Source organism: Caballeronia sp. NCF2 (assembly GCF_023631205.1).
Lineage (GTDB): Bacteria > Pseudomonadota > Gammaproteobacteria > Burkholderiales > Burkholderiaceae > Caballeronia > Caballeronia zhejiangensis.
Window position 1 is genome coordinate 1 of the sequence record NZ_JALQDN010000086.1, and the last position, 57,624, is coordinate 57,624.

Here is a 57,624-nt window from a genome sequence, read left to right on the forward strand (position 1 = left end):
CTTTGCCTGCATTATCGCCGGCTCAGGCCTCGGCTGGTCCACTTATCCCGCTGTCCGAATTCCCGCAGCCACCTCTTATCTCATTGAACCGGGCCGCCTTGTTAAAAGGCGAAATGTTCAGCATTCCGGTTTTTCTAGTCATGCTGCCTATCGTTGCCTTCGAACGGAGACGGTACCGACGGTGCGTTTGAATCGAACGTTCATGACCGCCACCTGAACGAGCGCTGCGATCTCGCTGGCACTCGTCAGTAGCTCTTCGGCCTCGTCCAGCTTGACCTTGAATTCCAGGACCATTGCGCCTTGGTCTCGGCGTACCGCCAGTTCCACTCCCTGTTCGGGCCGTACCTCCAGCAGATTGGCTACGGTCTCGTCAACTGTCCTTCGACGAGGTGCGTTCAACATTTTGTTTGCCCGTGCAGCCATCTCCCGTTCGCCGATTGCCTTGCGAATCTTGACGAGCGTAGCACCGAGAGCGTACGTGATGCGCTTCAACTCGAAAAGTTGCAGCACCTCAAAAGGCAGCTTCGAAATCGCGATCGCTTTTGAAAGACGGGTCCGCTCCCACGTTGGGCACGCGGCTACAGCAGTGACTATCGACGTCCATCGCCCCGCCTCAATTCCTCGCTTGTACTCAGTCGCAAGTGCCAAAGGCGAGATTGGGGAGACGATTCTTTCGGGTCGGCGCACTTGTCTACCGTCCAGACGATCGACGATTTCGGACCACGACAGCCCGAGAGGGTCGATCTCCATCGCACGCTGACAAAGCACGTCTGGCCCGTGCTTCCGCGAAAGTCCGATCAAGTGGCGAGCCGTCTCGGGCCACACGCCTGCCGTTTCGAACAGCGCCAATATCGGCGGCGGCAGTTTCGAAACAGTGATGGCACGACTCAATGCTTCCGCGGTCACTTTTGGCGTAAAGCGCGCGAAGGCAGCAACCGCTTGTCGGCGCGTTTTCCACGAAGTGCCAAGGCCCGACTGATAGAGACCGGCCAAGGCAAGCGGGTCGCGAGATATGGGGGTTCCAGCCAGTGCAATCATTCTTTCCTGTCCCGTTACTGCGACGATTATCAAATGTAATCAGCGCGCGCAAAGGGGTGAAAGACGCCAATTTTACGCGTCATTTCACGCATTTTTAGTCGGCCATTTCGTCATACTTCTGCGCGAAACTCACCTTGCGCGACGGAATGGCAGGACCAACGACGTGTCAGCAACTTGCTTACTGGGCCGGCGAAAACCGGCCTTCTCAGGCAGTAACGCTCCCGAGCCCGGCCGCGGGCGCAGCGTGTTGACTGGGAGGGATTCGCCGTGCGGAAGTCGTCGGCAGCGAAACGCTATTTGCACGAACGCCACCGCGATCGCCCTGCATACACGAAAGACTTAAAGCTCTTTCGAAATATCTGACGCTCGTGCCCGCAGCAGCGGGGGCTTCTCAACAAAGGTAAACTTGCGACGCCGCGCGTTTCCCACTATGCTGTCGGAAATTCAACACCTATCGTTTTTTTCTCATCCTAGTGTTGAATACAACAATGGGAGCAGTAGATGACCACGGCCGTTCGGGCACGCCCTGATAAAACCTCGACTACGATGCAACTTCAAGTCAAGCACGCGCCGAGGCGGATTCCGCTGACCGGGATCAAGGACATCGCCCAGAGCGCCAGCGACATGCTGGTCGATGTTCGGGAGAGCATGCTCGCTCCGCATCCTCGAAAAAATCCGCCCGTGTTTACCACTGCTCAAGTTGGTGACCTTTGCCGCGTTGACCGACAGCGTATGCATTATCTGGCTCGTACCGAGACAGATCTTCCGCAAGGCACTCTGCGGCATAGTCGCAGTCGCGAGTTTACACTCGAGGAAACAAGGGTTTGGATCAATCGAATTGCCCCCTTTGCCAAACGTCCCGTCGGCGTCAAAGCGAAAACAATCGCCATTGGAAATTTCAAGGGCGGGGTTAGTAAGACGACCACGGCAATGACTCTGGCTCAAGGCCTGACGCTTTTCGGCCGGCGAGTACTTCTCGTTGACCTTGACCCCCAAGCGTCGCTCTCTGCCTTGCACGGAATACTGGCGGACAGCGAGGTGGCAGATGAGCATACCGTTCTTCCTTTGATTTACGGCGAGACCGACAGTCTCGAGTACGCGGTGCAGTCAACGTACTGGGATGGTATCGACTTGATCCCGGCGAGTGCTGCGTTATTTGGAGCGGAATTCTTCCTCCCGTTCAAACAGTCGAAGGATAAGAACTTCCAATTTTGGAATGTTTTGAATAGTGGTCTGAAGTCGCTGCTTGACAAATACGACGTTGTCATCATCGATACGCCCCCCGCCCTCTCGTATCTGACTATCAATGCTTTCATGGCTGCCGACGGCCTGATTGTGCCGACGCCCCCCAGCGCACTCGACTACGCATCATCAACGCAGTTTTGGAGCCTGTTCTCGGATTTGTCGCAAAGCATGCAGGAAGTCGCGCCGCAACTCGACAAGAGTTTCGACTTCATCAATGTGCTACTTGCAAAAGTAGACCAAAGCCAAGCAGCGACACCAATCGTTCGAGATTGGATCAACAAAACTTACGAAAGTCTGGTACTTCCCGTCGAGATACCTACGACTGCGGTAACGCAATCAGCAGCAGCGGAATTTGGCACGGTCTACGACATCTCGAAGTACCAAGGGAGTCTAAAAACGTACCAGCGAGCTAGAGAGGCTTATGACCGTCTTGCTGAAATCGTGGACCAACAGATTGTCACGCTCTGGCTCGCTGAATCGGAGGCCAAATGAGTATCAAGGATCGGCTCGCAGCGAAGGCAGCGGGAATTGGCTCCAATCCCCGCTCACCGCGGCCCGAGCCCGAAATCCCGAGCAGACCGAAGACTGCGCCTGGACAGTTGATGGCTTCTCTTCCTCTCCTAGCCGAGAAGGAGAGGGAGCTTGAGGTACTACGCACGCGAATAGAAGAGTTGGAAGCCGGTGCTACGGGTGGCTCCAGCGACGAAATTGCGCGTCTAAAAAAAGAGCTTTCCGATGCTCAACAATCTGGGGCGGCGATTGACATTCGTCTAGTCGACTTGCACGAGGTGCCAGGTCGGCGACGACATATGCCGGCGGAGAAATATGCCGAGCTTCGGGAAAACTTGCGGCACAACAAGCTCATTCATCCAGTCGTCGTTCTTCCGCGGTCGGAGGGTGGGTTTGAAATTCTGTCAGGTCATCACCGGACAGACGCGCTGCGAGAACTGGGTCGCGAGTCTGTCCGATGTGTAGTTGTCGACGCGACCACAGAGGAAGCTGACGAAGGTGCGTTCTTTGCGAATCTTATGCAATCGGATCTTACCGACTATGAGAAGTATGTCGGGCTAAAGCGGTTCCAACAGACGCACGCTAACTTGAAACAGGCAGAGATCGCCGGCCGAATTGGGATCAGTCAATCGTACGTCAGCCTGTTGCTTTCATACGATCGCCTACCCGGTGCAGCTCGTACAGTCCTTGAAGCGAACGTCGGCATCGTAGGTGCCACCGCGGCGGCTGAACTTGCTAGTCTCTCCGAACTTGGGAAGAGCGAGCGTGTAGTCGAAGCCGTTCTCCAGGTTTCCGTTGGAAAGCTGGATCAAGCGCAAGCAGTACGCTTTGCAAAAGATGGGGACAGACCGAAGGTTGCGAAGCCGTTAGCTACCACTTTCAAAGTGAAGGCAGGCAAAAGCACCTGGTGCGACGTTCGTCGCGCAAAGAACGTCATGCGTATCGAGTTCCAGTCTGAGGAAGTTGCGCAGTCGGTTCAAGATGCCATCAAACGAACGCTGGAAGGTCTTGCAAGCGCAGGAAGGAGCGAACTGCGGGACGACAAAAGCTAAGTCACTGATTTTTAAACATATGAGACTCTAATTGACCAATCGTAACAACTAGTTTCAGCGACACCGAAAACAAAAGCCCCCGGCGGGAACCGAGGGCTTTTGAAGGTTTGGCTGCGAGAGCCTAACCGCACACTCACCGGCGGGAACCGGAAAGTGGTCACTACGCATAGACCTGAGTGTAGCGAAACGCGATCAGCAGTCAAGCAAATTCAATCCATTTTTTAATGGACCGCTCGACATGTTTATCGCGCAACGCTTCGTTGCTGGCGAGGGCGAAACACACCCCGAAGATTCGGCCGCCCTCACCGCTTTTCGATGTGACTCAACCAACCTGCCCTGGATCATCTTCCGGGCCGCGTTTCGCGCCGCGCACATCGAACAGATTCCGCCGCGCGCTCGCGCTGTGCTCTCTGCGCTCGCTCGCACCGTCGACGCTGCTAAACCGTTCGGTGCCATCTTCGCGCGCCGTGAGTTGCTCACGGGCCGCGCGCTTCAATCCATGCGGACGTTCTATCGCAGCCTCGACGATCTCGAGCTCGCCGGACTCATCGAACGTCGCCCGCAGAGCCGTTATGTCGAAGCTGGATTGTTTGGTCGCGCCTACCTGCATCTAACCGAACATGCTGCGACCCTTCTCGGCCTCATTGAGCATCCGCGCGTGCACGGGAACGAACCCGCTCAGGTGCCCTCATCAGCCGGATTCGCCCTGGCCCAGCCTGCTTTGCCTGCACCGTCTGCCAATGTGGCAGACGGTGGAATATATAAGGATCTAAGCCCTTGTGTTTTTCAAAAGAGACAACCGGGCCAACTGCCTGCGGACCTTCAGCGCCTGCGCACCCTGGGGTTTTTTGATTTCTTGATTTTCAAACTCATGCGCGAGGCGCGTGAGCACGGCAAGCGCCTCTCCGATGTGGTGGAAGCGACCTGGGAGCACCTGAAGCTCGCCAAGGCGCCAATCAACTACCTGCGTGCGCTGCTCCGCAATCCCGTCGATTTCGCCCTCCTGGTTCGACGTCGGCACGCCCAACAGCATGCCGAGCAAGCACGCGCTCAGCAGCAGGCGGACGCCCGGGTCGTTGCGCTCCAGCACGCCGGCCGCACGTTCATCGGCGCGGACCACGCGCGCCAGTTCGTGATCGGAGCCGATGGTGACTCGCTGACGATCTTCAGTCTCACCGAGCGCATCGGTCGCCAGGCCGCCGGATGGATGCCGTCGTTTGCGACGGCGCTCGCGTCAGGGAAACTTCGACCAGCCACCGCGCTCGATCTCGAGCGCTTCGCCCAGGCGCGACGCGAGGCTCTCGGCAAAACGCAGCCTTGCACGGCACCGCTGACTCACCCAAAGCCGCCGGTGACGGGGGCGGTGCGGGAGCACATCGCCGGGCTGCGGCAGCTCCTGAAAGCGCGGGGACCGGGCGCATAACTGCCGCGAGCGACCGTCGCCTATAGGAACCAGATAAATTTGCCCGTGCGAATTCAGCGCCCGAAGGCGACGCCCCCCGTGGGGAGCTATCTAGTGCCCGGGTAGAAAGCGAGCAGCCGATCTAGTCGCAACGTCCGCAGGTTGCCGCGTCTGCAGCCGCAGCGCATGCTTACGAGCCCACCTGAAGCCGGGATCGAGACGCCACGACGGAACAATCTCCGCGAGGACAAGACGAGAGCCGTCCGAGGCTCGGTCGTCGAGCGGAGGCGAAGGAGGCGACGCCCCCACAGGGTACGCTCGTCGAGTACCGGCCGCGCGCGCGATGTTACGGGGCACAGCCCCAAGAGCGGACCGAGAGCGCCGAGGGGCATCCTTTCGGAGAATCGGTACGAGGATTTCAGCGTGCAACACGCCTGCCACGCGGAGAATCCGCGCATTCAGGCGATGGACGGGGGCTCCCTAATGGCGGCGGTCGGCGAACTAGGCTCGGTCGACGGTGCCTTACATTAGAGCTCTGGAGGCTGCTGGCGGTGGAAACCGTGTGAGCGAAGTAAGTGCCCAAGCTCGGCGGCGCTAGGCAGATCATGCCGGCGGTGTGTTTCTTCAGCGACTACGTCCGGATGGCTCGAGCTTTCCGACCACCGGTCCGCGCATTGCAAGGTGCCAAGATGGCCGCGTCGTGGGTCGCCAGGAAGCGACGCGGTCCTGCATCCAGGTGGAGGTCGTTCGAACCGTCTAAAGCAGCGTAGACGCCGGTCACGGCGTTGCCGCAAACATTTACTGGGCGAAGGGACCGACGGACGGATGCCAGTCGAATAAACGGCGCCACCCCGGTATGTGTCGGCGTTCGCAGGTCGGTTCCTCCGCCCGGGAGGCCCGCCGCGGTCGGTTCAACCATCGCTCTACTCGCGCACCTAAGGGCCGACCGACGGCGGCGCACGGCGGCACGCTGAGCTGTCTTCGGGCACCCTCGGACAAAGCAGGCGTGGCCAAGCGATGCTCTCAAGCCTGATAAGTCGTGTTATCGGGACAGACCACCGCGAAGCCAGGGAGATCGACCACCATGGTCTCTCGTGAATTCCAGCCAAGACCTGCCTCAACGGCCACACTGCTTTGTCGCCGAAATTGCCATGATTGCCTTAGTGTCGCGTCAGTCAGCGCGGCTTGGTTCGTGTAAGCCACTGGCGTCGGTGACACCGACGTTGGCTTACCGCGACGTGATCTACATCTCAAGCTCGCTCGGAGGGGCGCCTCGTTCAAATGCGGGGCCGAGAGGCGAGGGCGCCGGCAGCAGTCGAGCGGATCGAGTGAGTCATGCCGTTGCGGTCCGGGTGGAAAGGCCGCATGACCGGCAAGAAGGGGACGGCGTCTCTTGACGCCCGATTTCCAACGGCGCAGAGAGCCTGCTCGCGCGAGAAATTATTGTGGATCCCTAAGCTGACGGCGGACATGTGGCGGACCTTCTGTTTCCGCGCGTGGAACATCGCCGAACAAGTGGCGAGGTAGCTAAGCCATTGGTTGCAAACGGGTTTTGTCGATTCTGGGAAATTGTTTCACGGCGTCCCGTGCCGGACGCGCCGGTCGAGCGGCATTTTTCAACGCGTCCCCACCGCGGTCGGTCCCGTTCTCGGCACAGCGTATCGGATAAGACGGGTTGTGTGAGACTTGATACGTTCCGGCGCTGAGGAGGAGCCTAGGGTCTTGGTCGGGTCACATCGGCGATCCAGCCACTTCAAAGAATTGAAGGTGGCGAGTAAGGAGAGCTGGGAATGAGGAGCCGAACGCTGCGGTAGAAGAAGGTGATGCGGGTTACGCGGCGCGACAGAAGCGCTAATCTGATAGCAACGGTCCTGTAATGCGAGCTTGCTATGGAGTGGAAAGGTACACGGCCGACTGCGCCCGGTTACTACTGGTTGCGCTTTGTCGACGAGCGATCGCCGCAACAAACCATAGCGGAAATCTCCGCGGTGCCTGGCGACGGGGCGGTCGATTTTGTTGTGATTCTGATGGGGGACGAGACCATCATGGAACTCGATGATGCGTACTTCGATGGGGACCTCTTCGCTGGACCCATCGAGCCGCCGATGACTGGCGATCGGCCTTAACGAATCGGCGGCGAAGTGACGGCGCGAGGGAGTGACCGCTTCGCGCTCGTCGAGCCACCGAGGCGCCTTTTCGCCGCTGCGGACCATCGCGGCGCTTTTGCCACCATTGCGAAGCGCTGCCGGCCTGCGGTAATCGCGGTCATTCGCTTTACTTAGCCGCCATTCCAAGTCACGGGCCCCCTGCGCGAGATTCGCCTATCGACATCCGGTGATTGAATGCCTGATCGATGAGTATCTGCATCTACGTCCGCTGCTCATCGACCGCTATGCGGAGCCGATTGAAAAACTCCGGGCAACACTGATGCGGCGTCTTCTTGAGCTGCTGGGCGACGAAGCTAGACCCGCCGGCGAGGACAGGTAGCCGCGGACGGCCTCGCAATAGAAGCTTTATCGACGACCTTAACGCGAGGTGTCGCCTTCGCACATAACCGTCGCCCCTTTGCACACTTAGGAAACCTAATAATGTCAAAACGCGGGATTTATCAGGATCAGGGCCACTCAGTGGTAAGCCGACTGACCTATCGGAAAGGGGCCATGTCTTTGATTTTCTCGGTCGCCGATCATGTGCCAGCAGGTGAAGATAGGCTCCGGCGCTCGCGAGATGGCGGGTGCCGTCTTCAACTTTTTCTGGGTCAAACATAAATGGCAACGGGTACGGTCAAGTGGTTCAACGATGCAAAGGGTTTTGGTTTCATCACGCCGGACGCGGGTGGTGACGATCTGTTCGCACACTTCTCGGGAATCCAGTCGAACGGCTTCAAATCGCTCGCAGAAGGGCAGAAGGTGACCTACGACGAGAAGATGGGGCCGAAGGGCAAACAGGCGTCGAATATCAAGCCGGCGTAAGGGAAGGCGCCCCGTCGATTTAAGCGGTCGTCAGGGCGTCGGAAGGTGCGGGCAGGGCAGAAAAAACGGTCGCTGAAGGCCAAAATCCACCCACTAGCGAAAGTGGCTTTGTTCGGCGACACCAGCAGCATTCGTTTGGGTGTTTCCAGTCAACGGCATCCAATTGACGGGCCAACTCGTGGCGTTCGACCGATACGTTCTTGCGCTGCAGTCGCCGACGGGCATTCAGACCGTGTTCAAAAGCGCTGTCTCGACCGTCTGCGAAGCGCACGTTGTTGAGCACCTCCGAACGAGAGATCGGCGGGAGCGTCCGCCCGCGAGTGGAAGCCATCGTTGCAATCAGGCGCGTCGCAGCAGGTGATGCGACGCACGGACGGCGCGGCTGCGCGCACGGTCATTGAGGAGGCGGCTGCGGCGGCCACCTGCCGGCGTGCCGAGAAAAACGCAGCGGCATCGCTGGCGGCCTGTGCGGTTGTCCGCATAGGCGGATCCACTGGGCTAGACCGCGCGAGAGCGGATAACGCTCTGATACGAGTAGCGGACCGGTCGCTGCGCTTCCTGCAAGTGGAAGAGAGCGTTCGTCCTAGCCACCGACGCTCGAATCGATGAGCGAAGGGCTGCCAAAACCAGCGCTAACGATGCAATTGCGGGTGCGATAACAGAAGGCGAAAAAGAGCCGACGCCGAGGGCGTCGGCCGGGGAACATCCGCCTCCAGTCACGACAGCGGATGCTGAGAGAAATTTAAGTATATGCCTAAAGCAAACGTTTGCTAAGACGATTGCGGACTTCGAGCTTAGGCCTCAGCTCGCGCAGTCAGTCAGTATCTCGCTCGAACCACGGCTAGGCGAAAGCGCTCGACTCTCAGCTGACCGGTCGGTCACAGTTCTTCTTAGCCCCAAGGGTTCGGCGCCGCGACGGAGAGCTCGTGGGATGGCGAAGGTAAAGACCGTGCCCAGCGGCTGGGGCAGCTTGAGAATAAACCGCCGAAAAGAAAGGCGGCGCAGCTTATCAAAACATTCTTATCGTTTGCTTATTCCCCGCTTGTCGTTATCGCCGTCGAATCGACGTTGCCGCAATTTTTGCGGACTATGCATTTACAACACCGATTTTAGCGCACCTTTACCCTTCACATTGTTTTAAGCCCGTGCAAAGCTTGGACAAACATTAGAACCTGAGAGACGAGCTTTCACATGGAAATGCACTACGACGGCGCAATCATTCGTCCGATCGTTACTCAGACGGATCGCGCGTTCACTTCGAGCGTGTTAATTTGCGACCCGCACGGAGATCGCCAGCTCTACGAAGGCATCGGCCGATTCGCATCTGATGAGGCGGCGGCACTGTTCGCCGTGAACTGGGCAATCGCCCAGGTTGACGGAAAGCGCGATTGACGCATCCATTCAGGGCTTGACCGCGAGTGGCGGCGCCATAGCAAGCGACGGTGAGATCAAGCCGTTATATCTCTGCAAGAACAAGAACAGGCCGGCCCCGAAAAAGAGGACGGTTAGAACATGCCTCCTGAGGAGGACAGCATGGCTGAGAGAAACTACACGCTACCAGTAGCGTGCGATAAGGCCGGCGGAACCACACCATGCTCAGTGGAAACCATCTTTGCCTTATCTATTCACGACACACGTCAGTTATTTGCCAATGAGGCTCGGTGCCGATATGTCCGCAAACGGCCATCGGATTTCAGTCGTGTCAGTCGATTATTTCGATGTCCAGTTCGCGTGTGTCAATACACGTTGCCGGCCCCACATCGCGTAGCGTTGGACGTCACGCCGTCTTCCGACTATCGAAAGTGCCGTATCCCGCGGGGGTGGCTATGATCTTTTACCATCATGGCGCCGCTGTCCAACCTTCGGCGGTCCGCGTCGGCAACAGCTTCGTTGCGCGTGCGCTTATTCAGAGTCGGGATGGTGAAACCGATTCGCTCCTGGATCTGGGTCTCTTTGCGAATCGGACCGCAGCGATGCAGTTCGCCATTCGCTCAGCGCTTGCTTACGTTGAAGGCCAGCCCATGCCGCCGCCCCCAGTGAAGGTCTTCCACAGCGAGGACACTCCAGAGTGATTCTGTCGGTATGGGCGCGGCATAAAGCGCAATAACAGACATATCGCGCGACGACGGTACCGCCGCGTCACCGAGCAGGACGCCATGCCGCCGGCAACGCAACAAGACCCGCGCGTGGCAACGGCTTGACGTCGATCAACCGTTGTCACAGCCGCTTGGCAAACATTATCGCTGGTCATCGAACTGTCTTGAGCCTGAGGGACGAGCATGGTCACGCGGCCGGACAGCGAAAGGGTGTGGGTTCATTCCCACCCGACGATGGCAGCTTGGATCACTTCGCTGATTACCCTTAGATCGTAGTCAACGTTTCAAACGGTCAAATTCAAGAGGCACTGTCAAGGAAGGCCCGAAGGACAAGCAGGCATTCGATGTTCAACCGCTTTGACGTATGCATCGCGAGGGCACCCCAATGGAATCGGTCATGAAAGAACAGAGATGTCGACGCGACCCGCAAGGCACACGGCATCGCATCCTAACGGCCGCGCAGGACGAGTTCGCCAAGGGCGGGTTATATGGCGCGCGCGTTGATCGGATCGCGCGCGCGGCTGGAACCAATGAGCGCATGCTCTACTACTACTTTGGCAGCAAGGACGGGCTGTTCCTGGCGGTGCTCGATCATGTATTGGAATCCCTGAACGCCGCCGAGCGCTCGCTCGATCTCAGCAGTGTTTCCCCCGAGGAGGGCGTGCTGCGCGTGGCGCATTTCCTCTGGGATTACTATCGCGATCATCCCGACTTGGTGCGCCTTCTGAATGATGAAAATCTTCGCGAAGGGAAGCTGACGAGGGAAACGACAAGCCTGCGGCGGGTCGTTTCGCCGCTGCTCGAGGCCCTCACGCGCATTCTCGAACGGGGAAAAGAAGCAGGCGTGTTTCGAGACATTGACCCCGCTAAGTTCTACACGGTTCTATCTGGACTGGGCTATTACGTGGTTTCAAATCGGTTTTCCTTGGGAGCGACGTTAGGAATCGACCTGAACGATCCGACGGAAGCAAAACACATGAGGCAGATGAGTACCGAGCTCGTGCTCTCGTATCTCACACATCACGAGCCCGTGGTGGCGACGTCCTGATGTCATTAAGAAAATATCGAATGGAAGGGGCTGCTCGCCGACGGCGGCATCGCCTGCGACCCAGCGTCACACATGCGATTCCAGGGCGAAGCTTCCAACTTGCTATGCATGTCGCAGGAGCTCGGGCGACAAAACTGGTGGTGGCTGTCGCCACAAGTGACTTGGCGAGCGCGCGCGAAGACGGCAGACACGCTTTCGCATACGCACCGGGTGGAAACGAGGCAACGCTGTCTTCCGCAACATCGCCGTGGTTGACGCTGGGCGACAGGCGTAGTCTGTCACGGCGCATTCACTGCTTCCACCCACCTGATTGTGTGCCCCTTGCCGCGACGCCGATACGCGGCGACGCCCGAAAAGACGATCAGAGGAGCGCGCCTCGAAGGTTTCGACCGCTATGGCGACCCCGTGCGACGGACGCGACTCAATGTCCTCTTCTGGCTGACGATCTTGTTCAGACACACGGTTCGTTTCCCGCGCTTCTTGCTTAGCGCTTGCGCGCTGCTGCTCGCGGACCAGATCGTCGTAGAAGATAAATTCGTCGCAGTTCGCGACAAGTGAGTCGGACGTGGACTGCTTAACGCCGACGCCGATCACCGGTATGGTGACTGCTGCCGATTGATTACGCTCGTAATTCGAGGACACCGAAGATGCTTACACAGAAGACGAAGGACATTGTCAAGGCTACGGCACCCGTGCTGGCCGAGCATGGATACCCAATCATCAAGCGCTTCTACACGAGACTCTTCGAAGCTCATCCGGAGCTCAGGAACGTTTTCAACATGACGCACCAGGAGCGAGGCGAGCAGCAGCAAGCGCTCGCTCGTGCGGTCTACGCCTACGCCGAGAATATTGAGATACCCGAGAGCCTGGCGGCGGTATTGAAGAACATCGCAAACAAGCACGCCAGCCTCGATGTGCGACCCGAGCACTACCCAATTGTGGGCGAGCACCTCTTGGGCGCGATCAAGGACGTATTGGGCGACGCGGCAACGGACGACATCATCTCTGCATGGGCGCAAGCCTATGGAAATCTGGCTGACGTTCTGATGGGCATGGAAAGTGAGCTCCGTGAGCGATCAGCGAGTGCAATGGGTGGCTGGAACGGATGGCGGAAGTTCGTCGTGAAAGAAAAGCGCCCCGAAAGCAGCGTGATTACCTCCTTCATCCTGCAGCCCGTAGACGGGCAGCCCGTGCCCAACTTTGAACCCGGACAGTACATCAGTATTGCCGTGAACGTGCCCGCGCTCGGCTTGCAGCAGATCCGTCAATACAGCCTGTCCGATATGCCGAATGGACACAGCTACCGAATCTCCGTCAAGCGGGAAGAGGGCGACGCGACGCGCCCACCTGGTCAGGTCTCGTCGCTGCTGCACGATCACGTCAACGTCGGGGAGGAAGTTAAACTGGCCGCACCGTATGGGACCTTCTACATCGACGTGAATGCAACAACCCCGCTGGTGTTGATCAGCGGCGGTGTTGGTCTTACGCCGATGGTGAGCATGCTCAAGCGCGCGATCCAGAACCCGCAGCGACAAGTCGTTTTCATCCACGGCGCGCGCAACAGTCACGTGCATGCAATGCGCGACCGACTCAAACAGACCGTCGCCACGTTTCCAAACTTCAAGGCTGTTGTGTACTACGATGATCCTTTGCCGGGCGATGTACAAGGCGTCGATTTCGATCGCAGAGGCTTCATCAATCTGGGCGAAAGCAAAGACCTCATCTTGTTACCGGATGCCGACTATTACATTTGCGGCCCCATTCCTTTCATGCGGCTGCAGCATGACGCACTGAAGCAACTCGACGTTCCGGAATCCAGAATTCATTATGAAGTCTTTGGTCCGGATCTCTTTGCGGAATGACGCAAGGTTTTGATGTGTTCCAGGCCCGGTTGGCTCCGGCATCGAACGACCGGATTGCTGCAACGAGGCAAGCTCGGAATCGGATGTCGGCCGCCGCCAGGAGCATGTCCGCGGTTATTGGCGTTTGCGCGTTGCACAAGACGACGCCCACGCTCGTCGCAATTGTACCGTTTCACGCGATATCAGTTCGCGCTCGATCATGCGGGCCGAGATCGCGCATTGTGGCGCGGGCTTCGGGAAGCAATACACGCGGCACCGTGTCGAACGCGCAGAGCGTTCCCATAGCATAGCCTTCGGCTGAACGCGGCGGCACGCCGCCGCAGAAGGCGAGGAAAATCAGCGGTTCGATCAGCAAACCGAATAGATCCCGAGGCGCGCGTGCGTTGGGCCTACGCGCGGAGGCGCGCACGACGTGTTCGTGCACGCACCGACCAAACGAAGCCTTGATCTGTATCCACCGACGGGATTCGGTAAGATGGTGTCAGTCAACAGGGGGAAAGATTAATGAACAAGCAGGAACTGATCGACGCCGTCGCGTCGCAGGCAGGAACAAGCAAGGGTGCCGCCGAAGAGACGATCAATGCCGTGTTGGCGACAATCTCGCAGGAAGTGGCCGCGGGAAATGTGGTTCAGCTCATTGGGTTTGGCACCTTTGCCAGCGGCGAGCGCGCCGCACGCACGGGCCGCAACCCTGCGACGGGCGAGACCCTCGAGATCGCAGCCTCAAAGACAGTCAAGTTCGCCGTCGGCAAGGCGTTCAAGGACGCGGTCAATCAATCCTGAGGTGGATTTGAGTTGTCGCTGGATAGGTTAGCCAGCTTGGCGGCCGCCGTAAGACGCTCCGCCGATCCGGTGGATTGACGAAGCATGACGCGCTGGATGTTAACGATGCGGTCGCCATTGCCAGCCAGCGTACCGCAAGCCGTTTTCCGCGACGCACGCCGGAGACGAGGCCATGAGGGCATGGTCAAAGGATCGCAAGGTTCTCTCAAGTAGGCAGAACTAGTTGGCCCACGTTGTGTACGCGTTTCCATTGAACCGGGCAATGCATCACTGCGTTACTCAGGCTTCCGGCAACGCTAGAGCACTACCGCTGCGCGACTGGCCTCGGCCTTACACCTCGCCGGGCGTCCGCTCGGCGACACTGCACTTGATGATGGTCGTGCATAGAGGAGCCAAACGATGAACCAAGCAAGCGCGGGCAATACTGAACGCAAGATCTCTGAGACGATTCTCGATTTCGGTAAGCCGCTTCTGTCAAAGGCCATCGGAGAAGACACGCCCATCGCCGCGGTTCGGGAGATATACAAGCTGGTAGTGCTTGTCTGGAACGCGCACGTGGCAGCCACGCCTCGCTGGGGAGATCCCAGTTACCTTCAAATGCTGCAGCAGGTGGCCGCCTCCCCGAAAACACCACCGCAAGCGCGGGCCGCAATTGGCAAGCTCTCACACCGGTGGCGGGAGCAATTCTCCGACGCCAAGTACTGTGTCGGAGAATGGCACGTCAAGATAAGGGATGACGATACCCTGAGCTTTTTTTGCGACGCGCGCGAGGCGCCGCCGCGGTAGTCCGAATCCGCGCACGGTGTCTAGTAGCGGCGACGTCGCCGCGAATCTGCGCTCCGCCGACCGCTACCCCTGTTCTCCAAGCCTCACCGCTCGAACACGGGGTCGCTGTTCAGAGACTCGGGCAGTGGCCTTGTTTTCAGCGTCTCTCCTCCAGGCACACCGGTAAACGGCGGCAGATGAGAGCGTTCGCTTTCTTCGACCTTGCCTTGCTTCGGCGGATCCCTTCGCATTTCTTCAATCAAGTGCGCAAAGCCTCGAAGCCCGCGGTGCATGACCTGTTTTGCCTTGACATTCATCGAACTCCCCTCGGACATCCACAGTGCCCAATTATAGGCCGCGCACCGGTTGCATTTGGTCTGGCTACCCGGAAGAGCGACAGTGGCTAGCTACGTCGCGGTTCCGCTGCGACGGTGGGAAAGGATTCGGGTCGTGTCGCTTGTGACGAGCTGGAAAAAAGGGTCACGGGGACTGGTTTGGTACTTGCGCAGCGTTGCTTAGCCTCCTGTTAGCCGAGGGTCCGCCAGCGTAGGGGAGGATGAAATGAGTAAGAGGCCGCTTTCTTCTGCGTCTTTTTTGCGTCCTGAAGTCGCCCGTCTTTCGGTCCTCCAATCAAGCGCTTCTGTTTTTCAACCTGCCATCAACGCTGCTTCGTATTTGATCGCACCAAGGACACGTCAATGAACTTTTTCGCCCCGTTTTTCTTGGCCCGTGACGCGTTCTGGTCTTATGCCTTGCCGGTTGCCGCTTTATCGTCAGAATTCGTCTCTTCGTGCGAGAATGTGGCGCTCGGCCGTGCGGCGCCTGAATTGCCAATGGCGCGGACGAATGGTGCACCACCAGCCGTGAGCGGACCCGACACGCGGGACAGTGACTATTTGACTTCCGTCGTGCCTTTACAAAAGGCTTTGCCATCCCCTTCAACATTACCTAACGAATTACCGCAGCCAAATGCCAAAGCCGCTCAGTGGTTGAACCGCTCCTTTGAATATCGCGGCGACGTTCACCACGCGAAGGTCTACATTCCAAGCAGCTACGACGGCCGGCCGTTACCGATGGTGGTGATGCTCCACGGGGGCCAACAACACCCCGATGACTTGGCTGCCGGAACACAAATGAACGTGTTCGCCGAAGAGGAGGGATTCATTGTCGTCTATCCCGAGCAATCGGAAAGCGCCAATTTGCTGCGCTGCTGGAACTGGTTTGTACCGTCGAATCAGGCGCGCAATTCGGGTGAAACCGCGGCGCTTGCTGCCCTCACAAACGACCTTATTGTCCGATTTGACGTAGATCGCGCTCGGGTCTACGTAGCTGGACTGTCCGCGGGCGGTGCCATGGCAATCAACCTAGCCGTAACTTACCCCGACCTATACGCAGCTGCCGCGATCCATTCAGGTATGGCATTCGGGGTCGCCAACGAGCATCTCTCCGCGTTGTGGGCGATGAATGACGGCCGAGGCAAGATCTGCTTGCCAGAACGAGGGGAGGACACCGCTCGAACACGCACCGTGCCCTTGATCGTCTTTCACGGAGATGCGGACGACACGGTCCACCCGCTTAACGGCGAGCAAATTATTGAGATGAGCCAGCTGTTGCAAGGCGATCCGGCTGACACGCTGGTATGTACAACGACGCGTGTCGAGTGCGAAGCGGGGCGCCACGCCTACACTCAGCACGTTTGGCGCGATCAAGACGGATCGTTGCTTGCCGAGCGATGGGTCGTGCACGGTCTCGGTCATGCCTGGTCAGGTGGTCATTCCGATGGCACCTACACCGACCATCGTGGGCCTGACGCGACAGCGGCGATAGTTCGGTTTGTCAGCCAGTTCGCCCTCGATAATGTGCTAGAGGGCCGGCGCATATGAGCCAACGTAAGGTGTTTCGCGGGGACCGGGGCGAAACTTAACTCCTCACTTTTCCACGAAACAGCGTTGACATTAAGACAGGATGACGCGGTGGCAATCGCACCCAAAATAGTTAGTAAGCCTGATAGTGTCTATTATCGGGATAGCGTTTCAGGGGTAGAATTCGGGGATCCACGTTTACAACAGAGGGAAGGGGCCCGTGGCACAAGGCAGCGAGGACTTTGACGCCGATCGCAGCGATCGCGCTGGCGCCGACGAGCACGAGCGATGGCCGAATGATGCGCCGACCGCGGCAGTCGCGCGCGTCGTGCTCGAACTCGACGAGGCGATCACCCTCAAGCGCCGGGCCGCTGCCGCGTGGCTGAGCGCGCACGGCGACGCGGTGCCGCTGCTGCCGGTCAGGCCGTCGCGGCTCGAGCTCGCGGTCGTCATCGCGCTGGCCGAAATTTATGGCGCTGCGCTGATTAACGACGCGCGCTTGGGGCCGGTGATCGACTTCATCACGGATGTCGGCGCGGTCAAGCTGGTGCAGCGCGTGATGTATGGCGCACGACCCGAATCCAACTACAGCGCCGACTTCGATGTCACCGCGTACTCCGCGGAAAACGCGCGCCTGGCCGAGTTGCTGCGCGAGGCCCGCACCGCGTTCGAGTTTTTGTGCGCGACCTGGCCCGAGGCGTTCATGGCGCAGGCGAGCGAGGCGCTCGCGCAGCTCGGCTTGCCACGGCTGCGCGCCCCGGCGCCGCCGTCGACGAACGGTCAAAGAGGCGGCCGCGGCGAGCCAATCGATGAGTCGGACGACGAGCCGGGCGACGCGGGTGGTGATCAGTCAGATGAGGAGGGCGACGATGCCTGAGCGCGCGCGTGGTGCGACGGCGTCGACCCCGGAAAAGCTCACCGCCAAGCCGGCGCGTCGCCCGGAGAAGCTCACCGAATCACTTGCCCTCGAGCGCCGCTACACGAGCAAGGATTTCACGGCGCTGCGCGCGTAGGTGCAGCGCATTCCCCCCGCGGTGATTGCGCGCACCTACTACGATCCTGACGAGGATGCGCACGCGGCGACACCCGGCGCGATGGAGCGGCACCTGACAACGATGCTCGACGCGCTGGTGGCGCTGGCGCTCGCGCACGGCTCAAGCGCGCTCGCCGATCACCTGCGCGCGTCGATTCGCCAGCACGGGCGACCGATGTTGACCGCGGTGACCTTCCGAATGGTGACCGAGGCGGCACAGCTGGCCGCGTTGCCGCCGCGGGCCGATCACGCGATCAGTGTCTGGTTGCGACCGCGCGTGGCGCGGCGACTGAAAGGCGAGGGCCTCCAGACGCTCGGCGAACTGGTCGCGTTCTGCAACCGGCGCGGCGGCAGTTGGTGGCGCTCGATTCCGCGCATCGGCCCGGGCCGGGCACGCGCCATTGTGAGCTGGCTGCGCAAGCAGCAGGCGTCACTGCAACTAACGATCGAAGCCGACATCGACTCCGAAGAACGGGACGGGGTCCCGTTGATCGCGGCCGACCTAGTCGCGGTGGTGCCGGCCGCCAAGGTGACGGAAAGCGGGCTGAATGGCAGCGGTCCAGACGGCGACCCAGGCGACGGCCCGAGCGGCGGTTCAAGCTCGACAAGTCGACTCACTGAGCGACTGACCTTGGCGCCGCTCGAGCGCCTCGCGGTGCCGCACGCGCTCTCCGGCGCGCATGGCGGAAACCGCGCGACGGCCTTCTGCTACATCCAGGCTAAACACGACCTCGATGCGGTGCGCGCGTATCTGAACCGGTTTCGCGATCAGCCGAAGACGCTGCGCGCGTACACCAAGGAGCTCGAGCGTTTTCCGTTGTGGGCGGTGGTGCTGCGCAGCAAGGCGCTGAGTGATCTGAAGGTCGATGACTGCGAGCCTACAAAGACTTTCTCAAAAGTCCCGATCCGCGGTTTGTGGGGGAGCGTTTCCCGCGGCACTCGCCGCGCTGGCGACCGTTTGCCTTCCCCAACTCTTCGGGCGCGGGCGACGGCAACGCTCCGCTGCCCGCGACGCTTTCGCCCGAATCGCAGCGCTATGCCGTTCGGGTGCTGCGGACGGCGTTCGCCTGGTGGGTCGATGTGCGTTATCTGGCCGGCAATCCCTGGAAGGCGGTCAACGATCCGATGGTGATCGAGCGCGAGCGGCCGATCAAAATCGAACGCGCCTTGCCAGCTGCACTGTGGAGCAAGCTGCGTGGTGAACTGGATGTGCGATCAGCAGAAGAGGGCGGAACGACGACCGGTGCGCAATGGCGCGTGGACACGAAAAGACGCCACGCTGGCGTGCAATGGCGCGCCGTGCGCGCGGCGATTCTGTTGATGGGCGATTCAGGGCTGCGGCGTGAAGAAGCCGCGAGCGCCCGGCGCGAGCATCTGCGCCCTTCATCGTACGGGACGCTTGAGCGACCAGTCTGGGAGCTGACCATCGTCGGTACGGGCCAGCGCGAACGCACGGTGCCGGTGAGCGCCGCGACGCTGAACGCGCTGCGCGCGCATTGGGCCGACCGGGGGCAGGATTTTGACGACGCGACCGAAGAAGACTGTCAGAGCGGGCCGCTGCTGAGTCCTGTCGTGATTCCGTGGACCGACGCGTCACGCCGGCGACATCGAACGCGGCAGGGCGGAGAGGGCGGGAAGGCGCAGCCTACGAATGAGGCGGGCTACACCGCGGATGGACTGAACCGGCTGATTAGTCGAATGGTCACCGATCTGGTTGAGACCATGGACGATTTGAGCCTCGATGAGCGAGTGCAGTTTGGGGCAGGCTAACGCGCATGCGTTTCGACATACCTTTGCAACCCATTCGGTCGCGGACGAGGTGCCGGTCGATGTCGTGCAGAAGGTGCTGGGGCATGCGTCGTTGCAAACCACAACGATTTACGTCCAGGCCGAAAGGCAGCGCGTTGTCGAAGAGGTGGCGCGCTACTATGCTGGCGTCGCCGCGCATAAGACGGGCAGTGAGCAGTAGCGCATTCGGCGCTGCGCGCGTCACTGACAAAACGAATTCACTTCCGGCACGTCTTGCGTCGGAAATAGAGAAGCACGATGACTGGCAAAGAATTGAACCTACGCGCAGGACTGGCCGCGTTCTCCGATGTGGACCGCGTGGTCGCCGTGAACCTCGATCAATTTGATCCGCTGAACTCGCGCGACGACCTCAACACGCTGCTGATCGAGACGGGCATCTCGTTTTCGCGTCATCGAGGGTGAAGTTACCTGGGGCCGTCGAGTACGTCAGCTGACCGCGAGACGAGTTCTCAACAGAAAGTCCAAGGTTCTCGTACACAGGCGGTCGGCGGTGGCGAGTATGTCCGCGAGTAGGTCACGGCCTTGTCGGTGAGTTCCAAAACGTTTATGCTTTCACCATTCCGATGCAAAGTGGTGCAGAAAAATGCTCTTAGGTGAAGACATGGCAGCGACCGTTAAGAAAGGGCGCCCCTCCAAAGCCAAGAGCGCGAGGGCGTCGGTCAGTTTCCCGCCCGAGCTGTACGACACGCTTGAACGTATCGCCAAGGAAAAGAAAGTATCTGTGGCATGGGTGGTTCGCGATGCAGCTGAGAAGTATGTTTCAGACCAATGGCCCTTGCTGAAAGAGCGTCAATGAAAACCAAGAAAAGCAGCCAGACAGCCGTCAAAACGCCGACGTTTTATGAGTTCTTTGCCGGCGGCGGCATGGCGAGAGCCGGCCTCGGAAAGGACTGGCATTGCCTGTTTGCGAATGACTTCGACCAGAAGAAAGGCAACAGCTACAAAGCGAATTGGGGCGGCAAAGACCTGGTTATAGGCGATGTCGCGAAAGTTGAGCCGGCCAATCTTCCCGATCACGCTGACCTCGCATGGGCGTCGTTTCCCTGTCAGGACTTGTCGCTGGCCGGAGCCGGGGCAGGGCTCGATGGCGAGCGGTCTGGCACGTTCTGGCCGTTCTGGGATTTGATGCGCCGGCTGGGAAAGGAAGATCGCGCGCCCCGCATGATTGTTCTTGAGAATGTCTGCGGCGCGTTGACCTCACACGGCGGCAAGGACTTTGCGGCGATCGCAAGCGCGCTGTCTGGCGCCGACTACAAATTTGGCGCCGTGGTGATCGACGCAGTGAACTTCGTTCCGCAATCGCGGCCGCGTTTGTTCATCATTGCTGTCGCGCCTGGTCATCCGATCCCGGCCGATCTCGTGGATGAGGGACCATCGCAGCCATGGCATACGGACAGCCTAATCCAGGCATGCGCGTCATTGTCCGGCCGCGCCCGTTCGAAATGGCTGTGGTGGCGCCTGCCGACGCCCGAGTCCCGGACGCAAACCTTCGCCGATATCATCGAGGACGATCCGCAAGGCGTCAGCTGGCATACGGCCGCTGAAACCGAGCGTCTCGTCAGTCTCATGAGCGATCTGCATCTAAAAAAGTTGGCGGCTGCGAAGAAAGCCGGCCGCCGCATGGTGGGTGCCGTCTATCGTCGCACGCGGCCGGACGGCGCGGGCGGGAAGGTGCAACGAGCGGAAGTGCGTTTTGATGATGTCGCCGGATGCCTGCGCACACCGGGCGGCGGGTCAAGCCGACAGTCCATCATCGTTGTGGATGGTGAGCGTGTGCGCTCACGCCTCCTGTCGCCTCGCGAAGCCGCGCGGCTCATGGGCCTGTCGGAAAAATACGTCCTGCCACCGAACTATAACGACGCCTATCATCTGGCGGGCGACGGCCTCGCCGTGCCCGTCGTGCGTTTTTTGGCCGCAAACATCCTTGAACCGGTCCTGGCCGCGACCGAAATCAAAAAAGTAGCTTAGAAGAATGGATCTGCAGTCTGCTTTAAAAGACTTCGCTGCGAAGCAAAAGTTTTTGGGCAAAGGCCCGTTGTGCGTCGCTCTCATTGTGACGAAACATGCCCAGCAAAAGGGCCTTCCGCTTGAATCCGATCAGCTGGTCACAGAAGGCGGTGGCCAAGTCCTCGGCCTTGGCAAAAGCGCGGTCCAAGCGATCCTCGCGCGCCACGGTATCACGAAGGTCCTGGCATCTGAAGGCGGCCGGACAAGCCGGGGCAGCATGGGAAACATGCAGCAATACGTCGCCTTCCTGAATACGCTGGCGAGCGCAGGGGCCGTCGATCTGGTCGCGGTCGAAAAATACTGGATTGACCGGGTCAACGATTTCTTCGCCGCGAAGCCGTTTAAATTCCGCCTCGATAGTTCAAAGAGCCTGCGGACAGTTGTCCGCGACGTGCTGCTTCAGGCTGAAGAGCGACAGAAAAGCACGGCCGGGATGCAGTACGTCGGCGCGGTCATGCAGCACCTAGTGGGCGCCAAGCTCGATTGCGCTCTCGGCCGTGGGACGTTCGAGCACAACAGCTTTTCAACGTCGGACGCTCAGACTGGCCGCGCTGGCGATTTCTTCATCGGTGACGTCGCGATTCATATCACAACGTCACCGAGCGAAGCGTTGATCCACCGCTTTCAGGACAATTTGGATAAAGGACATCGCCCTGTGCTGGTCACCCGTCAAAAGGGCTTGACTGTAGCCGATGTTCTCGCGGAGAACGCCGGCATCGCGGATCGCGTTGATATTTTCGAGGTCGAGCAATTCATCGCGCTGAACCTGTACGAACTGGCGAAATTCGCGGCGGCCGGCCGCAAGGTCGCCGTGAACGAAGTGATCGACCGCTATAACGAAATCGTCGATGAGTTCGAAACCGATCCGAGTCTGAAGATCGAACTGAAATAGTGGCCCAGACCTCTGAGCAGCGCAGCCGGACTATGAGGGCGGTGAAGAGCAAAGACACCGCCCCGGAAATGACCGTGCGCCGCTTGGTTTTCAGTCTAGGCTATCGCTACCGACTGCACGGCGCCCAACTGCCGGGAAAGCCCGATCTTGTCTTCGTGTCCCGGAAAAAAGTCATCTTCGTGCACGGCTGCTTTTGGCATGGCCATGACTGCCGGCGCGGCGACCGGCAGCCGAAGGCGAACGCGGACTATTGGCGGCAAAAGATCGGGCGCAACAAGGTCCGCGACCAGTCGAACGTCAAACAACTTCAGGCGGCAGGCTGGGACGTGCTTATCGTGTGGGAATGTGAGATTCGAAAGCACGATGAACTGGCACCCAAGATCGAGACTTTCTTGAAATAAGAAGGGCTGACCACTGCATACGGCGGAAGGACGAATTGTTGCACCTCGATAACGCATCGCGTTTCAAAAGTCCCGCCCCATGATGCCAGGCGCGGTGAGCGACTTTTACGCTCTCTTTGAAGAACTCGCGGTCCAGGGCGATACGTCGACCCAAGGCCCAAAGTGCATCAATAGACTAAACAAATAGACGTCCACCGGTGCGCTCGGCTGCTTTTGGCATCCCATGACTTGTCGACGCGGCGATAGACAGCCGAAAGGGGACGCGAAGTATTAGCCGCAAACGATCGCGCGATCGGCACTGCGACCAATCGACCATTGAAGGCGTTGAATTGGCTGGATGGAATTCGGTATACACTTTGGAATGCTAAATAAGGTGTCGGCGCGAGGTGGGCGCTAAGCTGCCTCGGATTTTTCGGCTGCAAGCATTGAAACCGAATCCGAGCGCATCTCTTTTCATTAAAATCGTTCAGTCATAAAATAAGGTCGGAAAGGGAGTCCCTTGGTGCACTGGAACTTTGGTCAGCGGTTACTGGCAACCGCTGACCTCACCGAATCTTGCGGAAAGATCTTAGTTTTGGTTGGAAGAGCGCTGCGCTATCTCTCGCAATGGCCGACGTTCAAGCACAAAAGTGTCAACAAACTGCAATTGCTCGGACCAGTCCTTCCCTAGGATTGACTTTGCGTAGTCTTCTTCAAGCCGCCATAGCGGATGAACCACAACGATCTGAGAGATTGTCACGCCGTCTAGATTGGTAACCGTCAAGCACGGCAGGCCGCTATGAGAGAGTGCGCGGTAATGAAGCGTTCCCTTGCGCATATCTGCTACCGACTTGGCAAGCTCATGCGCCCACTCTCTCCAGCCAATAATTTCTGGAAAATTCGCATCACGCGCCTCAAGACCGCACGCAAAGGTCGGGTTCGTCATGGCGCGAAGATATGCGAGCCCCAAGCGCCAGTCGAGAAGGCCGTGGTACCGACGGTTGCCGAAACGCTGAATACAACGATAGCAAGATGAATGACACCGCTCAGCGTGCGCGCCTTCTTGGTCAACGCTCAATATGTCCAGCAAGGGCCAAGCGCTTCCATCATTCAAAACACTATGAATGATCTCAACGATCTTCGGCTGGCGTCCTTCAGTAACCGACTGGCCAAGCCTGCGGCACAGCCCCGAACCGTTGATGAGCGAGTCTGCCATTTGCAACATTGGAAGCCCGGATCGAAGTCGAGGTTCAAGCGCTTCGAACTCGTCTGCAGAGACGTCGAGCTCAAGGGCTGCCTTCTGAACAAGGATCTGCGTCGCGCTAATCGCCGCGGCGCGCGTTGCTAAGTGAGACGAGTCACCTACTCGAGCGACTTTGTCCAGCGTCAGACGGCGATCGAATTCCCGAACTTCCAGATACAGCGCCTCCGTCTTCTTCTTGGCCACGAGCCCGAACTGTTGACGAGAACTTGCATCCACGTCCCACATGCCGCGCTGTCGATCGAGGTAGGAGACCTCAATGGCCTGATCGCCCGCGATGGACACGCCCCCGACGGGCATAAGACTTTTCGCGACTTCGACCGTGAATCGCTCGCCTTCGTCGTTGTCGCCGGCAACTCCATCATTCAACTGCATGATGGTTGCGTCTGCCCCGCGCAGGACCGATATTCCGCCGCAGCTCACGCGTTCTCCTTCATGCAAGATGGTAGCGACTGTTCGCACCGCCATGCGACCGATGTCGTCCACTTCATTCTGAGGCTTAAAGTCCGTGCGGAAGGCCGCGGGCGTGACGTACAGGTGGAAATCGTCCGGGTTGATATCGCTATGGCAGTCGTCACAAGCAATGGGAGAAGCCGGCATGTTGTCACTGTGTTTCGCCGAGCCGCATGCCCCACAGATGGCGATGTAGCTCGTTGACTCCTTCCAATTTGAGACCGTGCGCGATTCGATTCCAGCCCCTCGACGCGGTTGGGGATCGGAGAGCGCTCCGGTGAAGCCGATCACCGTATGCTTGAGCTTATCCTTTACGAGAATCGATCCCGGCGCATACTCGAAAACTGCGACGTCTAAGTCGCGATCCATCGTTGACCACTCAGCATCAGCCTGGGCGTTGTCTCTTCGATCGCGTAGTCCCAGATAGAGATCGCGAACACGTGTAGGCATGCCGTACATTGGAAGCAGGCCCTGCTCGGCCAGAAAGCGCGCAAGCCCAAACGGTGCGTTGGGTGCCTGCATCTTAAGTGAGGCGATCTCTTCCATCAGTGTTTCTACATCTGCGCAGGACTTCAGGCGCTCACGCTGGACTGGGTCGAAACTTGCCGCTTGCAGGTAGTTGTCTCGCACCGTCATAGTCTGCGAAAGCGCGCGCCGAAGCTTGTCTGGCCAGTTCGACGCCTCATCGAAGTAATAGTCCCCGGTCGTAACATACTCGCCGTGTACATCGGGCGGCACAAGCAAATCCCCCGGATACTCACGACCATGCGCCGCGCAGTTTTCCCGGAGCACAGAAAAGGCCGCACGCAACCACACTTTCCGCAACAGACGAAGCGGTATCGGATCATGGTTCACCGCGAGAAAGGGAGGAGGGGGCGCGTCACCTGTGATCGCTGAGGGATGAGCGAAATAATAGGCGTCGTGGCTTCGGCCACGACAGAAGGTGACGACGAATGAGAATGCTTGCCCTCGACGGCCCGCACGTCCCACGCGCTGTTGATAGTTGAAGCGCTGTGGAGGCATGTTTCCTTGATAGACGCTTTGCAAAGCGCCAATATCGATGCCCACCTCCATCGTTGTTGTGACGGACAACATGTCGATCTCTGCGGCACTTCTTTCGATCTCCGTCTCGTTGCCAACGAAGATACCCTTGAAGTTCCTTAGGCGCGCAGCGAAGTCGTCAGTCTGTCCGGTAAGTTCTTCGACGCGAAGTCGGAAACGGTCGACACTATCGTTCGCGCCTCGTACGATACGGCGCGCCAGGAAATTAGACGCCCACAGCTCGCCTACTTCGCCCGTTCGCTCATTCTGCAGAACAGTTGCACAGCGCGTGCACCGCTTCAGGCCGAAGTGCAGGTGAACGCGGCCGCAATTCGTGCAACGCCAATATGGGTCTTTCTCTTCCGCGACCTTCAGAAAGAGATCCCCAATCTCGAAGATGCCGCTTCTGTGACCCTTATCCGATAGTTTCTGAAGCACCCTCGACAGTCCATCGACCGAGCCGGATACTCCAAACACTTTCTCCGCGAATTTGACTGTCCGTTTGTGCGTAACATCGGTGCCCGAGACCCATTCCCTGAGGCTATCTTGGTTCACGAACCGGTTGTTCTTGACTCGCCATGCACTCGCGAAGACTCGCAGCCATGCATCCAGCTCACTGATGTCGTTGCCGCTAGTACTCGAAACGGTAGGGTAGGCGAGACCGGTCTCTTCGAGCGCAAAGAAGGTGTTTGCAAAAATGACGTCATCGACAAGCTCGTATTGCTCCGAGAGAATTTCGCCGTTTAGGCTTGCGATCGAAGCATGGGAGAGCTGGTGAGTGAACGCGTAATCCTCACCGTCTCTCTCAAAAAGGCGATACCAAGGCATCTTTTCGAAACGCCTGAGGCCAACTTCGTCGAACGGGTGAATTCCAAGGTTGATGAACTCTTTCACAAGCTCACCGAGCGATTGTGAGCTGTCGTTGCTCTGCAAAAGCTGACTTAACTTAATCTTTGATCGGTCGCGTGCGTCTCCGCCTTGCTGCTTGAAGCGCTGCGTGAGAGCAGCCAAAGCCTCGGTTTTGTCTTCAGCCACGAGCTGGACCATGCGCTCAGTGAATTGGTCCTTCGTCATCCAATTCTCGCTAAGGTCTTTCACTGCGCGTCTGGCCACCGAGACGAGCACTTCCCGGCGAAGGTCCCGAAGATGCAACCGCTCGATTTCTAGTGCTTGGTTGGCAGCGTCCTGCCGGCTATCCGAAAAGACGATGCCCTTCGGTTCAGCGCCAACCGCATGTAGCAGCTCGAACAATTCGGTCGCGACAAGCTGGGATGCTTTCGTGACACCGGTTCTGAATGCCCGAATCGGAGACCGTGAGCGACTTGACGCGGGACGATTTGAATAGTCGGTGCCACAGTTTGGGCAACAAAACGGCTGCGCTGTAGGCTTGCCGCCGGTCTTGCCCTTGCCAGATGCGGCTGAGAGGTTTTGAAAGTACAGGTAACCGCCAATGTTCCCGTCAGGCACATCGGAGCCTCGTGCGACGACTCCAGTATCGACATGAAGATGGGCAGGCTCCCATCGATCGTAGTCCTTCTCCGACTTAGCCCATTCCTCGCGACGAGGCCAAAAGACAGCGAACTCCTCAAGGCTCATGCGGTCGTAATACTCCGACGCTGCTCGTTCCGGCAGGTGCTCTAGGTCTGCTGATGCAGGTAGCAGTTCGGTCGCCGAAGTTAAGCTGCTTTTCTGGCCGCGTTGACCGCCAACAAACAGGTCGCCGCAGGCCTCGCAGTACAAGAGTTCAAAGAGCCTGCTTCCGCGTTTCCGTTCTGCGGATGGTGCTGCGTGGGTAAGCCCTCGCTCCACTGTCAGATGCTTGAACCGCGTCTCTTTTTCGACCAAGTAAGGGGCCGCAAACAGCCCTTCAATATTCCGAATAAACGAGTGCATACGGAACGCCGGCGTGTCGGGATGCACACGCACTGGCCAGATGCCAGATTCCGGCAAGGCGCGAGCAAGCATCAGCCCCCGAATGGCTTCATCACCACTTTCGGCCCGACTACCGAAAATTCGCTGAGCGACATCGATGACCGAGCACGCGCGCACACCATCGCCGTCGCGGCATGCGTGGGTCAGAACCGCTCCAGCCTTTTCCGCGACGCCCTTGACGATGTCTTCCATGGATCCTGCGTTGACACCCAGAGCAATTGCAGCTTGTCTGATTCGAGCGTCTAGCGGGGCGCTTGTTTGCAGTCGAGCGATAAATCCGCTCGTGGGGTCAATTGCTTCTCTAAAAAGGGCGATGAACGGCTCAGGATCGAGGTCGAGAGAGGAACTGTGGGGGATTGCGGCTACGCCGCGCACCACGCAATCCGCCCAAAATTCGGCGGAGGTGGAACCCGGGTTGGAGGGGCCGCTACTGGTTCCGAATGGCGCAAACAGGTCTCGAAGATAAGTGCGCGATTGAATGCCGGGGTCGCCGTCTATCGGCAACGAAGCGGACGACGCGAGAATCCTCAGCTTATGACGATGTTCAGGCGCATCAAGTCCCAGCCGCTCAATCAACGCCTTGATGAGAAACGATATCTCCGTGCCAGCAGATCCTCTGATCAAATGTAGTTCGTCAAAGACGAGATAGAAATACGCGTCGTCATTGGACTGCAACCAAGATCTAGTTTGGTCAAAAATAGGATCTTCAACTTCTCGAGACAGCATCGCACCGAGCATCGATGCGTTGGTGACCAAGACATCTGGCGGTGCTGCTTGCATGTCCCACCGCGACAACATCTCTCCTCCATCGGCCGCAGGGAAGATATACCGCGTCAGTTCCGGCGCACTTGTGCCGTTAGTTTTTGCCAGCTCCTTCTGGTTGCGGTCATGCAACCTCGCTGCGTCCTGATTGCGTTCGATCGCGTGCATCGCCGCACGCAGCTTCGTGCCGCGCCGTGAGCGTCTTTCCTTCTCCTTTTTGTCTGCGGCCAGTCGAGGGTGCGTTTCGTGCCCTGTCACCGGGCTTGCGCTCGTGTATTGGCCAAAGAAAAGACGGTTGCCCGCGAACCGCTCATCCATCACCTTCCTGGCATCATCGGAGTCTAGGGTTCGACGCAGTCGGACCATTTGATCTTCGACGAGCGCGTTCATCGGGTAGAGGACAAGCGCGCGAACCGCGGCGGGTCTTGATTCCCCAGCGCGTCGCGGCGCCCACCGCGAATTTGGCGTTTTCCACCAATCCGACTTCAGATAATTTGATGGCGGTGAGGACCAGTTGACCGCCTCATTGGCGAGCGCGGCCAGGATAGGCAACATAAAGCTTTCGGTCTTCCCTGAGCCGGTCCCCGACGTTACTATTCCGGGACGGCCCGCCAGCAAGCCGCGACGAAGCATCTCGACCTGATGGCGATAAGGGGAGTAGGTCGACCGCCGACGGATTGGGCCGGAGGTGGGTTCGCCCTCGAACAATCCAGACAAGGCTAGTTCCGCGAACGCCACACGCCCGTTGTCGCTCAGAGGAGAAAGAGGCCCATCCTTTCGCAGAGCCAGCTCCTCCAGTTTGGCATCGTGCGCTTCATAGCGAAGAACCGGCTCAATGTAAGGCTCTGTCGCCAGAACGTTGACGGCTTCGAGAAGCTTGCGTCGATTGTCTGCGACAACTGGATCCGCAATCCGAAAGTTGGTCTCAACGTAGGAAATGAAGAAATCTCTGATGCGAGCAAAGCCGCCAATTGGATCAAGCACAGCAGGTCTCCACGGTTACGCCAATGGTTTATGCAACGACATTTTTTCGTTCAGTTTCTGAACAACGAGATGAGCGGAACGACCGGACTGTCGTCGTTGTCGCTCAGGCGGAGGGATTCGAGACAAGCTCGCGTCGCTCGCATTGAGGAGGTAATCGTCAAGCCCTCGGTCGACGTGATCACGAGGGCTGCGCCGGTCGAAAGGTCGCCTATCCAAGGCTCGGGTCGAAGGTCTCGATAAAACGCCGGGCTGAGCAACATCGGCGCGAGCGCCGGCGAGCCGTTGTCAATCGCGTCTTTGATATCAAGAACGACGCCGTGTCGCTGGATGGCGAGCGCATCGTCGCTGTCAACGTCGTTGACGGTCACGCAAAAAAGCACATTTCGTGGCAGCTCTCCACGCCTCGCATGCTTTGCGAGCGCTGGATACCAGTAACGAGCAGCCGAGTCGTCTGCTCCCTCGATGACTGCGAGCGTGCAGGGCGCGGCGTCATTCGCATGAGCGTCGACAGCCATTCCCAATGAGGTGGGGATGCGAAGCCCGGCCCGCATCCAAAGGTCATCTACGCAGATGATCGTTGGATCGGCCACCAAGGAGGCGCTACTCCCAGACGAGAACATGACTTCGGCGATGTGCAGGAATTCGCTTACTTGCGGTCCCGTCAGAATGGGAAGATCCGCCGCAAGCATGAGCGTCAGAAAATGTTCCATCAACCTCTTGCCCTCAGAGGTCAGTAGCGCACACTTATGAATCGCTTGACGAACGTCTTTGCATGCCAGAGGGACGGCCCTGTCCAACGTTGTGGCAGGAGTGATGGATCGCGCGAGCCTCGTAGGCGCGTCAGCTATAATCTTACTTTTCCGATTTTCGATCTCTTCTAACTGGCGCTGAGCGGCGGCAACCTCCTCGTTCAATGAGCATATCGTCCCATCGAGATGGGACTGCTCATCCTTGAGAACGGCGATCGATTTGGCTAGCGATGCGCTCTGCTGAGCTAGGCGATCGACCTCGATCTGCATTTCATCTTTGCGACGTTCTACCTCCTCTACGATGGCTGACTCGTGCTTCGCACGGAGTTCAGCAAGCTCTTGATTTAGCTTCCGCTCATCGTCCGCTCGCCGACTCGCAAGCGCTTGCTGTTGCGCGCGCTCATCGTTTCGAATACTCAGTTCTAACTCGGCCCTACGGGCCTTCTCCGAAGCCCGGAGGTCTTGCTCGAGTTCGGTTAAGCATCTTTCACGCTGAACCTTGATCTCTTGCTGCAGCTCACGGTCAAGGCGAGCTTGAATCAATGCTCGGTCCCGCACCGCAATTTCCGCAATCTGGCTTTCGATAAGGCGGGAGACGGCGGGAGAGGCTTGCAGCGCTTCGGCGAGCTCTCGAAGACGCTCACGGTTCGCCAGCAGATCCTTGGCAAGTGCTCCGCTACGCAAGGCCTCGTGCGCGGATAGCAGGTCTTCGGCATTGGAACAGACTTGACCTGCGTTGCTGGCCGGATGCCCGAACAGCGACTTCAGGAGCGCCTCAACGCGGCCGTCATAGGCGGCGGGCAAAGCCTTCAAAACTCTCGAGATGTATTCCTCGTCAGATGCCCAGTCGCAAACGGAGATCGCGGCAGTTTCGGGAGGAAAATCGTACAGCTGTACATGGCTCTCGGCATCGGGCATCTCGAAAAGGTTCTGTGCGTCAAACGGATACACGGGAAGCGGTCCCGCGTGAGACGCAAGACGCATCACGTTTCCCGACCGAATGAGCTCCGCTCTCAAAATTTCGTGTTGCCCAGTTCGAATGAACCAAGTTCCGCTATGGCCCGATGCCGGTAGTCCTTCGACCTTGAGCGTGGACCGCACTTGATCGGAACCAAGGTTCGATAGATCGATGAAGTTGAAGAGGCGCCAGTGGTGCGCTCCCTTGTAGTGAACCTGGATATTGCCCTTGTTCGGCGCAATTTGTAGAGCGACCCAGTCGTTTTCCCTCAATGACTTCGTTTCAGCTCCTCGAATTTCGACGACGCCTGTCTTGGGAAACAGCTTATGCGCATTGCGAACGGGGGTCCATTCGGTGCCCGAGCGAGAAGCAGAAATTGCCACGAGAGCAATGACGTCTCTTCGACCCGCGCAGCGACCCGCGTAAATGGGTTGTGTGCTCTCGGGTGCCTTGTCCAAGTTGATGAGGCTGCTCATATCGTCACCTTTCCGTTACGCCATTGTGTGCGAAAGCGTCCTTCCGATCGTCTTGACAATGGATTCTGGAATCGGCCCTCCGTGGTTTCTGTTTCGGTCAAAAGAATGCAGTTTGGAAGCAGGCGTGCTACGCCCTTCAAGTCCTCTTTCAAGGCGGGATATACATAGACACCGTTCACCATTCCCGCGCTTCGCATAGCGCGACGCCGCACGTCGGTCGCGATGGAATCTGGCAAGCCTCCATCATTGCTGACTCTCAGGAGTGCATCGCCGCGTTGTTCGAATAGATGCTTCTTCGAGGCCGAATGAGCGGCGGCGATTGCTGCAGTTCGAGATAGGAAAAGCTCGATACCCTTCGGAGCCTTTACCTCGAAAAGGTCATGATCGCGTTGCGCCTTATGTACGAGGCGGGTCAGTGTTGTTGTCGCGCCTCTATCCTTTGCAGCTCTCAGAAATCGGTTGGCGCTCCAGTCCCAGAAATCGGCAGCTTCGTATGCGAGCGCGATCCGCGGCGTCGTTCGGAACGCACACGGTGTTTGCACCGGCCGCTCTGGGTGGAAGAGAAGGGGCCATTCCAGCTGCGACGCAATGTGTGATGCTTCTATCCCTGTTGCACCGATAATCGGTGGCGCCCATGGCCCTATGCCCAATCGACGGATGCACGTTCCGCCACTGGCTTGCACGACAGAACGGAAGCGGTCAACAAGGCGTTCGCAGAGCGCGCCTTCGACTTGCACGATCGGACCTTGTTGAGACTGAATTTCAATGAGGCCCGGAGGAACGGGCGTCCACACGCGGCCCCGCCAACCGCTACGTAGCCTCGGCTCGATGATCCCGCCGTCCCGAAGGATTTGAAGCAATGACCATGGATTCATTTCATCGCTCGCACGCGCGAGGATCTGGATCAGGGCGGCTTCTTCCCATCCGGAAGCGCCACTTGCATAGATGGCCTCGAGGAGGTCCAGGCTTTCTATGTTGCCGTCTTCCCATAAGAGCTCGTTTCGCAGCCCCAATGGTGGAAGTGGGCTCCTTGCCCGCGGCCAATCCTCCAATCGCTCCAGCCGATATCGAGCCCCGTCATACACGGAATGTGGAGCGGCATGGGAAGAGAACGTGAGGCGAAGACCCCAATCAACATGAGCCTCACCATGCTCGGACTTCGGAGATATTGTGAACGAGCCATTGAGATTGCCGGCCGATTCAAGTCGGCCATTCTCGGCTACCTGAAGATCGCCTGATCCTTCATCAGAACGCGTGACGCGGTGTTGTTCGGAATCAGACTCAAGGCGAGGAAGGAACGCCTTACGCCCGAGCCATCCTGGACCTATCCTTATGCCTTCGGTGGCGGCCGGCCGAAAAACCTGGTCGCCTTTTAGCGCGATCAGACCCGCTGTGCGCAGTACATCGATGGCTTTCAGCCCGGACGTCGCTTTCACCGTGAAAAGCCAGTTCTTCTCCTCACGCAGCTTGCCGAGCCGGCCGTCAATTGCTTTCCGATGAAGAGGCGAAAAGGCGACGATCACCTCGCCAGACGGGTTCCGGATTTCTCGGTCCAACGACCAGCGCCCCAGTCCAGAGTGCCTAAAAAATAGAAGACCGTTTTTGCAGCTCGCTGAGAAATTTGCGCTTGTTACTGCATTTTCCTGGGACAAGGCCTCGTGTAATGACTCGTAGAGTCGACCGCCGTCCTCCCGCGATGGTGCCCCCAGGTAGAACTGGCTTTCGTCCTCCTCGAAAAGCATATCGATTTCGACGTGATTTCTATCCAGGCGATGAAGCTCGGATCCCACTTGCGTAAGTAGTCGCCAAAAGCGATGGTCCGCGAGCGCACGCCTTTGCCGGAAATACGCGTCGTCGAACTCGTCGAACGCCTGATTGAGCCCCCAAGAAAGCTTTTTGCCAATGCGGAACCGATGAAACAGATTTATCGCAGCATTGGGGCTTTCCTGCGCTCGTGGATGCTCATGCAGGAAAGCCTCCACCATTCGAGCATCGGAGCGATTGGGGAACGACAACCGGCGGGTGTAGCCGATTTGTGTCCAGCTGCCTGGATCTGGCAAAACAAGTTGGCGGAAATCGTCGCCGGCTTGAACTCGTCTCTGGAGCCACGCCTTCAACTCCTCCCACATGCTAGCAATGCCTTTAAGCTGCATGAAGGTGTGCGGGGAATCGAGCCACAACGCTAGTCGTTCTCGATATGCTCCAGCGTTATGGTATTCACCGCCGAGCAAAGTATCGACGAAAAGGGTGGCTGCTAGATAGAGAAAGCAGTTTGGCGTAGATGGAGACGAGAAACGTTGAGAACCGATCGAAAGCGATTGCTCAAACCAGCGATCTCCTTGCATTTGCCTCTGGAACGCCAGCGCGACTTCCTCATGCGCGTCCTGTGGAGCGCCGAGTGCGGCAGCCAACGTTGCCGATGTGACCTCAAACGATCGTATATCAGTTGAGTTCCCGGTGGCATCGACCTTGAGGAAATAGTCAACGAGTGCCTTCTCCCACGCGTCGAACGTGGCTGGTGCCCGCCAAGACATGGTCCACTCTTTCTATTTTTCAGTGCGCCGGTTTCGTAGTGCGCCATGCAAATATTCTGCATCAGCCGCTCGCTCGAGCCCTTTCCGTGGTTATAACGGTCAGGCTGCCATAGGTATTATCGACACAGTTGCCGAAATCTTTAGAGTGAAAGGCAACGTAGCCTCAAGACAGCCGTTGTTCATGGCGTGCGATTGACAAGCACCGAGAGCGGCTGCGAAGGTCGATCATGCGTGCGCCGGACCCGGCCATCCCTCCCGATCTGTGGGGACCGGCTTGTTGACATAACGCCGTCTTGTCGTTCGTCGCATCACTGTGAGTTTACTCTTTCGCGCCAAGAACATAGCGTCTGCCTTGGGTCGTTATCTACACGGTTATCCACTAAAGATGTGGATAGCTCTCGCCGATGCGTTCATGAAGCTCGTCGATAAGCTCAAAGCGATCGCTTTTTTGAAAGCGCGGGTTATCGGGCCATCGCCGTTTTATCGATGGTTCTCGCCGCCGTGGCCGCAGCGGGCCGCATCGCTCAAGTTTTGCCCCGCCGGTCCGATATGAAGTGAATCATGGCCCGGCTATCGAAGCCGTCAGCGCCTGCAACCTCGATAAAAACGACAATGGCCACGGTTCATCCGCCCTTATCCGACATTCGTGCGACTTCGCCGGGTGAGTACGTCGAACTCGACATTTTGAAGGCGCTCGCCGCGCGGCTTCCGGATGGCTACACGCTGTTCCATCGAGTCGACTGGACCTGCGCCGAACCCCGTCGCGACAGCCATGGCGAGCTGGATATCGTCGTGGTGAACAGCGCGGGCGATATGGCAGTGCTCGAAGTCAAAGCCGGCTCGCTGGATGGAGCGGAGGGCGGATTATTCAAGCTCTACGGCAGCAAACGCAAGAACGTCGGGCAACAGGCCGGCTGGCAGTTCAGAGCGATACTTCAGCGCCTCAGGGCCGAAGACATCGACGTGCGGCTGCTGCATTTTCTCGTGTTGCCGCATCACCGGATCGGTGACGAAGGAACGATCGACTATCCGCGCGAGCGTATGGCGGACGCGGAAGACTGTCTGGATATCGCCGGTTTCGTGCAGCGCAGACTCGGCACAGGACGCCCCGGCCCGGTCCGCGAGCGGGTGCATGCCTTCCTGCTCGATCGCCTCGACGTGCAGCCCGATATTTCCGCGCAGGCGGGCACGCTGGAGCGCCAGGTGAATGCCATTTCCGGCGGCCTGGCGCGCTGGGTGCCGCGTATCGGTATCCGAAGCGGCGTCATTCATGTTCGGGCGACGGCCGGATCGGGAAAGACCCAGTTGGCGCTGGCCTTATTGCGTCAGGCATGCGTGGCGGGGCAATCGGCATCGTTTGTCTGCTTCAACCGGCCGCTCGCCGATCAGATGCGCGCGCTGGCGCCGTCGAACGTCGAGGTGTCAACCTTTCATCGCTTGTGCTGGGCAGCGGCGGGGAGTGCATCGGGAAAGCCGGATTTCGACGCGCTCGCCCGGCGCTATCTCGCGGAAATGGAACGCGCCAGCCCCACGCTCGATATGCTCGTGATCGACGAACTTCAGGACATGCAGGCGGAATGGGTGCAGGCGCTGATCGCGCGGGTGCGCGAGCAGGGACGTCTCTACCTGCTGGAAGATCCCGAGCAATGCCTGTATGCCGATCGTGCTCAGATCGAGATCGATGAGGCGGTGACGATCACGGCGCGTGAAAACTATCGCAGTCCGCGCAGGATTGTGGAGACCATCAACCTGCTGCGCCTGACCGATGAGCCCGTCACGCCGAGTGCGCCGCTTATCGGTGAGCCGCCGCGCTTTGTCACGTACGGCGTCGCAGCGAAGTGCACTGTGCAGCAAGCGACCGCCGATGCCGTGCGCCGATGCTTGGCCGCCGGGTACGCGCTGACGGACATCGTAGTGCTGTGCTGGCGAGGGCAGCAACATTCGGCCTTGCTCGCGGCCGATACGCTGGCGGACTGGACGCTCAGCCGCTTTACGGGAACTTTCGATACGTCCGGACGGCCGGTGTATTCCGAAGGCGAACTGACGATCGAAACCGTGCGCCGCTTCAAGGGCCGCGCGGCCTCCGCGATCGTCCTGACCGAAGTCGATTTCTATTCGGGCGATGTCCTGTGGCGCAGCCTGTTGTTCGTCGGACTGACACGGGCCCGCATGCACGTGGAGGTCGTGCTTTCGGAAGCGGCAGAGTCTGTGCTGGCGAGCCGACTGGCCGGTGCTTGAGCGCGCGCGCCGTTTGTGCGCCGCGGCTGCATCGGCTGTTCAAGAAACGCAGCGCGCGTGCCGTAATCACACGTACCTCAACCTGCACGCGCCGCTGCACTATGGCTGACATCGATCTGGACATCATGCGACTGCTGCCCGATTCGGGCGCATCACACGAATACATCAGCACGCCCGCGCTTCATCAGAAACTCGAGCAGGCCGTGTTCGACGCGCCGTGCAAACGAACCGTGCAACGGCGCTTATACGCGTTGCAGGACGATGGTTTTGTCGAATCGGAGCGGCATGGCAATGCCGTCATGTGGCGCCGCAAGGCCGGAGCAAACGGCATTGCGTCGAAGGCTGGTTCACTCATGACGTTCGATGAAGCGCTCGCGCTTCAGACTCTCCGGCGTTTCGCATCGCGGCAAGTCCCGGTGCTGGTCTCGGATGCGCTGTCCTCTATGTACGCGATGGCCGAGACGCGCCTCGCGCGGCCGCAGAGCGAACGCGAACGCAAAATCGCGAGTTGGCCGCAGAAGGTTGCGATCGAAAGCGCGAGCTTTCAGTTGCAGCGGCCGGTCATCGACTCGACCTTATTTACCAGCGTGTCCTACGCGCTGTTCGAGGAGCGAAAACTCGATATCGGCTATCGCGCGCGGCATAACGGCGGGCTCGAAAAATCTCAGGTGATTTTGCCGCTCGGTCTGGTCGAAGTCGGCACGCTCGTGTATCTGATCGGGCAGCGCGATACACGGCCGGAGCCTTTTATGTATCGGCTCGACCGGATCGTGCGCGCGGAGGTTTTGCTCGAATCGTTCCGCTATCCGGCGTCCTTTTCACTTGATCAGTATGTGCGGACGCAACGGAGCTTCGACTTTCTGGTCGAGAAAGAAATTGCTCTCGACCTCAAATTCTCACATCACGCGGGTCATCATTTGCTCGAATCGCCGTTCGCGCCTGATCAGACTCACGAGCAGCAGGACGACGTTCTCCGTGTGCGCGGCACGGTGATGCTCAGTCAGCGTTTGCGTTGGTGGCTGCGCTCGTTCGGCCCGCATGTCGAAGTGCTCTCGCCGCAGTCGTTGCGCCAAGAACTGGCGGCCGAAGTCCGCGAACTTGCGCGAATCTATTGCGAGTCTTGCTCGAGCGTCGCCTAGACGCGCGGTCCGACCGAAGCGGACACCGGATGTCCGAAGCGCACGATATCGTGCTTGTGCGCAAGCAAATCGGCGAATTTGCAGGCATTTCGGACTTTCGGCCTAATCCAGGGATCATGACTGCTCCGGCGCTAGTAGCCGCCCGAATTCATTTTGATGTTGGCACTTAATTTCTTCGGGTAAATGTCGTCAACCTGATAGCGAGGCAGCAACAACTCAGGCTTGTCGCTGCTCCCCACAGATTCCGCCAACGCGGGTAACGGGAAAACATAAAAAACAATGCAACGAGGCACGGCGGTAAATGAGCGCAGCGAGGATCTGCATCAGGTTGTTTTGAGGGAAATCGAAGTATTGCTGAAGCGCCTGGATCATGAGTCTGTCGACCCGGAAGTGACGAAAGTGCTCAGGCAAGTTCAGCAGTTCGTTGCCCCTGTTCATGATGAACTGAAAACGCGCATCGAATCGCTGCGCGATCACGCGCGCTGGGACAAATTCACGATTGCGTTTTACGGCGAGACCAACGCCGGTAAATCGACGACCATCGAGACGCTGCGAATACTTCTCGGCGAGCAGACCAAGCGCGAGGCTCACGCCCGGTTTCGCTCGCTTCAGAAAGAGTTCGGCCTGAGCGATGCGGCGCTGGCCGCGCTGCGTCAGGACATCGAGCAGGCGCAAGCGCACGTGGCGACATCGCAGACCCGGGCCGATGAGAACGCTGTACGCCGCGACGCAGCCCGCAAGGAATGCGAGCGCGACGTGCTGGCGCTGCGCGAGAAGATCGACGAAAAGAAGCGATCGGCGTCGTGGTGGCAGAAAATCATGCACCTGCTGCGCAAGCTGCCCGAAGAAGCGCTGCTGAGCCAGGCGATTCAGAAGGCGGGCGATGTCGAATCGATGCACGCCGAAGAACAAGCCTCCGACGAGGACGAACTCACGATCGCGCGCGAATCGCTTCAGGACCTGGTCGACCAACACGCCGACGCTCTCGCGCGGCTCGACGAACTCGCTCCGTTCGCGGACGGGTATATCGTCGGCACGGGGCGTTCGGACTTCACGCGCGACACTGCGCAGTACACCTTCGAAGCGGACGGCCAGCTTTTCGAATTGCTCGATGTGCCGGGTATCGAAGGCAAGGAAACGGACGTCATCAACAGTATCCTCGGGGCTGTCCAGGCGGCGCACGCGGTGTTCTATGTGACCGGCAAGGCGGCGCCTCCTCAAACCGGCGACGAAGACGCTCAGGGAACACTGGAAAAGATCCGCGCGCATCTGGCAGATCACACGGAAGTTTGGGCGATTTACAACAAGCGCATCACCAACCCGATCCCGCTGGAAAAGGCCGAATTGGTAAGCGACGGCGAGCGCGGCGGTATCCACGCGCTCGATGAAACAATGCGTGAGACGCTCGGCGATAAATATCGCGGCTGCATTGCGCTCAGCGCGCAGCCCGCGTTCCTGGCCGCGTCGGAATGCCTCGTGCCGGACTCGGATCTGGTGCGCAATCGAAACAAATTTCTCGCGAAGTTCGGCGTGGAAGAGGTGATCGCAAAAGCCGGGTTCAGGCATTTCGTCGACATGCTGACCGGTTCGATGGTCGCACACAGCGAGGCGAGAATTCGCGCGGCGAATCTCAACAAAGTTCACTGTGCCGTCAAAGACGCCGAAGTCGCTCTCCGGTCGGCGCAAGAGGAGCATGTTGGCCCGCTCGCGCTCGCATGCACGCGGGATTGGATCCGAGTCAGCGAGCAGTTGGATCTGACCGTGGATGCATTCGATCAGTCGATCCAGAACTTCACCTCCGAGGCTGTCTCGACGTTCGAATCCAACGTCCGGCGTGCCGTCTACCGGAAGATCGAAGCGGGCATCGGCAATGACGATCTCAAATCGGTGCTCAAGAGCGCGATCCAAAGCGAGCAGTCCGGTCTCGAACGCCTGCTGGCGGCCACGGTGGAAACCAAGTTGCAGACGTTTCAGGGTGACATCGGCAATGTGCTCGCCCGTTTTCGTGAGCGGCTTCAGCAACTCAAGCAGGCGTATCGGCCGACGGGCGAACGCGGCTTTCGGCGCGAGTTCGAATTCGACATGCAGTTCGACAGTGGCGTGAAATACGCGCCGCTCGTCGCCGCGCTCGTGGGCGGCGTGATGATGATCTGGAATCCGGTCGGCTGGGTGTCGCTCGCGCTCGGCGGTCTAACGATCGTCGTCAGCATCGCCAAGGCGCTGTGGGGTCTGGTGGACTCGGATTTCAAGAAGACTCAGCAGCGCAAGGCGACGAACGAAAACCTGGAGCGCGTCGTCGACTTCATGCGCGACGCGATGAACAGCAATTGCGCCGATTTGCGCACGAACATCGATGAGCGCATGGCCGATATCAAGGCCGAAATCGAGCAGTCGATACAGCAAACGAACGACGTGAATACCGAGCTGATTCAGGTTTGTGCAAACCTGAGCCGATATTCCCGCAAAGTGGCGCAGCCGCAAAGCGGCCGCCGGTCCAACACGAAGAAAAAAGAGGCAATGGCATGAAGCAGACCGTCGAGTCGTACAAGGAACGGCAAGCAGAAACGTTGAAGATTCTATCGGAGCTGGAAGGTTTTCTGGCCGAAGGCGAGGCATATGGCATCGATATAGACGCCAATGTGAAAGCCAAGCTCGGCAAGGCCATCCGCAGCGTTCAGGACAACAAGCTGCGTATCGCATTGATCGGTGGATTTTCGGAAGGCAAAACCGCGATCGCCGCGGCGTGGCTTGAGCGGCTCGACAAGTCGACGATGAAGATCAGTCAGGAAGAATCGTCGAACGCGGTCACCGTCTATGAGGCAGGTCCGGACTGTCTGCTGATCGACACGCCTGGACTGTTCGGATTTAAGGAGCAGGAAAACGAGAAGACGCACACCATCGAGAAGTACAAGGAGCTGACGCGCCGATATGTCAGCGAAGCGCACCTCGTGCTGTATGTGATGGACCCAGCCAATCCGGTCAAGGAAAGTCATGCGGAGGATCTGAAATGGCTGTTTCGCGACCTGAACCTGCTGCCGCGCACGGTGTTCGTGCTCAGCCGCTTTGACGCGGTCGCCGATGTCGAAGATGAGCACGAATACGCGCGCAATCTGGCGATCAAGCGCGAGAACGTGTCGGGCCGCTTTAGCGATCTGATCGCGTTGACCGACGCCGAACGCGCGAGCCTCGCCATTGTAGCGGTGGCAGCCGATCCGTTCGAAATGGGCACGGAATACTGGTTGTCGGAACTCGAGCGCTTTCGCAGACTGTCGCGTATTCCGCTTCTGCAGGACGCCACGGCGAAGAAAGTGTCGGCAGCGGGCGGTGTGGCCGCGGTCGTCGACGAAGCGCGGCGCAGTATCGCCCGCGATGTGCTCGGCAAACAATTGCCCGTGGCGGTGGAACAGGACGACAAGATCGCGCGTGAACTCCAGCAATTGTCGACGATGAACACGCAGTTGGCCACGCAGTTGACCGCAGCGAGCGGGCGGATCCTGGAGTCGCAAATCGGCTTGCGTGAATTCGTCACCCGTTTCTTCACCGACCTGATCCTTCAGGCGCGCACGCAGACGATCGACACCTTCGCCGAGTTTTTCGAGCGGCAGATCGGTGCCGGCGGCGCCGTGCTCAACGCAAATCTCCAAAACGCGTTCGACCGCCAGTTGTCGTCCGCGAGGCTGGAAGTCGACAAGATGAAGATCGGTTTCGTGGCCGAGGTCAATCACTTCAACGAGACCGTGCGCATGTACGGCAAGCAAGGCGTGAACTATGTCGTCAAGAGCGGCGTGATCAACAACACGTCGGTGCTGGCGGCGCGGGACGGAATCGTGAGTGTCGCCAAGGTCGTCGGACTGGATCTGGGCAAGATGCTGAAGTTCAAGCCGTGGGGAGCAGTCAATCTGGCAAAGGGACTCAACGGTGCGCTCGCCGCTCTGGGCCTGGCGCTGGAACTGTGGGACACGTGGGACAAGATGCGTCGTGAGGAAGCGTTCCGGAAGTCGATCGCCGAAATGGTTTCGAACTTCGAACGTCAACGCGACGAGTTGCTGGCGCTCATCGGCGACGCACAGTTCGAATCGCGCTTCTTTCCGGAGATGACGGAACTGCGCGCCGACGTTGAAGCGGTCAAACAAAGCGTTTCCGATGGCACGCGCCGTCGCGCCCAATTCCAGGCATGGCGCAATCGCGGCAAGGCGATCGATGCCGAGTTCAGGATGCTGGACGCCGCGTGAGGTCGAGAAGCGACGCCTTGCAGGTCGGATTTATCGAATGAAAAGCCGGCTTCGGACACGGTCTGACCGAAGCCGTGCCTAGACTGACGGTCACGCAATCGCCGATTGCGCTCTCAGGGAGTTCGATATGCTGAAGACTTACTCGCCGCTGGAACACCTCGCCGCGTTCGCGATCGTTTTTGTTACCGGCTTGATTTCGGCCACGGCCGTTTGCGCATATATCGATGAGATCCGGCGCGACGCCCAGCAAGGCGCGTCAGCCGGGCACTAGCCGAGCCTTCCATCCGGCGGAACCATGCCCATTCCAACATCACCGTTCCGGCTGAGCTGCGTGGACTGCGGCTGCAAGCAGATCGTCGTACCGCGCAGCGATGCCATCGCCGTTGGTGGCGCGTGCCCGAGTTGCGGCAGCGAAGCCGTAAAACGAAGTCCGGCAACGCCGCTGGAAAGCGCGGGCGCCACACTCGCCGATACCTTGCGCACAAAGGTTTTTCGTTGGACCGGCTGAATGCCTTATCCGCCGTTTTGATTGTATCCGCTGTATTCGGCTCACTCGCTCAATGGTCAGAAACAGACTCATGTCCACACGGTCTTCGTCTCAGTTGAATTTCGTTGTTGCCCCTTCGCACGCGGCGGCGCTCGAAATCGCATCCGGCAGTCTTTCCGATGCCGATTGCATCATGACGATGCGTTCGGTGCTCTCCCGTTACGCCGCTTTCGATGCCAACGCCCGCGCGAGCATGTATCTGCAACGCGTGGTGAGCGTCGGCTTCGGTGAACTGACGCTTGCGGATCAGATCTTCGTGGCGGATGCGGCGGCGGCGCCGGGCCTGCTCGCCGTGCTGCTTGAGTCATTCGAAAGTTGCGACGCGCGCGTGCGCTTCGCTGGCGAACGCGCCACGGACGGCGCGCAGTGCGCAATCCATCTAGAAGATGCGCACGTGTGGATGAACGAAGACGATGACCGCTGGTACGCATCCAATCTCATCGAATCCGACGAGCCATGGCCCGCTTCAGCTAGCGACGACATCGAAGTAACCGACGAGATCGACGAGATCGGTGCGGTCTGTGAAGTCATGCCGGAGCAAGCCACCGGACGCGCCCGTTCTCCCGGCCGCTATCGCGCGGCGCGCGCAGATGCCAGTGTCGGCAGTATCAGGCGGCGCATCGAGGCGGTATTCGGTCTGCCGGAAGGCTCGGTCGACCTGTGCGGACCCAACGGCCGCGCGCTGCGTGCCGATGCGCGTATCGCGACGCTGCGGCGCCGCTGGAGCGTCTGATGCGCCGCAAATCTGACGCATTTCCTCGACACGCCTGCTAACCGACGCCTCCATGCACGATCCTGTTTTCTTCTTCACCGAACTCGATGAAAGCCGGCGCCCCAAGGGAAGTCGCGATCCGGTCGGGCTGGAACCCATCTGGTCGCAGGCCGGCCGCAAGCTAGTCGGGAATCTCACGACGGTTACGCGCAGTCTGGACAATTTCATTCTGACGCTGCTCGGCTTCGCGGTCGCCGCACGCGGCAGCGGCGGCCAGACCAATGGAGTCGAGCCGGACAGTCCCTTGTTCTATTTGCGCTTCGAGCGTTTCGAGCAACTCGCTGCGTGGGGCCGCGTTGCCTTCGAACGTTCGGACGTGATCGGCACGCGCATGATTGCCGCGCGCAACGATGCGCGCAATGGAGGCACGGTCGCGATCGGTGCTGGCGCCGCCGCGAGGATTCTCGGCGATCAACGTCGCTCGGGTCTGTGGGGTTTGTATTCGAGCGCCCTGATGGGCACGAAACTCATCGACACGAAGCGCAAGCTCACGCCGCAAGGATTTCGCCTCGTCAAACCGTTCCTTGATCGCTATCTGTCTCCCGCCATGGGCACGCTGCGCGCATGCATGGATAACCCGGCGCTCACGATCGACGTCGATCCGGCCACACTCGATGTCGGTCCGCTGCTCGACTCGCACGGACGCGACGAACTGGCCGCGCACCTGCTGCGTGACGGCGATGGCGACATGCAGCAGGCCATCTACGAGCAAGTTCGCAGCCCGAATTTCGCGCAGATCGAAAAGGTCGGCGTGCTTTTCAGAACGCTCGCGTCCGATCCGGCTTCCCAACCGAAGCTCGCGGCGTATGCGCGCAATGTCATCCAGCTCGAGCGGATGCTCGTCGTGGTGGCTGCGGCATTCGACTTTCTACTCGGACCGCAGCTGAGGTCATTGAAGCAGGTCGTGCAGCGGTTCGTCGACGCGGGATGGGGCGAACCTTCGGTCTGGAGCGCGCTAACGCCGCCGGAAAACGAGTTCCGGCGCATCTTCACCGGCGTCTGGCAACGACGCGTGGATCAGTTGTACCGGGTCGTCGGACATCTTCATGCGGGAGCCATCGCGGAGTTCATTTATGCGCTGCTCGACTTTCACGCCGGAATCATGCGCGAACGAGGCGGCCCGGCGTGGGTGTATATCGATGAAAGCGGTGCCATGCGCGGCATCATGGGCGAACAGCGTGCGTTGCCCGAACCGCGATCGCTGCTCGGGCGATGGAGCAACGACTATTTCATCGGCGCGTTCATTTCGCTGTTGCGCAGCACATCCGCGCACGCGGCAAGCGTCGATCACGAGGTGGCGGCATGACGAACTTTCGCACGCTTGAACACGGATTTCGTGAAGCCATCGCTGGCGCGCACATCACGCACGCGCTCTTTACCACCTTCGCGTTCGAAACGGATTTCTTCGAGGCGAACATCGTTCCACTGCTGCTCGATTCGTCCGAAGCGTTGTCATCGCACGAAGGCGTGCGTCGGCTTCAATTGAACGAGAAGCTGTGTGCCATGCCGGACGGCGAGCGGCCGGAGATCGAAGTTTTCATCGATGCGAACGCCGGGGATCGCGCCGTTCCGTGGGTGCCGTATCAACTGCACGCCGTGCGGCTGGGAAATGCGTTTCACGGCAAGGTCATCTTTCTGCGACTGGAACGCCGCGAGAACGGCCGCAAGCGCGTGGAATGGGTGCTCGGTTGCGGTTCGGCAAACCTGACTCTGAAGGGCTGGTGGGAAAACATCGAGGCCTGGCATTTCACACAGCCGTTTCGCGCCAGCGCCGTCCCGGCCGATATCTTCGGCGATCTGAACCTCATGCTCGACTGGCTTCGCGATGTGTCGCCGAATCGCCGTCATCCGGTACTGGATGCGTGGCAAGCGGAATCGCCCGCTCCGTCGAAGGCGAAGTCGGGGCAGCGCTTCGTGGCGCTGCTGGGGCGCGAGACGAACCGCTTCACGCGCCGCCTGAGTACGTTGTCGCGCGCGCCCGCAGGCACGCATGCGCTCGAGGTCGTGTCGCCGTTTTTCTGCAAGGACGATCACGTGGCTTTCGCGGAAGCTGTGCGCGATTCGCTCGGCTGCCGGGAGCTCAGAGTCTGGTTGCCCATCGATGTGTGGCGCGACCGTGAAGGTCTGTTGACGAAGGCCCAGTTCGATTCGCTCGGCGGTTCGGAAACGGTGCGCTGGGCGGCGCTCGCACGCCAGTCCGCGCTGCGCGAACGATGTACGCCAGCGTCGATCGAAAACAAGACGCCGCGCACGACGCACGCCAAAGTGATCCGGATGCCGGGTGTCTTCACGTTCATCGGCTCGGTGAACTTCAGCCGAGCCGCTTTCGATCTCAACTTCGAAGCGGGCTTCATTTTCGCCGACACGGACGAGAACCACGCGTGGCTCGAACCCTCCGACGAGGTGCCGGCGGCGTTCGCCGTGGGTCTGTGTGCGCCAGGCGAAAGCCCGGAGGCGTCGCCCAGCGGGCCGGTTTTTGACGTGACCTTCGACTGGGACGGCAGCGTTCTGACCGTGCTGCCGCCGAAGCATCCCGAACAGGCTTATGCAAACGCAGCGCTTTCGTGGCGCGATACCCTCACGCAGACTAGGTATGCGCTCGTTCCGGGCCAGGCAATGTCGATTCCGGCGCTCGCCGCGAATTTCGCCGTGCAACCGGTGATCGAAATCGACTGGCGAGTCGATGCATCCGCGAGCGGCACCGTGACCCTTTCGGTTCATCAGGAGAACCTCGACTTGCGGCCGGTGCCGCCGGAACTCAAGCTCGATGTCTGGAGCATGATCGATCTCTGGCGCAGCACCAGGGGCGCGCGGATCGGTGCGGGCGACGTGTGGCCGCGCGTCATCGAGCGCATTGAGTTGCAGCAGAACGTATCGCCCGATGCACCTGCGCATGCACCGGCACGCGAAGATTTGTTCGAGCGCATGACGCACATCCACGGCGCATTCCAGCAATTGCGCGACCAAATGCGCTCGCGGGGAGCAGGACGCGACGGCACGCCGGCACAGCAGAAACGCGCGCGCTATTACCTTTGCACCGACCGGACCGATTCGTTCAAGACCATGCTCGCCCGAATGATGTCGGAGGAGGGCAACGAGGAGTTCGACGAAATCGAAAGCTGGGTCGTGCTGCACTGGATCAAATTGATCGCGGACGAACACGCGGGGATCGGTGACGACGTGGCGCGCGGCGCGAGCGAGCTGATCGAAACGCTTCGCACCACCCGCCTGCGCGATCTTCCGCAAGACAAGCTCGACTGGCTCAGCGACGCTTTTCTGGGCGATCCCGATCAGGTCGAGACGGCCACGAACGACATCCGGCCGAAATCCGTCGAGGTTGCATCATGAATGACAAGCCGACACATCAGTCCGTGGCCTTTTTGCGCGAGCAGCATTTCTGGTCGCGTTCGCGCGCCGCTCAGATACTCGACCTGTCCGGCGGCGATCCGGATCTTGGTTCGCTGGGCGAAAGTCAGCTTCGCGGGGCGCTCGCGCTGCATTCCATGCTGTTGCGTCACGGGACCGCGTATCTCGCCGACGAAGTCGGGATGGGCAAAACCTACGTCGCGCTGGCCGTCATCGCTTTATTGCGTTGCTACAAGCCGGATTTGCGCGTGCTGTACGTCACGCCGTCGCGCAATGTCCGGGAAAAGTGGGCGAGACGCGAGTGCGCCGCCATGAACCGCTTGCTCGACCGGCAGCTTTCTAAATCGCTGGATGCATCGCGGCAGCCGAAGTCTTTCCGGCATGGCTGGGCATTCACGCCGCGTGAGGCGAGCACCGTCCTGGATCTCGTGAGTGCCCACGACCCCGCGCGAAAAGACGTCTTCATCTCGTATTCGGCGTTCAGTTTCCAACTCGACGACGATGTGAGCAAATGGGCGAAGTCGCTGAAGAATTGGCCCGGTGCGGATCAGTGGTCCGGCATCGCGGATAAAAGCGCGATGAAGGAAGCCGTGGCGCGCTGCACGTACGAGAAGATCCGCGAACATGGCTACGATCTTCTCGTGTTCGACGAAGCGCATCTGCTGCGATCGACATCGTCGGATCGCGCCAGATTCATCAAGCTGGCATTGCGCGGGCCGGAACACGAGCCGGTCTATCGCGGTGCGCTGTTGTTGTCGGCCACGCCATTCGATCGCGATCTCGGTCAATTGCGCGCGCAACTCGCGATCGCGGAGCCTCGCGCGGGGCAATTGCTGGATCGCCTGCATGGATTGAAGCCGCGCGACGAAAACGGTTCGCGCGACTGGAGCGATGTGCAGCGCGCACTCGCCATTTTCATGGTTCGCCGCTCTCACGCGCTCGGATGCGGCGATGGTCAGGCGCGCTCGCGGAATCAATATCGCGTCGAATATCGCCGTGCGGCGGCGATCGGTTTGCGTCAGCCCGCCGCGCCGGAGAGTTTGCAGGAACGATCGGATCGCTTGCTGCAACGTCTCTACACGGCCGTCGTGCAAAAAAGGCTGGTGGAGTCCGAAGAAGCCACCACCTTTCCGCTCGCCATGTTTTCATCGTGGGAGTCGTATTCGCCCAGGCGCTCGACCGGCGCCGCGAAAGAACCGGCCACCGAAATGCTCGATGTGCGCGGCGATGCCGCCAACAGCGGCGCGGAGCTCTCTAAAGATGCCAGTCTGCTGACAGCGCTGTCGGAGTCGTGGTGCAAGCGCTTCCCGCACGATGAGCCACCTCATCCGAAGCTTGAGCGCGAAGCGCGGCGTATTGCACAGGCCGCATTCGGCGCGGGCGAAAAGCAACTCGTCTTCGTGCGGCGTATCCGAAGCATCTCCGATCTGAAGGCGCGTATCGACGGCGCTTATGATGCGTGGCTCGCCGGGATGCTTTACCCGGAAACCGGTGTGCCGCAAGAGACATGGCGATGCTTCGGGCGTGACCGGAAACCGCGCGCGGCGGAGGAAAGCGTCGCTGCGCGCACGACAGCACCGGACGGACGCGACGAAGTATTACCCGCTTCGTTCGAAAATCTGTTCTGCTGGTTTTTTCGTGGCAAGACGGACAAAGCTGGCGAGCGACTCGCGGATGCATCCGGCCGGCCGACGCCCGAGCGTTTGCGCGAAGAGCTTACGACGCAGACGAACTGGCGCTCGCTGCTCGGTGAAAGCGACTGGCGCCGTCTGCTCAAAGACTGGCTCGGCGATATCGACCAAGATCAATACGGCGAACTGGCCCGCATCGCGAGCGAGTTCAGCCGGACTTCGCAGCGCACGCGCCTCGACAATTTCCGGCAACTGCAGATTGCGTGGCTCATCATGCGGCAGCGCGCCTGGCCGGAAGATTCCTTGCAGGGCAAGGCTTGTTCGCTGCTGATCGCCTGGTCGGCCAAGGCGTATGCGAGCGGCGACAATCACGGGCTCGCCGAAATCGATACGGCCATCGCCCGCGACACACTCGGCGCGCCGACGCTGATGAGCGGATTCGGCGCGCATGACGGACTGCTCGACGCGCTGTGGCCGCTTTGCACAACGCTGCTCGGCGCGTTGCGCGAAGGCCGCGCCGACGAAGATCTTCTGGCGGAATTCGATCTGTATCGAGAGGTGCTTTTCGCGGTGACGCGGCTGGATCATCCGTTTATCGACTTATGGTTGTCCTGTTCCACCGGCTCCGAATCGGATCGCCGGCTGGCGGTGGAGGAGCAAGTGCGCTCGTTCAGCCAGCGCGTGGCGGCACAGTCGAAAGACCGCGAGTCGTTCAACAGTTACCGGGTGTTCCGGCAACTCGCGCAAGGCTGGACTTACTTGCGCAAGACCAATCTGAGCGATATCGGAACCAGCGTTGACCGGCAGGCATGGCGCAGGGCGATCGCGCAGCGGATTACCTCGCTCGAACCGGTCGAATGGGCGAGCGGCCAGAATGCGGTCTCGCGGCCCGATATCGCGTGGCGCTTTCGCATGCCGGGCTATCCGATGGTTCTCGTTTCTACCAGCGTTTTTCAGGAAGGCGAGGATCTGCATACCTACTGTCGTCACGTCACGCACTTCGGCATCTCGGGCAGCCCGATTGGGATCGAGCAGAAAAACGGACGGGTAGATCGTGTGGGGTCCCAATCGCAGCGGCTGCTGAACGAGCGCTTCGCCGCCAGCGACGATGCGCTGCGTGATCGCGGCATCGGCATTCGCTTTCCTCATGTGACGGAAAGCCTCGAATGGCTGCAGATCCGCGATCTTTCCATGCGCCTGAATGACTACCAGCGCTCGCTGCATCGTATGGAGGAAATTCGCGAGCAGGATAGTCCCGACATGAAGACGGCCTTGCTCGACAACAACGATATCCCCGAACAATTGTCCGATGCGCTGACCTCGCCATTCGAGCCACGTCTGGCGACATGGCAGGAGATCTAGTGCGCCGTCTGACGAGATAAGTCGATACCCCGACCATCCGGCGGCCATGGTACACAGGACATGGAAAAGGAAAAGGAATGGTAGTCGATGGCACGGGCAATCTGTCCAGCCTGAAGATCGAGCTGGCGCGCAATGCTGACTGGAAGGTCCAGGCGTACGCAGCGGTCGTGGCGGCGCTCATCCGCGACAATGTTGTCCCGAAGCGCGGGCTCGCGATTTCGCTTAAGAGCAGGCTTGCAGTGGAAATCGCCCATTCTTTTGCCGGCGACGATTGGGCAGGCTATGGCGCGCATCAGCGTGCGATGCTCGCGGACAAGTATGAGGCAATCGCCAAGCGGATCGCTGAGAAATCAGTCGCGGTCTACATACAAGCGCCACAGCGAGGACTGGACTTTCGCGCGGTGGTCTCAGGGTCGCTCACCGAAGGGCAGGCGTGCGTGCGTGATTGGCTGACTCGGTTGGGCGTAACGAGTCAGAACACGCTGTTTGAGGTATTTGGCTTCACCCCGCCATATCGAAAGAAACCGGCTGCGCTTGAAGACAAGGACTCGGCTGGGGTCTCGGGCGACGTGCGCCTGATGGCTACAATCCGCGGCGATTTGTACGAAAAGCTTCTCGAGCGCGCGGCGCGCGAGAACGCGACTGTCGACGTGTTGGTGGAGCAGTGGATTGACAGCTTTTCTAACTGAGAGCACGTTCGCAGTATGGAGAATGACCACGTAAAAGCCGCGTCCGACCGTCACAAGCGCGAGATTCGGCTCGTGATGCATCACCTGGAGGGATACTGTGCCGCCTTCTACGGCGCAAACAGATCGGGCGGGAAATCGACGGCGTTGCACCCGGCCGGAGGATTCTCCTCGTCACCCACTGCTTTTTAACGGATCAACCGGGCTTCACTGATTGCTGGATCGGCCGGCACATTGTCAAGTTCGCTGGTAAGTTCCGGGAAGTTGTCATGCGCCCGGACGACGGGCAGACGCGGAGACGATGGATCACATCTGACAGGTTCGGCTCCCGCGTTCGCCGCCTCACTCGATCGCCGCGGACTTATCAGCCGCCTGTCTTAGCTGGGCACAAAAAACGAGCCCGGGTGAGGATTCGTTGAGATAGTGCACGGTTAGACCAGCACGTTGTCCATCAAGGTCTGGCGCAGTTCCCGGACTACGTTGGTCCTGGCTGTCCAGTCCTCGCATACCGTATGCATCCCAGCCTGGCGATACGCCGGCCAGATCACGACGTCGCCCAGACCGTTGCCTTGCAACAGCGCGTGCAGTTCTGACACGACCAACAGCATCTTGAGTCCGCCGTGCGGATCGTCCGCCGTAGTTCGCCGCTGCGCCCGTCAGAGGCGCGCTGAACCTCCGACGCTACTTCAAGGTTGCCGCGCGAGTACCTAGGTGGCTCGGCCCTTCCAGCCATACAACAAGCCGATCTAGGACGTCGACGGACACGGCGGACGGTCGTGGAAGTCGCCAATAGCAGGCGGATCCGCGATACCGCAGTTGACCCATCGGTGCGTCAGTACCGGATCGTTAGCGGTTCTGGGAAGAATTGAGTGATGGGATAGGTGCTCTCAGGCGTGAATGCAGACGGTATCGTCGAACCGTACGGGGTGCACTCACTTGAGTTTGGGCTTTGTCGCACCGACGCGGCTGCCGCCGGCGCGGACCATGCGTCGGCTGCGACGTAGACCACGACATCAGCGCCCTGCCTGACGGCCATGGAAGGACGGGGTCCGTCGTAATACACAATGATGGGGGACCCGCTACAATTTGGGCCTGTGTACGGTATGAAAGCTGTATCGGCCCATTGGAATTGCGAAGCAGAATACTGGCTGTAGTCTGCAGTTGCCTGACGGCGCACCGCAACGAAAGTCAGAGCACCGTTGATCGTGAGATACACTCCGGGTTCGCTCCGGAACGTCTCAATCGGTCCCACCACTTTGCCCTGAGCATCGAATAACCTAGGAACCCGTCGATCGTCGGGTCGGTGCCCACCGCGACCCATATCGTCGGCAAACGACAAGCTCGAGAATAAGAGAAGCAAAACAACAAATGATCGCGAACGCATTTGATCCTCCTGCAGCTACGCGCTGAATTGTTTTGCACCATTGGGGGTTCAGCGGGCGCAATTAGGGCAGTGGGTTTCACCTGTACCAAGACTTTGGTAAGGCTATCGTAGGCTGCGAACGCCACGTATTCAAGCGAGATATCGGGCCGCCAACTCGGCGACGGAATGACGGCCAGCACGTACTACGCGAGGCGCTGTCGGACTAGCTCGAATCTCTTGCTGAGAGTTGGCAGCGCTGCCTGCGGCGGATTCGGATGCCCTTGACGCGCAGCGGACTGACCTATGGCGATTGTCGAAGAACGCTTGGAGGGTAGGGCGATGATCAACATACGTCCAAATGACTATGTTCCAATCCCAAGCATGTCGCACCGCGACCATCATGCCTTACCGCAGAAATTTCTGAAAAGCGACTGGACTGCTGACATGCAGCTAAGGAGACGCGGCCGGGACGCGTATTACGCGCAGCAGTCGATCGGCGCGTGGCACTTCGACTTCAAAAGCGCCGCAGTTTATTTACTCGCTGCATCAGCAGACACCTCTTTGTGAGGCGCGCACCGAGAACTTTCTTCGCGGGCACGACGTCGACTGCATTTGGGACTGAGTCAGGCGCCGGCGGTGCCCCGTCTGCTGGCAAGGGACATCTTATGACGCTGACCGGCCAGTTTCAGCATTTCGTTCGTAGCAAAAGTCGGCCACTTGAGCGGCCGCTCCTCCCGCGAAAGCCGCCGTATATTGCGCGTGACGTCTAGTCCATTGCCGCCGTAAGCCGGCCCCGTTTGAATATAGGTTTGCTTACGGCCTCCGTTTTCTCTGCGCACTGAGCCGACATTCCTCCGGACGGCGGCGATGGATAGCACTTCATTGCTCACTTGTAGCGGGATCAGACTGCTAACGACGCGGGTGCCAATTTCAAGTACGACACTCTCTGCACCATCCCGTGCATGGATGCGGCGACGCTGCTGAGCGTGCGACCAAAAAAGCGGTTTTTGACAATCAGCCAATCATCGCGCGAACAAGTAGCCCGCCTGAATTGCTGGACCAAGCCGCGTAGCACGGCTTGGATCAGCCGTGCGTTCGCAGCGATGGGAACGTGCTATGCTGACCAATGTGTCACGTAGGAGGTTACACCCATGTCTGAGTCAGTACCCTTGGAGGTAGCGCATTCCCTTCGCGAAGCCCGACATCCGGGCAGCGTTCTGAAGGATTTTGTGCTGCCGTGTCTGGATCTCTCGGTAAGCCAGGCGGCTCGAGATCTGGGTGTGTCTCGTCAAACCTTACATCGGATCTTCGACGCGAGCGCAAGCGTTACACCAGAAATGGCGGTGAGGCTTGAAGCGTTATGCGGAATCTCGGCCATGTTTTGGCTCGAACTGCAGTGTGCGTACGAGTTAGGCAACGCCCGCTCATCGCTGGCGCAATTGTTACCCCATATTCCTCAATACCGTATCCCGAATAAAGTGATGAAGAAGCTCGGAGCGACCGATGGACGCTAACACCCTTGATTCGACCTACGCAGAAACCGGGGTGCCCGGCTTGGATGACATCCTTGCCGGTGGCTTAAGCAGGGGCAACGTGTTTTTGCTTGAAGGAAGCCCTGGCACCGGCAAGACGACGATAGCGCTTCGTTTCCTAATGGCTGGCGCAGAATTGGGCGAACCCTGCCTGTACATTACGTTATCGGAAACGACGTCCGAACTACGACGGAGCTCACTGTCACATGGGTGGACGCTCGCAGACGAGATAAGCATCTTTGAAGTTAGCCCATCGGAGAACCTGCTGGACCCGGAACAACAGCAGACGCTCCTCTATTCGTCCGACCTTGAGTTGGGCGAGACGACGCGCGCCATCCTTGAAGAGTTCGAGCGGAATCGGCCCATGCGAGTCGTGATCGACAGCCTCTCGGAGATTCGTCTGCTTGCGCAGAGTTCGTTGCGCTATCGTAGACAAATCCTTGCGTTTAAACATTATTTCGCAGGTCGCGATGCGACCGTCTTGCTGCTCGACGATATGACATCCGAAGCTGCCGACAAAACGGTGCATAGCGTGGCTCATGGTGTCATCAAGTTGGAGGAACTATCGCCACAATACGGTGCGGAGAGGCGACGTCTTAGGGTGCTCAAGTACCGAGGACAGAAATTTCGGGGTGGCTATCATGACTTCGCAATCAAGAAGGGGGGTGTAGCAGTCTACCCACGATTGGTGTCCGGTGAACATCGCACCAGCTTCGCGCGAACTCAGATGACAAGCGATGTCGCGGAGTTGGATGCTTTGCTTGGTGGCGGGGTAGAGCAGGGCTCTAGTACCCTCATTCTTGGCCCTGCTGGGACCGGGAAAAGCTTGTTCGCCATCCAATTCGTTGCGGCCGCTGTGCGGCGAGGCGAGAAAGCGGCGATGTTCGTGTTCGACGAAGAGCTCGGGTTACTGTTTGATCGGGTCCGCACTATGGGAATCGATCTTCAAGCCATGAAAGAGTTGGGCAACCTCCATATCGAACAACTGGATGCTGCTGAATTGTCACCCGGCGAATTCGCTCACCGAGTGCGAGCCAGCGTCGACGGGATGCAGGCAAAAACGGTTGTCATCGATAGTCTAAACGGCTACCAGGCGGCCATGCCTGAGGAGAATGCGCTCGTACTGCATATACACGAACTGCTCCAATATCTTAACCGGCAGGGCGCAAATACGTTCTTGACAGTCGCACAACATGGTCTAGTTGGGGATATGAAAGCGCCGGTAGACGTGACGTACTTGGCAGACACCGTGATCCTTCTTCGCTATTTCGAGGCGCTAGGTCGCGTCCGCCGTGCAGTATCCGTCATCAAGAAGCGCACGGGTGCACATGAAGAGTCGATCCGCGAGTTTCGTATCAGTTCCAAAGGGCTGACGCTTGGAGGCCCACTAGACGAGTTCCAGGGTGTGTTGCGTGGAGTACCGACCTTTGTGGGGAATTCCGCGCCGCTTCTCACGCCGAAACAGGACTAGCCGTCGGATGTCAGAGATCGAACACTGTCCGGCCCTCATTCTCACGCCGTCTGGACGCGACCTAAGCGTAGCTCAAGAGCTTTTAACTGCAACTGGAGTCCAATCCAGAGCCCGTGCCGACATGGGGCACCTATGTGCCGGACTGAGCGACGATATTTGTTGCGCAATCATTGCCGACGAGGCGTTAAATGGCACTGATATCACCGCGCTGACACAGTGGATAGAAGCACAGCCCCCATGGTCCGACTTACCGTTTATCGTTTTAACGCGTCGAATCGGCACTACCGATCGCAGGCTTGTGGCCGAGCGGCTGACTAAAGCGCTTGGAAACGTGACGTTCATTGAGCGACCGTTTCACCCAACCACCTTCGTAAGCGTTGTGGAGACTGCGGTACGTGGCCGACGTCGCCAGTTTGAGGCTCGGGCCCGGATCCAGGAGTTGCATGAAGGGGAGCTGCGCCTACGCACAGCTTTAACCGCTGGGCAGCTCGGTTCGTGGACTTTAGACCTGGATACTTTGACGCTGACAGCATCAACAACCTGCAAGGCGATTTTTGGACGTAGTGAGGACGAGAGTTTCACCTATGAGCACCTTATCGCCAGTGTCCACCCAGACGATCGACCGAGAATGCAAGCTGCGGTGAAAAACAGCGTCCAGACGGGCTGTGATTATGTGATTGAATATCGCGTCGTCGTACCTGATGGATCAATTCGGTGGGTCGACATCCGTGCACGTATAGTGCTTGATAGTCGTGAAAAGGCGTCTCGGCTGGTCGGTGTATCTTCTGACATCACTGCGCGCAAGACAGCGGAAGATCAACTGCGTCGAGTCAATGAGACGCTTGAAGCGAAAGTCATGGAGCGAACGGCCGAACTCCAGAATGCCCATCGTACTGTGCTCGAGGAAATTCAACAGCGCGAAGACACCGAGAAGTTGTTAAGGCAGATTCAGAAACTCGAGATGATCGGGCAGTTGACTGGCGGCATCGCGCACGATTTCAACAATCTTCTCATGGCCATCATGGCGAATCTGGAGCTTGTGCGAAAAGAAGTGCCCTCACATGAACGCGTCGGCCGATTAGTGGATGGCGCGTTCAAGGGCGCGCAACGAGGTGCCGCACTGACGCAACGGCTTCTTGCGTTCGCGCGCCAGCAAGTGCTCAAGGTTGAGCCCGTGCAGATGTCGGGGTTAGTGTCTGGAATGACCGACCTGCTCGAGCGATCGCTCACCTCGGTAATCGAGCTGAGAGTGAACGCGGTCGCCAATCTTCCATACACGATGGCCGATGCGAATCAGGTTGAACTGGCAATCTTGAACCTCGTTGTGAACGCCCGTGACGCTATGCCGGACGGCGGTATCATTGAGATTACAGTCGACACTTTGTATTTGAAGGGTGACAGTGAACTGGCGGATGGGGAATATGTTCGTGTAACAGTCGCCGATACTGGCACAGGTATGGATGCCGCAACGCTTGCTAAAGCCACTGAGCCGTTCTTCACGACGAAGGAATTGGGTAAAGGAACGGGACTTGGCTTATCCATGATTCATGGTCTAGTCCGCCAGTTGCACGGGGCGCTCCGTCTAGAAAGCGAATCAGGAAGCGGCACGCGAGCAACGATCTGGCTCCCGGCCGCTGACACACGTGCCATGTCCGTCATCCCGGAAGCGTTGCATAGTGACGCCCAGGAAAATACCCCGCAGTTACGGGCAACGGTGCTGGTTGTAGACGATGATCCGCTGATTTCCTCCAGCACGTCTTTCCTGCTGCAAGATCTGGGGCAAATCGTGATTGAAGTGAATTCGGGTCACGCCGCGCTTGAAGTTTTACGTAGCGATCGCGAGGTCGATGTGATGCTGACAGATTATTCGATGCCCAAAATGACTGGACTTGAACTGGCGAAGGCTGCTCAGTTGCTGAGGCCTTCCTTGCCGGTCATCCTTGCAACGGGTTATGCGGAATTGCCCGAGGGTACAGAGGCCGATCTCCCGAAATTGCGAAAGCCATATCAGCAAAGCCAGCTCCTTTCGGAGATTGCCAAGGCGGTGATGCCTAACCATTGAGGCACCTGGCTTACGGGGGTTGAAGGTATTTCCACCTTCGTCACCCCATCTACGAATGGCAGCATCGGCGCGACGTCGTATGGCCGCTCCAAGATCAGTATCGGCCATCCGCATCGCACTGGATCGAATGGCTCTTGAGGGTCGCGTCCGGCAGTTCGGGCGACAGTCACCGCACGCGAACGACGCTCGACCGGGGTGTTTGGCAATCAGCCAAGTCGCGACGATTCTTGCCTATCCCTCGACGCAACTAATGGTCTCTGCTGGTCGACCCCGGTAAAATTGCCGCTGGGCTCAGCGATGCTTGAGAGCGGCCTGCAAAGCGAACCGCAGGTCCTCAGCCGTTCGAAAAGTCTGCGCTCGTAAGTCGGATGCTGCGCGTCGGACGCGCCAGCAACTTACGCCGGGCGATCGCTTCGATGCGGGCAAACCCGTCCGCAAACACTCTCACCGTTCGAGCATCATCTGCACCGGGCGGGAGCCAGAAGAACGTCTCCAGACACTGGCGCGGTACGACGCATGTGACGGTCTCCCCGCGCCACTCGAGGACGAAGGTTACAGTCTGCTTATCTGCAGAGATCTGCGGTGCTGGCACAAGTACTTTCATGAACGGTGTTGCGATCACTGGATGAAGAGCAAAGGGCGCTGCGTGGCGACACGTTGGGGGCACGTCGATAATCTTCACCAGTCTACCCGGTGCTTTTCTTCGGTTTCCTGATGACGCCGATCGTCGTCGACATGCAAGTAGATGCTAGTCGTGGTCAGCGATGCGTGTCCGAGGTTGTCGCGAACCATGCGCAGGTCGACCTTGCTGTCGGCCATGTGGGAACCGGCGCTGTGCCGTAGCCAGTGGGCGGAAGCCTTCTCGAGCAAATCGGCCCGCGCGCTCGGCGCATCGTCTCGCTCACGAAGGCGCGCCGCGGCGCGCGCGAACACATCCTTCACGATGGCATGGAGCGCTGCGCGTGTGAGAGGCGCGCAGGACTCGGCGCGTTCGTTTGAGCTCGCGGCGCCGATCGGCAGAACGAGCGGCGTATCGTCGTTGGGCGAGGGTAGCGCGCTCAATCCGAGGTGCTGCCGATAGCGTGATAGCTCCATCATCATCTCACGCGTGGCGGGCACCAACCGTTGCTTGTCGCCCTTGCCCTGAACGGCAAGCCACCAGCGCAGGTTGCTGTCCCCATCGCGTCGCACGAAGAACTGGCCCATGGTGTTCGCGCCGACTTCCGCGATGCGCAGCCCACCGAGATAGAGCAGCGTGAACAGCCATCGGACGCGGTACGCGTGGGCTTTTTCGCGGTCCGTTTCCATAGGCATCGT

At 59.2% G+C, this 57,624-nt stretch carries 48 protein-coding genes and 1 pseudogene; 38 read left to right on the top strand and 11 right to left on the bottom strand.

Annotated elements, in window-relative coordinates:
• Window positions 1-147: 147 nt before the first annotated feature.
• Window positions 148-1,038 (bottom strand): hypothetical protein, encoded by an 891-nt coding sequence (locus tag NCS02_RS32035; RefSeq protein WP_250508197.1) that lies wholly within the window; start codon window positions 1,036-1,038, stop codon window positions 148-150.
• 501 nt (window positions 1,039-1,539) lie between these two features.
• Between NCS02_RS32035 and NCS02_RS32040 the strand changes: the two genes are divergently transcribed.
• From NCS02_RS32040 to NCS02_RS32080, 9 genes are all read left to right on the top strand, one after another.
• A complete protein-coding gene (locus tag NCS02_RS32040; protein ID WP_250508198.1) occupies window positions 1,540-2,775 on the top strand; it encodes a ParA family protein in 1,236 nt (411 codons plus the stop codon).
• Entirely contained in the window at window positions 2,772-3,845 is a 1,074-nt protein-coding gene (locus tag NCS02_RS32045) for a ParB/RepB/Spo0J family partition protein (protein WP_250508199.1), read from the top strand. The genes NCS02_RS32040 and NCS02_RS32045 overlap by 4 nt, the downstream gene beginning before the upstream one ends.
• A gap of 238 nt (window positions 3,846-4,083) precedes the next feature.
• Complete coding sequence (locus NCS02_RS32050; RefSeq protein ID WP_250508200.1) at window positions 4,084-5,268, top strand: Replication protein O; 1,185 nt, start codon at window positions 4,084-4,086, stop codon at window positions 5,266-5,268.
• 1,868 nt (window positions 5,269-7,136) lie between these two features.
• The gene (locus NCS02_RS32055; protein WP_250520368.1) at window positions 7,137-7,373 is read left to right on the top strand and encodes a hypothetical protein; all 237 of its coding nucleotides are present in this window, start codon (window positions 7,137-7,139) and stop codon (window positions 7,371-7,373) included.
• Between the two features lie 208 nt (window positions 7,374-7,581).
• Window positions 7,582-7,734, top strand: coding sequence for a hypothetical protein (locus tag NCS02_RS32060; protein WP_250508202.1), 153 nt, complete (start codon window positions 7,582-7,584; stop codon window positions 7,732-7,734).
• Between the two features lie 281 nt (window positions 7,735-8,015).
• Window positions 8,016-8,219, top strand: a complete 204-nt coding sequence (locus tag NCS02_RS32065) for a cold-shock protein (protein ID WP_250508203.1) — start codon at window positions 8,016-8,018, stop codon at window positions 8,217-8,219.
• A 139-nt stretch (window positions 8,220-8,358) separates the two neighbouring features.
• Window positions 8,359-8,580: an RNA chaperone Hfq gene (locus NCS02_RS36540; protein WP_350029868.1), complete on the top strand. Its 222-nt coding sequence runs from the start codon at window positions 8,359-8,361 to the stop codon at window positions 8,578-8,580.
• A gap of 830 nt (window positions 8,581-9,410) precedes the next feature.
• Window positions 9,411-9,611 carry a hypothetical protein gene (locus NCS02_RS32070; RefSeq protein ID WP_250508204.1) on the top strand — a complete coding sequence of 67 codons (201 nt, stop codon included), beginning with the start codon at window positions 9,411-9,413 and terminating at the stop codon, window positions 9,609-9,611.
• A 1,101-nt stretch (window positions 9,612-10,712) separates the two neighbouring features.
• A complete protein-coding gene (locus NCS02_RS32080; protein ID WP_250508206.1) occupies window positions 10,713-11,363 on the top strand; it encodes a TetR/AcrR family transcriptional regulator in 651 nt (216 codons plus the stop codon).
• 357 nt (window positions 11,364-11,720) lie between these two features.
• Here the strand turns inward: NCS02_RS32080 and NCS02_RS32085 are convergent.
• Window positions 11,721-11,957: pseudogene (locus tag NCS02_RS32085) on the bottom strand (NYN domain-containing protein); the annotation flags it as partial.
• Window positions 11,958-12,010: 53 nt separating this feature from the next.
• Here NCS02_RS32085 and hmpA point away from each other — a divergent pair.
• Window positions 12,011-13,225 (top strand): NO-inducible flavohemoprotein, encoded by a 1,215-nt coding sequence (hmpA, locus tag NCS02_RS32090; RefSeq protein ID WP_250508207.1) that lies wholly within the window; start codon window positions 12,011-12,013, stop codon window positions 13,223-13,225.
• A 172-nt stretch (window positions 13,226-13,397) separates the two neighbouring features.
• Here hmpA and NCS02_RS32095 read toward each other — a convergent pair whose 3' ends face one another.
• Window positions 13,398-13,580 carry a hypothetical protein gene (locus NCS02_RS32095; RefSeq protein ID WP_250508208.1) on the bottom strand — a complete coding sequence of 61 codons (183 nt, stop codon included), beginning with the start codon at window positions 13,578-13,580 and terminating at the stop codon, window positions 13,398-13,400.
• Window positions 13,581-13,729: 149 nt separating this feature from the next.
• Here NCS02_RS32095 and NCS02_RS32100 point away from each other — a divergent pair, with 149 nt between their 5' ends.
• Together NCS02_RS32100 and NCS02_RS32105 are read left to right on the top strand one after the other, a co-directional pair.
• Entirely contained in the window at window positions 13,730-14,008 is a 279-nt protein-coding gene (locus NCS02_RS32100; RefSeq protein WP_250508209.1) for an HU family DNA-binding protein, read from the top strand.
• 399 nt (window positions 14,009-14,407) lie between these two features.
• Complete coding sequence (locus tag NCS02_RS32105; protein WP_250508210.1) at window positions 14,408-14,794, top strand: hypothetical protein; 387 nt, start codon at window positions 14,408-14,410, stop codon at window positions 14,792-14,794.
• Between the two features lie 83 nt (window positions 14,795-14,877).
• Here the strand turns inward: NCS02_RS32105 and NCS02_RS32110 are convergent, their stop codons facing one another.
• Window positions 14,878-15,090 (bottom strand): hypothetical protein, encoded by a 213-nt coding sequence (locus tag NCS02_RS32110; RefSeq protein WP_250508211.1) that lies wholly within the window; start codon window positions 15,088-15,090, stop codon window positions 14,878-14,880.
• A gap of 381 nt (window positions 15,091-15,471) precedes the next feature.
• Between NCS02_RS32110 and NCS02_RS32115 the strand changes: the two genes are divergently transcribed.
• The 11 genes from NCS02_RS32115 to NCS02_RS32165 all read left to right on the top strand — a co-directional run bounded on the left by NCS02_RS32115 (window position 15,472) and on the right by NCS02_RS32165 (window position 22,777).
• The gene (locus NCS02_RS32115; RefSeq protein ID WP_250508212.1) at window positions 15,472-16,656 is read left to right on the top strand and encodes an extracellular catalytic domain type 1 short-chain-length polyhydroxyalkanoate depolymerase; all 1,185 of its coding nucleotides are present in this window, start codon (window positions 15,472-15,474) and stop codon (window positions 16,654-16,656) included.
• A gap of 199 nt (window positions 16,657-16,855) precedes the next feature.
• Window positions 16,856-17,512 carry a hypothetical protein gene (locus NCS02_RS32120; RefSeq protein ID WP_250508213.1) on the top strand — a complete coding sequence of 219 codons (657 nt, stop codon included), beginning with the start codon at window positions 16,856-16,858 and terminating at the stop codon, window positions 17,510-17,512.
• Entirely contained in the window at window positions 17,505-17,648 is a 144-nt protein-coding gene (locus tag NCS02_RS32125; protein ID WP_250508214.1) for a hypothetical protein, read from the top strand. The genes NCS02_RS32120 and NCS02_RS32125 overlap by 8 nt, the downstream gene beginning before the upstream one ends.
• Complete coding sequence (locus tag NCS02_RS32130) at window positions 17,649-18,800, top strand: phage integrase family protein (RefSeq protein ID WP_250508215.1); 1,152 nt, start codon at window positions 17,649-17,651, stop codon at window positions 18,798-18,800.
• Window positions 18,749-19,438, top strand: a complete 690-nt coding sequence (locus NCS02_RS32135; protein ID WP_250508216.1) for a site-specific integrase — start codon at window positions 18,749-18,751, stop codon at window positions 19,436-19,438. The genes NCS02_RS32130 and NCS02_RS32135 overlap by 52 nt, the downstream gene beginning before the upstream one ends.
• On the top strand, window positions 19,410-19,637 hold the full coding sequence (locus NCS02_RS32140) for a tyrosine-type recombinase/integrase (RefSeq protein WP_250520369.1): 228 nt from the start codon (window positions 19,410-19,412) through the stop codon (window positions 19,635-19,637). Before NCS02_RS32135 ends, NCS02_RS32140 begins: the two co-directional genes overlap by 29 nt.
• A 77-nt stretch (window positions 19,638-19,714) precedes the next feature.
• A complete protein-coding gene (locus NCS02_RS32145; protein WP_250508218.1) occupies window positions 19,715-19,879 on the top strand; it encodes a hypothetical protein in 165 nt (54 codons plus the stop codon).
• A 199-nt stretch (window positions 19,880-20,078) separates the two neighbouring features.
• Window positions 20,079-20,273, top strand: coding sequence for a ribbon-helix-helix domain-containing protein (locus NCS02_RS32150; protein ID WP_250508219.1), 195 nt, complete (start codon window positions 20,079-20,081; stop codon window positions 20,271-20,273).
• On the top strand, window positions 20,270-21,445 hold the full coding sequence (locus NCS02_RS32155) for a DNA cytosine methyltransferase (protein WP_250508220.1): 1,176 nt from the start codon (window positions 20,270-20,272) through the stop codon (window positions 21,443-21,445). Before NCS02_RS32150 ends, NCS02_RS32155 begins: the two co-directional genes overlap by 4 nt.
• 4 nt (window positions 21,446-21,449) lie before the next feature.
• The gene (locus NCS02_RS32160; protein WP_250508221.1) at window positions 21,450-22,376 is read left to right on the top strand and encodes a DUF4928 family protein; all 927 of its coding nucleotides are present in this window, start codon (window positions 21,450-21,452) and stop codon (window positions 22,374-22,376) included.
• Complete coding sequence (locus NCS02_RS32165; protein ID WP_350029869.1) at window positions 22,376-22,777, top strand: very short patch repair endonuclease; 402 nt, start codon at window positions 22,376-22,378, stop codon at window positions 22,775-22,777. Before NCS02_RS32160 ends, NCS02_RS32165 begins: the two co-directional genes overlap by 1 nt.
• A gap of 568 nt (window positions 22,778-23,345) precedes the next feature.
• On the opposite strand, the gene NCS02_RS32170 is transcribed toward NCS02_RS32165, so the two are convergent.
• Genes NCS02_RS32170 through NCS02_RS32180 form a run of 3 tightly spaced genes read right to left on the bottom strand, consistent with a single transcriptional unit; the run spans window position 23,346 to window position 33,906 of the window.
• Window positions 23,346-29,189: a DEAD/DEAH box helicase gene (locus NCS02_RS32170; protein ID WP_250520370.1), complete on the bottom strand. Its 5,844-nt coding sequence runs from the start codon at window positions 29,187-29,189 to the stop codon at window positions 23,346-23,348.
• Between the two features lie 50 nt (window positions 29,190-29,239).
• Window positions 29,240-31,372 carry a coiled-coil domain-containing protein gene (locus NCS02_RS32175; RefSeq protein ID WP_250508223.1) on the bottom strand — a complete coding sequence of 711 codons (2,133 nt, stop codon included), beginning with the start codon at window positions 31,370-31,372 and terminating at the stop codon, window positions 29,240-29,242.
• A complete protein-coding gene (locus NCS02_RS32180; protein ID WP_250508224.1) occupies window positions 31,369-33,906 on the bottom strand; it encodes a hypothetical protein in 2,538 nt (845 codons plus the stop codon). The genes NCS02_RS32175 and NCS02_RS32180 overlap by 4 nt, the downstream gene beginning before the upstream one ends.
• 612 nt (window positions 33,907-34,518) lie before the next feature.
• Here NCS02_RS32180 and NCS02_RS32185 point away from each other — a divergent pair.
• Both NCS02_RS32185 and NCS02_RS32190 read left to right on the top strand, forming a co-directional pair.
• Window positions 34,519-36,144, top strand: a complete 1,626-nt coding sequence (locus NCS02_RS32185) for an AAA family ATPase (RefSeq protein WP_250508225.1) — start codon at window positions 34,519-34,521, stop codon at window positions 36,142-36,144.
• Window positions 36,036-37,283: a helix-turn-helix transcriptional regulator gene (locus NCS02_RS32190; protein WP_250508226.1), complete on the top strand. Its 1,248-nt coding sequence runs from the start codon at window positions 36,036-36,038 to the stop codon at window positions 37,281-37,283. Before NCS02_RS32185 ends, NCS02_RS32190 begins: the two co-directional genes overlap by 109 nt.
• A gap of 216 nt (window positions 37,284-37,499) precedes the next feature.
• On the opposite strand, the gene NCS02_RS32195 is transcribed toward NCS02_RS32190, so the two are convergent.
• Window positions 37,500-37,958 (bottom strand): hypothetical protein, encoded by a 459-nt coding sequence (locus NCS02_RS32195; RefSeq protein WP_250520371.1) that lies wholly within the window; start codon window positions 37,956-37,958, stop codon window positions 37,500-37,502.
• Between the two features lie 6 nt (window positions 37,959-37,964).
• On the opposite strand from NCS02_RS32195, the gene NCS02_RS32200 reads away from it, so the two are divergent.
• The 9 genes from NCS02_RS32200 (at window position 37,965) to NCS02_RS32240 (ending at window position 49,882) form a co-directional block, all read left to right on the top strand.
• Complete coding sequence (locus tag NCS02_RS32200) at window positions 37,965-39,809, top strand: hypothetical protein (RefSeq protein ID WP_250508228.1); 1,845 nt, start codon at window positions 37,965-37,967, stop codon at window positions 39,807-39,809.
• Window positions 39,806-41,515, top strand: a complete 1,710-nt coding sequence (locus NCS02_RS32205; protein WP_250482588.1) for a LeoA/HP0731 family dynamin-like GTPase — start codon at window positions 39,806-39,808, stop codon at window positions 41,513-41,515. The genes NCS02_RS32200 and NCS02_RS32205 overlap by 4 nt, the downstream gene beginning before the upstream one ends.
• Window positions 41,516-41,642: 127 nt before the next feature.
• Complete coding sequence (locus NCS02_RS32210; protein ID WP_250520372.1) at window positions 41,643-41,786, top strand: hypothetical protein; 144 nt, start codon at window positions 41,643-41,645, stop codon at window positions 41,784-41,786.
• A gap of 24 nt (window positions 41,787-41,810) precedes the next feature.
• Window positions 41,811-42,023 (top strand): hypothetical protein, encoded by a 213-nt coding sequence (locus NCS02_RS32215; RefSeq protein ID WP_250520373.1) that lies wholly within the window; start codon window positions 41,811-41,813, stop codon window positions 42,021-42,023.
• Between the two features lie 70 nt (window positions 42,024-42,093).
• A complete protein-coding gene (locus tag NCS02_RS32220) occupies window positions 42,094-42,795 on the top strand; it encodes a hypothetical protein (protein ID WP_250508229.1) in 702 nt (233 codons plus the stop codon).
• Between the two features lie 52 nt (window positions 42,796-42,847).
• A complete protein-coding gene (locus tag NCS02_RS32225; RefSeq protein ID WP_250508230.1) occupies window positions 42,848-44,140 on the top strand; it encodes a hypothetical protein in 1,293 nt (430 codons plus the stop codon).
• On the top strand, window positions 44,137-46,182 hold the full coding sequence (locus tag NCS02_RS32230) for a phospholipase D-like domain-containing protein (RefSeq protein WP_250508231.1): 2,046 nt from the start codon (window positions 44,137-44,139) through the stop codon (window positions 46,180-46,182). Before NCS02_RS32225 ends, NCS02_RS32230 begins: the two co-directional genes overlap by 4 nt.
• A complete protein-coding gene (locus tag NCS02_RS32235; protein ID WP_250508232.1) occupies window positions 46,179-49,193 on the top strand; it encodes a DEAD/DEAH box helicase family protein in 3,015 nt (1,004 codons plus the stop codon). The genes NCS02_RS32230 and NCS02_RS32235 overlap by 4 nt, the downstream gene beginning before the upstream one ends.
• A 77-nt stretch (window positions 49,194-49,270) precedes the next feature.
• On the top strand, window positions 49,271-49,882 hold the full coding sequence (locus NCS02_RS32240) for a hypothetical protein (protein WP_239294608.1): 612 nt from the start codon (window positions 49,271-49,273) through the stop codon (window positions 49,880-49,882).
• Window positions 49,883-50,310: 428 nt separating this feature from the next.
• On the opposite strand, the gene NCS02_RS32245 is transcribed toward NCS02_RS32240, so the two are convergent.
• Entirely contained in the window at window positions 50,311-50,487 is a 177-nt protein-coding gene (locus NCS02_RS32245) for a hypothetical protein (RefSeq protein WP_239294607.1), read from the bottom strand.
• 1,058 nt (window positions 50,488-51,545) lie between these two features.
• On the opposite strand from NCS02_RS32245, the gene NCS02_RS32250 reads away from it, so the two are divergent.
• The 4 genes from NCS02_RS32250 to NCS02_RS32265 all read left to right on the top strand — a co-directional run bounded on the left by NCS02_RS32250 (window position 51,546) and on the right by NCS02_RS32265 (window position 56,307).
• Window positions 51,546-51,809: a hypothetical protein gene (locus NCS02_RS32250; protein ID WP_250482584.1), complete on the top strand. Its 264-nt coding sequence runs from the start codon at window positions 51,546-51,548 to the stop codon at window positions 51,807-51,809.
• Window positions 51,810-52,393: 584 nt separating this feature from the next.
• Window positions 52,394-52,756: a HigA family addiction module antitoxin gene (locus NCS02_RS32255; protein ID WP_250508233.1), complete on the top strand. Its 363-nt coding sequence runs from the start codon at window positions 52,394-52,396 to the stop codon at window positions 52,754-52,756.
• Window positions 52,746-54,245: an ATPase domain-containing protein gene (locus NCS02_RS32260; protein ID WP_250508234.1), complete on the top strand. Its 1,500-nt coding sequence runs from the start codon at window positions 52,746-52,748 to the stop codon at window positions 54,243-54,245. Before NCS02_RS32255 ends, NCS02_RS32260 begins: the two co-directional genes overlap by 11 nt.
• Before the next feature lie 7 nt (window positions 54,246-54,252).
• A complete protein-coding gene (locus NCS02_RS32265; protein ID WP_250508235.1) occupies window positions 54,253-56,307 on the top strand; it encodes a hybrid sensor histidine kinase/response regulator in 2,055 nt (684 codons plus the stop codon).
• Window positions 56,308-56,641: 334 nt separating this feature from the next.
• On the opposite strand, the gene NCS02_RS32270 is transcribed toward NCS02_RS32265, so the two are convergent.
• Both NCS02_RS32270 and NCS02_RS32275 read right to left on the bottom strand, forming a co-directional pair.
• The gene (locus NCS02_RS32270; RefSeq protein ID WP_239294601.1) at window positions 56,642-56,911 is read right to left on the bottom strand and encodes a DUF1488 family protein; all 270 of its coding nucleotides are present in this window, start codon (window positions 56,909-56,911) and stop codon (window positions 56,642-56,644) included.
• Between the two features lie 74 nt (window positions 56,912-56,985).
• The coding region (locus NCS02_RS32275) for a tyrosine-type recombinase/integrase (RefSeq protein ID WP_250523527.1) at window positions 56,986-57,624 on the bottom strand (639 nt) is incomplete at its 5' end.

Bases quoted from the DNA above. Each gene is read 5' to 3' on its own strand.
- NCS02_RS32035 (WP_250508197.1), bottom strand. From the start codon at position 1,038: ATGATTGCACTGGCTGGAACCCCCATATCTCGCGACCCGCTTGCCTTG.
- NCS02_RS32040 (WP_250508198.1), top strand. From the start codon at position 1,540: ATGACCACGGCCGTTCGGGCACGCCCTGATAAAACCTCGACTACGATG.
- NCS02_RS32045 (WP_250508199.1), top strand. From the start codon at position 2,772: ATGAGTATCAAGGATCGGCTCGCAGCGAAGGCAGCGGGAATTGGCTCC.
- NCS02_RS32050 (WP_250508200.1), top strand. From the start codon at position 4,084: ATGTTTATCGCGCAACGCTTCGTTGCTGGCGAGGGCGAAACACACCCC.
- NCS02_RS32055 (WP_250520368.1), top strand. From the start codon at position 7,137: ATGGAGTGGAAAGGTACACGGCCGACTGCGCCCGGTTACTACTGGTTG.
- NCS02_RS32065 (WP_250508203.1), top strand. From the start codon at position 8,016: ATGGCAACGGGTACGGTCAAGTGGTTCAACGATGCAAAGGGTTTTGGT.
- NCS02_RS32070 (WP_250508204.1), top strand. From the start codon at position 9,411: ATGGAAATGCACTACGACGGCGCAATCATTCGTCCGATCGTTACTCAG.
- NCS02_RS32080 (WP_250508206.1), top strand. From the start codon at position 10,713: ATGAAAGAACAGAGATGTCGACGCGACCCGCAAGGCACACGGCATCGC.
- hmpA (WP_250508207.1), top strand. From the start codon at position 12,011: ATGCTTACACAGAAGACGAAGGACATTGTCAAGGCTACGGCACCCGTG.
- NCS02_RS32100 (WP_250508209.1), top strand. From the start codon at position 13,730: ATGAACAAGCAGGAACTGATCGACGCCGTCGCGTCGCAGGCAGGAACA.
- NCS02_RS32105 (WP_250508210.1), top strand. From the start codon at position 14,408: ATGAACCAAGCAAGCGCGGGCAATACTGAACGCAAGATCTCTGAGACG.
- NCS02_RS32110 (WP_250508211.1), bottom strand. From the start codon at position 15,090: ATGAATGTCAAGGCAAAACAGGTCATGCACCGCGGGCTTCGAGGCTTT.
- NCS02_RS32115 (WP_250508212.1), top strand. From the start codon at position 15,472: ATGAACTTTTTCGCCCCGTTTTTCTTGGCCCGTGACGCGTTCTGGTCT.
- NCS02_RS32125 (WP_250508214.1), top strand. From the start codon at position 17,505: ATGCCTGAGCGCGCGCGTGGTGCGACGGCGTCGACCCCGGAAAAGCTC.
- NCS02_RS32140 (WP_250520369.1), top strand. From the start codon at position 19,410: ATGAGCGAGTGCAGTTTGGGGCAGGCTAACGCGCATGCGTTTCGACAT.
- NCS02_RS32145 (WP_250508218.1), top strand. From the start codon at position 19,715: ATGACTGGCAAAGAATTGAACCTACGCGCAGGACTGGCCGCGTTCTCC.
- NCS02_RS32150 (WP_250508219.1), top strand. From the start codon at position 20,079: ATGGCAGCGACCGTTAAGAAAGGGCGCCCCTCCAAAGCCAAGAGCGCG.
- NCS02_RS32155 (WP_250508220.1), top strand. From the start codon at position 20,270: ATGAAAACCAAGAAAAGCAGCCAGACAGCCGTCAAAACGCCGACGTTT.
- NCS02_RS32160 (WP_250508221.1), top strand. From the start codon at position 21,450: ATGGATCTGCAGTCTGCTTTAAAAGACTTCGCTGCGAAGCAAAAGTTT.
- NCS02_RS32175 (WP_250508223.1), bottom strand. From the start codon at position 31,372: ATGAGCAGCCTCATCAACTTGGACAAGGCACCCGAGAGCACACAACCC.
- NCS02_RS32180 (WP_250508224.1), bottom strand. From the start codon at position 33,906: ATGTCTTGGCGGGCACCAGCCACGTTCGACGCGTGGGAGAAGGCACTC.
- NCS02_RS32185 (WP_250508225.1), top strand. From the start codon at position 34,519: ATGGCCACGGTTCATCCGCCCTTATCCGACATTCGTGCGACTTCGCCG.
- NCS02_RS32205 (WP_250482588.1), top strand. From the start codon at position 39,806: ATGAAGCAGACCGTCGAGTCGTACAAGGAACGGCAAGCAGAAACGTTG.
- NCS02_RS32210 (WP_250520372.1), top strand. From the start codon at position 41,643: ATGCTGAAGACTTACTCGCCGCTGGAACACCTCGCCGCGTTCGCGATC.
- NCS02_RS32215 (WP_250520373.1), top strand. From the start codon at position 41,811: ATGCCCATTCCAACATCACCGTTCCGGCTGAGCTGCGTGGACTGCGGC.
- NCS02_RS32220 (WP_250508229.1), top strand. From the start codon at position 42,094: ATGTCCACACGGTCTTCGTCTCAGTTGAATTTCGTTGTTGCCCCTTCG.
- NCS02_RS32225 (WP_250508230.1), top strand. From the start codon at position 42,848: ATGCACGATCCTGTTTTCTTCTTCACCGAACTCGATGAAAGCCGGCGC.
- NCS02_RS32230 (WP_250508231.1), top strand. From the start codon at position 44,137: ATGACGAACTTTCGCACGCTTGAACACGGATTTCGTGAAGCCATCGCT.
- NCS02_RS32235 (WP_250508232.1), top strand. From the start codon at position 46,179: ATGAATGACAAGCCGACACATCAGTCCGTGGCCTTTTTGCGCGAGCAG.
- NCS02_RS32240 (WP_239294608.1), top strand. From the start codon at position 49,271: ATGGTAGTCGATGGCACGGGCAATCTGTCCAGCCTGAAGATCGAGCTG.
- NCS02_RS32245 (WP_239294607.1), bottom strand. From the start codon at position 50,487: ATGCTGTTGGTCGTGTCAGAACTGCACGCGCTGTTGCAAGGCAACGGT.
- NCS02_RS32250 (WP_250482584.1), top strand. From the start codon at position 51,546: ATGGCGATTGTCGAAGAACGCTTGGAGGGTAGGGCGATGATCAACATA.
- NCS02_RS32255 (WP_250508233.1), top strand. From the start codon at position 52,394: ATGTCTGAGTCAGTACCCTTGGAGGTAGCGCATTCCCTTCGCGAAGCC.
- NCS02_RS32260 (WP_250508234.1), top strand. From the start codon at position 52,746: ATGGACGCTAACACCCTTGATTCGACCTACGCAGAAACCGGGGTGCCC.
- NCS02_RS32265 (WP_250508235.1), top strand. From the start codon at position 54,253: ATGTCAGAGATCGAACACTGTCCGGCCCTCATTCTCACGCCGTCTGGA.
- NCS02_RS32270 (WP_239294601.1), bottom strand. From the start codon at position 56,911: ATGAAAGTACTTGTGCCAGCACCGCAGATCTCTGCAGATAAGCAGACT.